Origin of the sequence: Paraburkholderia sp. JHI869, from assembly GCF_038900775.1 — a bacterium.
Classification (GTDB): Bacteria; Pseudomonadota; Gammaproteobacteria; order Burkholderiales; family Burkholderiaceae; genus Paraburkholderia.
In genome coordinates this window covers 114,096-171,105 of the sequence record NZ_JAYMSC010000009.1, presented here as the reverse complement: position 1 = coordinate 171,105, position 57,010 = coordinate 114,096, and the positions used below count along the sequence as shown (strand labels likewise).

Annotated in this window: 52 protein-coding genes and 1 pseudogene (2 of these 53 only partly in view); 13 read left to right on the top strand and 40 right to left on the bottom strand. The window is 64.4% G+C overall.

Features of this window, described 5'->3' with window-relative positions:
- Nucleotides 1–605, bottom strand: the 5' portion of a protein-coding gene (locus VSR72_RS17685; protein WP_342953637.1) for a hypothetical protein. Its footprint begins 184 nt before the window's first position; 605 of the gene's 789 nt are visible here — the first part of the coding sequence; its start codon is at nt 603–605; the stop codon falls past the left edge of the window.
- 274 nt (nt 606–879) lie between these two features.
- Between VSR72_RS17685 and VSR72_RS17680 the strand changes: the two genes are divergently transcribed.
- On the top strand, nt 880–1,143 hold the full coding sequence (locus VSR72_RS17680; protein ID WP_342953636.1) for a hypothetical protein: 264 nt from the start codon (nt 880–882) through the stop codon (nt 1,141–1,143).
- 61 nt (nt 1,144–1,204) lie between these two features.
- Here VSR72_RS17680 and VSR72_RS17675 read toward each other — a convergent pair whose 3' ends face one another.
- The gene (locus tag VSR72_RS17675; RefSeq protein ID WP_342953729.1) at nt 1,205–1,465 is read right to left on the bottom strand and encodes a DUF2934 domain-containing protein; all 261 of its coding nucleotides are present in this window, start codon (nt 1,463–1,465) and stop codon (nt 1,205–1,207) included.
- 155 nt (nt 1,466–1,620) lie between these two features.
- Here VSR72_RS17675 and VSR72_RS17670 point away from each other — a divergent pair, with 155 nt between their 5' ends.
- Nucleotides 1,621–1,764, top strand: coding sequence for a hypothetical protein (locus tag VSR72_RS17670; protein ID WP_342953635.1), 144 nt, complete (start codon nt 1,621–1,623; stop codon nt 1,762–1,764).
- A 43-nt stretch (nt 1,765–1,807) separates the two neighbouring features.
- On the opposite strand, the gene VSR72_RS17665 is transcribed toward VSR72_RS17670, so the two are convergent.
- A complete protein-coding gene (locus VSR72_RS17665) occupies nt 1,808–3,184 on the bottom strand; it encodes a phospholipase A (protein ID WP_342953634.1) in 1,377 nt (458 codons plus the stop codon).
- A gap of 37 nt (nt 3,185–3,221) precedes the next feature.
- Between VSR72_RS17665 and VSR72_RS17660 the strand changes: the two genes are divergently transcribed.
- Entirely contained in the window at nt 3,222–3,818 is a 597-nt protein-coding gene (locus tag VSR72_RS17660; protein ID WP_342953633.1) for a Spy/CpxP family protein refolding chaperone, read from the top strand.
- A 46-nt stretch (nt 3,819–3,864) separates the two neighbouring features.
- Nucleotides 3,865–4,155 carry a hypothetical protein gene (locus VSR72_RS17655; RefSeq protein WP_342953632.1) on the top strand — a complete coding sequence of 97 codons (291 nt, stop codon included), beginning with the start codon at nt 3,865–3,867 and terminating at the stop codon, nt 4,153–4,155.
- Between the two features lie 82 nt (nt 4,156–4,237).
- On the opposite strand, the gene VSR72_RS17650 is transcribed toward VSR72_RS17655, so the two are convergent.
- From VSR72_RS17650 to VSR72_RS17625, 6 genes are all read right to left on the bottom strand, one after another.
- Nucleotides 4,238–6,352, bottom strand: a complete 2,115-nt coding sequence (locus tag VSR72_RS17650) for a phospholipase C, phosphocholine-specific (protein WP_342953631.1) — start codon at nt 6,350–6,352, stop codon at nt 4,238–4,240.
- 89 nt (nt 6,353–6,441) lie between these two features.
- Complete coding sequence (locus tag VSR72_RS17645; protein WP_342953630.1) at nt 6,442–6,885, bottom strand: hypothetical protein; 444 nt, start codon at nt 6,883–6,885, stop codon at nt 6,442–6,444.
- A 175-nt stretch (nt 6,886–7,060) separates the two neighbouring features.
- Nucleotides 7,061–7,462, bottom strand: a complete 402-nt coding sequence (locus VSR72_RS17640; protein ID WP_342953629.1) for a PPC domain-containing DNA-binding protein — start codon at nt 7,460–7,462, stop codon at nt 7,061–7,063.
- A gap of 132 nt (nt 7,463–7,594) precedes the next feature.
- Nucleotides 7,595–7,915, bottom strand: coding sequence for a DUF4148 domain-containing protein (locus VSR72_RS17635; RefSeq protein ID WP_342953628.1), 321 nt, complete (start codon nt 7,913–7,915; stop codon nt 7,595–7,597).
- 207 nt (nt 7,916–8,122) lie between these two features.
- A complete protein-coding gene (locus tag VSR72_RS17630; RefSeq protein ID WP_342953627.1) occupies nt 8,123–9,625 on the bottom strand; it encodes a M81 family metallopeptidase in 1,503 nt (500 codons plus the stop codon).
- A 51-nt stretch (nt 9,626–9,676) separates the two neighbouring features.
- Nucleotides 9,677–10,966, bottom strand: coding sequence for an MFS transporter (locus VSR72_RS17625; RefSeq protein WP_342953626.1), 1,290 nt, complete (start codon nt 10,964–10,966; stop codon nt 9,677–9,679).
- A gap of 131 nt (nt 10,967–11,097) precedes the next feature.
- Here VSR72_RS17625 and VSR72_RS17620 point away from each other — a divergent pair, with 131 nt between their 5' ends.
- The gene (locus VSR72_RS17620) at nt 11,098–12,015 is read left to right on the top strand and encodes a LysR family transcriptional regulator (protein ID WP_342953625.1); all 918 of its coding nucleotides are present in this window, start codon (nt 11,098–11,100) and stop codon (nt 12,013–12,015) included.
- 181 nt (nt 12,016–12,196) lie between these two features.
- Here the strand turns inward: VSR72_RS17620 and VSR72_RS17615 are convergent, their stop codons facing one another.
- From VSR72_RS17615 to VSR72_RS17605, 3 genes are all read right to left on the bottom strand, one after another.
- Nucleotides 12,197–13,315 (bottom strand): exo-alpha-sialidase, encoded by a 1,119-nt coding sequence (locus tag VSR72_RS17615; RefSeq protein ID WP_342953624.1) that lies wholly within the window; start codon nt 13,313–13,315, stop codon nt 12,197–12,199.
- 15 nt (nt 13,316–13,330) lie between these two features.
- Entirely contained in the window at nt 13,331–13,600 is a 270-nt protein-coding gene (locus VSR72_RS17610; protein WP_342953728.1) for a MoaD/ThiS family protein, read from the bottom strand.
- Nucleotides 13,601–13,730: 130 nt separating this feature from the next.
- Entirely contained in the window at nt 13,731–14,534 is an 804-nt protein-coding gene (locus VSR72_RS17605; RefSeq protein WP_342953623.1) for a hypothetical protein, read from the bottom strand.
- Between the two features lie 178 nt (nt 14,535–14,712).
- Between VSR72_RS17605 and gcvA the strand changes: the two genes are divergently transcribed.
- Nucleotides 14,713–15,621, top strand: coding sequence for a transcriptional regulator GcvA (gcvA, locus tag VSR72_RS17600; RefSeq protein ID WP_342953622.1), 909 nt, complete (start codon nt 14,713–14,715; stop codon nt 15,619–15,621).
- A 16-nt stretch (nt 15,622–15,637) separates the two neighbouring features.
- Here gcvA and VSR72_RS17595 read toward each other — a convergent pair whose 3' ends face one another.
- From VSR72_RS17595 to VSR72_RS17585, 3 genes and pseudogenes are all read right to left on the bottom strand, one after another.
- Nucleotides 15,638–16,444, bottom strand: a complete 807-nt coding sequence (locus VSR72_RS17595) for a sulfite exporter TauE/SafE family protein (protein WP_342953621.1) — start codon at nt 16,442–16,444, stop codon at nt 15,638–15,640.
- A 70-nt stretch (nt 16,445–16,514) separates the two neighbouring features.
- Nucleotides 16,515–17,648 (bottom strand): annotated as a pseudogene (locus VSR72_RS17590) (aminotransferase class V-fold PLP-dependent enzyme); the annotation flags it as partial.
- A gap of 221 nt (nt 17,649–17,869) precedes the next feature.
- Nucleotides 17,870–18,133: a DUF6723 family protein gene (locus VSR72_RS17585; RefSeq protein WP_342953620.1), complete on the bottom strand. Its 264-nt coding sequence runs from the start codon at nt 18,131–18,133 to the stop codon at nt 17,870–17,872.
- 189 nt (nt 18,134–18,322) lie between these two features.
- On the opposite strand from VSR72_RS17585, the gene VSR72_RS17580 reads away from it, so the two are divergent.
- Nucleotides 18,323–19,588 carry a multidrug effflux MFS transporter gene (locus VSR72_RS17580; RefSeq protein WP_342953619.1) on the top strand — a complete coding sequence of 422 codons (1,266 nt, stop codon included), beginning with the start codon at nt 18,323–18,325 and terminating at the stop codon, nt 19,586–19,588.
- Between the two features lie 15 nt (nt 19,589–19,603).
- On the opposite strand, the gene VSR72_RS17575 is transcribed toward VSR72_RS17580, so the two are convergent.
- The 6 genes from VSR72_RS17575 to VSR72_RS17550 all read right to left on the bottom strand — a co-directional run bounded on the left by VSR72_RS17575 (nt 19,604) and on the right by VSR72_RS17550 (nt 26,357).
- Nucleotides 19,604–21,232, bottom strand: a complete 1,629-nt coding sequence (locus tag VSR72_RS17575; RefSeq protein ID WP_342953618.1) for an FGGY-family carbohydrate kinase — start codon at nt 21,230–21,232, stop codon at nt 19,604–19,606.
- A gap of 18 nt (nt 21,233–21,250) precedes the next feature.
- Nucleotides 21,251–21,979, bottom strand: a complete 729-nt coding sequence (locus VSR72_RS17570; RefSeq protein ID WP_342953617.1) for an SDR family oxidoreductase — start codon at nt 21,977–21,979, stop codon at nt 21,251–21,253.
- A gap of 34 nt (nt 21,980–22,013) precedes the next feature.
- On the bottom strand, nt 22,014–23,309 hold the full coding sequence (locus tag VSR72_RS17565) for a sugar ABC transporter permease (RefSeq protein ID WP_342953616.1): 1,296 nt from the start codon (nt 23,307–23,309) through the stop codon (nt 22,014–22,016).
- A gap of 11 nt (nt 23,310–23,320) precedes the next feature.
- On the bottom strand, nt 23,321–24,151 hold the full coding sequence (locus VSR72_RS17560; RefSeq protein ID WP_342953615.1) for an ATP-binding cassette domain-containing protein: 831 nt from the start codon (nt 24,149–24,151) through the stop codon (nt 23,321–23,323).
- A 60-nt stretch (nt 24,152–24,211) separates the two neighbouring features.
- Entirely contained in the window at nt 24,212–25,270 is a 1,059-nt protein-coding gene (locus tag VSR72_RS17555) for a sugar ABC transporter substrate-binding protein (RefSeq protein WP_342953614.1), read from the bottom strand.
- Between the two features lie 118 nt (nt 25,271–25,388).
- Complete coding sequence (locus VSR72_RS17550) at nt 25,389–26,357, bottom strand: AraC family transcriptional regulator (protein ID WP_342953613.1); 969 nt, start codon at nt 26,355–26,357, stop codon at nt 25,389–25,391.
- Nucleotides 26,358–26,782: 425 nt separating this feature from the next.
- Between VSR72_RS17550 and VSR72_RS17545 the strand changes: the two genes are divergently transcribed.
- Nucleotides 26,783–28,192, top strand: a complete 1,410-nt coding sequence (locus VSR72_RS17545) for an MFS transporter (protein WP_342953612.1) — start codon at nt 26,783–26,785, stop codon at nt 28,190–28,192.
- A gap of 57 nt (nt 28,193–28,249) precedes the next feature.
- Here VSR72_RS17545 and VSR72_RS17540 read toward each other — a convergent pair whose 3' ends face one another.
- From VSR72_RS17540 to VSR72_RS17530, 3 genes are all read right to left on the bottom strand, one after another.
- On the bottom strand, nt 28,250–28,678 hold the full coding sequence (locus VSR72_RS17540) for a nuclear transport factor 2 family protein (RefSeq protein ID WP_342953611.1): 429 nt from the start codon (nt 28,676–28,678) through the stop codon (nt 28,250–28,252).
- Between the two features lie 76 nt (nt 28,679–28,754).
- A complete protein-coding gene (locus tag VSR72_RS17535) occupies nt 28,755–29,288 on the bottom strand; it encodes a hypothetical protein (protein WP_342953610.1) in 534 nt (177 codons plus the stop codon).
- A gap of 49 nt (nt 29,289–29,337) precedes the next feature.
- Entirely contained in the window at nt 29,338–30,174 is an 837-nt protein-coding gene (locus VSR72_RS17530; RefSeq protein WP_342953609.1) for an MFS transporter, read from the bottom strand.
- 139 nt (nt 30,175–30,313) lie between these two features.
- On the opposite strand from VSR72_RS17530, the gene VSR72_RS17525 reads away from it, so the two are divergent.
- Complete coding sequence (locus VSR72_RS17525; RefSeq protein WP_342953608.1) at nt 30,314–31,249, top strand: LysR family transcriptional regulator; 936 nt, start codon at nt 30,314–30,316, stop codon at nt 31,247–31,249.
- A gap of 22 nt (nt 31,250–31,271) precedes the next feature.
- Here VSR72_RS17525 and VSR72_RS17520 read toward each other — a convergent pair whose 3' ends face one another.
- Nucleotides 31,272–32,267, bottom strand: coding sequence for a Gfo/Idh/MocA family oxidoreductase (locus tag VSR72_RS17520; protein ID WP_342953607.1), 996 nt, complete (start codon nt 32,265–32,267; stop codon nt 31,272–31,274).
- 275 nt (nt 32,268–32,542) lie between these two features.
- Here VSR72_RS17520 and VSR72_RS17515 point away from each other — a divergent pair, with 275 nt between their 5' ends.
- Nucleotides 32,543–34,192 carry an alkaline phosphatase family protein gene (locus VSR72_RS17515; RefSeq protein ID WP_342953606.1) on the top strand — a complete coding sequence of 550 codons (1,650 nt, stop codon included), beginning with the start codon at nt 32,543–32,545 and terminating at the stop codon, nt 34,190–34,192.
- 71 nt (nt 34,193–34,263) lie between these two features.
- On the opposite strand, the gene VSR72_RS17510 is transcribed toward VSR72_RS17515, so the two are convergent.
- The 11 genes from VSR72_RS17510 to VSR72_RS17460 all read right to left on the bottom strand — a co-directional run bounded on the left by VSR72_RS17510 (nt 34,264) and on the right by VSR72_RS17460 (nt 47,379).
- Nucleotides 34,264–34,920, bottom strand: coding sequence for a helix-turn-helix domain-containing protein (locus tag VSR72_RS17510; RefSeq protein ID WP_342953727.1), 657 nt, complete (start codon nt 34,918–34,920; stop codon nt 34,264–34,266).
- Between the two features lie 337 nt (nt 34,921–35,257).
- On the bottom strand, nt 35,258–36,652 hold the full coding sequence (locus VSR72_RS17505) for an aspartate aminotransferase family protein (protein ID WP_342953605.1): 1,395 nt from the start codon (nt 36,650–36,652) through the stop codon (nt 35,258–35,260).
- Nucleotides 36,653–36,672: 20 nt separating this feature from the next.
- A complete protein-coding gene (locus VSR72_RS17500) occupies nt 36,673–38,151 on the bottom strand; it encodes an NAD-dependent succinate-semialdehyde dehydrogenase (protein ID WP_342953604.1) in 1,479 nt (492 codons plus the stop codon).
- A 129-nt stretch (nt 38,152–38,280) separates the two neighbouring features.
- The gene (locus VSR72_RS17495) at nt 38,281–38,763 is read right to left on the bottom strand and encodes an Lrp/AsnC family transcriptional regulator (RefSeq protein ID WP_342953603.1); all 483 of its coding nucleotides are present in this window, start codon (nt 38,761–38,763) and stop codon (nt 38,281–38,283) included.
- Between the two features lie 7 nt (nt 38,764–38,770).
- The gene (gene doeB / locus VSR72_RS17490; protein WP_342953602.1) at nt 38,771–39,799 is read right to left on the bottom strand and encodes a N(2)-acetyl-L-2,4-diaminobutanoate deacetylase DoeB; all 1,029 of its coding nucleotides are present in this window, start codon (nt 39,797–39,799) and stop codon (nt 38,771–38,773) included.
- A 5-nt stretch (nt 39,800–39,804) separates the two neighbouring features.
- A complete protein-coding gene (gene doeA, locus VSR72_RS17485) occupies nt 39,805–41,013 on the bottom strand; it encodes an ectoine hydrolase DoeA (protein ID WP_342953601.1) in 1,209 nt (402 codons plus the stop codon).
- 9 nt (nt 41,014–41,022) lie between these two features.
- A complete protein-coding gene (locus tag VSR72_RS17480; protein ID WP_342953600.1) occupies nt 41,023–42,036 on the bottom strand; it encodes a cyclodeaminase in 1,014 nt (337 codons plus the stop codon).
- Between the two features lies 1 nt (nt 42,037).
- A complete protein-coding gene (eutB, locus tag VSR72_RS17475; protein ID WP_342953599.1) occupies nt 42,038–43,015 on the bottom strand; it encodes a hydroxyectoine utilization dehydratase EutB in 978 nt (325 codons plus the stop codon).
- Between the two features lie 121 nt (nt 43,016–43,136).
- Nucleotides 43,137–44,549: a PLP-dependent aminotransferase family protein gene (locus tag VSR72_RS17470; protein WP_342953598.1), complete on the bottom strand. Its 1,413-nt coding sequence runs from the start codon at nt 44,547–44,549 to the stop codon at nt 43,137–43,139.
- Nucleotides 44,550–44,640: 91 nt separating this feature from the next.
- Nucleotides 44,641–46,170: a methyl-accepting chemotaxis protein gene (locus tag VSR72_RS17465; protein WP_342953597.1), complete on the bottom strand. Its 1,530-nt coding sequence runs from the start codon at nt 46,168–46,170 to the stop codon at nt 44,641–44,643.
- Nucleotides 46,171–46,467: 297 nt separating this feature from the next.
- Entirely contained in the window at nt 46,468–47,379 is a 912-nt protein-coding gene (locus VSR72_RS17460; RefSeq protein WP_342953596.1) for a LysR family transcriptional regulator, read from the bottom strand.
- 137 nt (nt 47,380–47,516) lie between these two features.
- Between VSR72_RS17460 and VSR72_RS17455 the strand changes: the two genes are divergently transcribed.
- A complete protein-coding gene (locus tag VSR72_RS17455; RefSeq protein WP_342953595.1) occupies nt 47,517–48,281 on the top strand; it encodes an SDR family oxidoreductase in 765 nt (254 codons plus the stop codon).
- A 70-nt stretch (nt 48,282–48,351) separates the two neighbouring features.
- Entirely contained in the window at nt 48,352–49,143 is a 792-nt protein-coding gene (locus VSR72_RS17450; RefSeq protein ID WP_342953594.1) for an SDR family oxidoreductase, read from the top strand.
- 82 nt (nt 49,144–49,225) lie between these two features.
- Here VSR72_RS17450 and VSR72_RS17445 read toward each other — a convergent pair whose 3' ends face one another.
- The 3 genes from VSR72_RS17445 to ligD form a co-directional block, all read right to left on the bottom strand.
- Entirely contained in the window at nt 49,226–50,032 is an 807-nt protein-coding gene (locus VSR72_RS17445; protein ID WP_342953593.1) for a tetratricopeptide repeat protein, read from the bottom strand.
- 29 nt (nt 50,033–50,061) lie between these two features.
- Nucleotides 50,062–50,988 (bottom strand): Ku protein, encoded by a 927-nt coding sequence (locus VSR72_RS17440; RefSeq protein ID WP_342953592.1) that lies wholly within the window; start codon nt 50,986–50,988, stop codon nt 50,062–50,064.
- Nucleotides 50,989–51,064: 76 nt separating this feature from the next.
- A complete protein-coding gene (gene ligD, locus VSR72_RS17435; RefSeq protein WP_342953591.1) occupies nt 51,065–53,572 on the bottom strand; it encodes a DNA ligase D in 2,508 nt (835 codons plus the stop codon).
- A 341-nt stretch (nt 53,573–53,913) separates the two neighbouring features.
- On the opposite strand from ligD, the gene VSR72_RS17430 reads away from it, so the two are divergent.
- Nucleotides 53,914–56,850: a PAS domain S-box protein gene (locus VSR72_RS17430; RefSeq protein WP_342953590.1), complete on the top strand. Its 2,937-nt coding sequence runs from the start codon at nt 53,914–53,916 to the stop codon at nt 56,848–56,850.
- An 18-nt stretch (nt 56,851–56,868) separates the two neighbouring features.
- Here VSR72_RS17430 and VSR72_RS17425 read toward each other — a convergent pair whose 3' ends face one another.
- A protein-coding gene (locus VSR72_RS17425; protein ID WP_342953589.1) for a branched-chain amino acid ABC transporter substrate-binding protein crosses the window boundary here: on the bottom strand, nt 56,869–57,010 show its final stretch. It continues 1,007 nt past the right edge of the window; the window shows 142 of its 1,149 coding nt (coding positions 1,008–1,149); its start codon lies beyond the right edge, outside the window; it ends in the stop codon at nt 56,869–56,871.

The following is a 57,010-nucleotide window of genomic DNA, read 5'->3' as shown; positions in this document are numbered from 1 at the left end:
AAGAGCGCCGTGCGCGACACGCGCGGCCACAACCACAGCAGCGCCACGGCGACGAGGGCAGCACCAAAGATCGCGGCGCCGTATTCGTAGCCCACGCCAAGGCCACCACGGTCTTCACCCGCCACCCAGTCGCCGAGCGCCGTGCCGAGCGTTTGCGAAAACAGGATCGTAATCCAGTAAAACCACTCGACGCGCGGCGTCGCGACGCTCTCGATCGAAACCGTGCCTTCCACGCGGTACCAGATCGCGAGACTGGCCGCCAGCAGCGCCAGAATGATCGACACGCCGCCGGGATAGCCCACGCCGAGCGAGCGGTCGCAGAAGTCGGCGAGCGTCGTGCCGAGCGTGGTCGTGGCGACGATGGTCGCCCAATACAGCCACGGGTAGAAGCGCTGCGCGCGGATCTGCGCCGAAACCAGCACGACGAAGCACGCGAGGAAAATAAGCGTGCCGACCAGGTAGCCCAGATTCAGTGACATCGTCACCCAGTCTCCGCCGGTTTCGCCGAGCGTGGTGCAAGCAACCTTGATGACCCAGAAGCCGAACGTCACGGCTGGGACCTTGCTGACCGCATCTTCGATGAGACTTCGCGTCGTGGTAGACATGAATACTCCTTGCGCCGCATGAGGGGCGGAACGAAACAGCCTTGCACTATATGCTGCCGTTGCTTAACTAAGCCTTAACCAGCAATGAATACGCGTTTCTCACACACCATGGCATGCGCATAAGCGACCTCTAAGGTTCGCTGCGTAGTCTGGGGACATGCGTCGCGATGATCGAACGGCGCAATGCTGAATGAGCGGTTCAGAATTACGGTTTGATAATCCGCACACAATCATTCAGTAATCCGAATCAATTTTCTTATAGGGAATCTACATCATGAAACTTCTGCTTGCTACCGCTATTGTGTCGCTCGGCGTTGCCTTGTCCCCCGCGGCCTTCGCACAAAATGCCGAACCTCCCGTACACGCAACGCAGGCGCAGCAACCGGCCAACCCGCAAAGCGCCAGCACACAACGTGCCGACGACTCCGGCTATGGCATGGAAAGCTCAGGCACCTCGAATGCCTCTGTTGCGCAAACGCCGCGCCACGGTGTATTCATGTCACAAGAGGGTCGCAACGATCTGTTCGCACATCATTGATGTGCGAACAGATCGAGCCGGCGGGGATGACTACCGCCTGCGACGCGGCGCGTTGGCGTTATCACGCGCCGCCGCGCCGCTTGTCGCGCGCCAGTTCATTGGGCGGCATGGCGCCGTTTTCCTGCAAGGGTTCACCGGCAATCCGGCGCTTGCCGGCCTGATCGCTGGCAATATTCGGCGTCTCACCTTCTGCATCGTATTCGGCGGCAATCTGTCTTTCGGCGCGACTCCAGTATTCGTCCGCCCGGCCTTGCGGCGCGCCGTCGTCTTCCCAGAGTTGATAAGCGCGTCGCCGCACGCGCTCTTCCCGTTGTTCATTCATGGTCATTCCTCCGATGGGCGCGCGTGAACGGCGTTGCAACCGACCAAACCCGTTTGCCGTTGGCGCACTGCTTGTGCTGCGAGCAAACACGGTGCCCGACGCCTGCGCCATACTCACACCATCATCAATCGAATCCCTGATGAGGAAGATCGCTCATGATGAACGCGCTGCACGATGAAATCGCGCAGAAAGGGGCCATCGTTCTTCAGCCTCCGGTCGATCGCCCGTACGGCATGCGCGAATGCACCGTGGCCACACCGGATGGACACCGGTTCGTAGTGGGTCAATCCATTGCTTGAGCGACGCGTGATCACGAGCGTTTCATAACATCCGCACCACGAATCAACGCGACAAGGCGAAACCAATACGCGCCGCCCAGCGGTGCTGGTTGTAATCGAGCAGATCCTCGCCGTAGCCGTTGAAATAGCCGATCCACAAGTACCCGCCCCAGGCATTGCCAAACAGCTTGGCAAGCGGGTATGTGAATTGCGCATCGACGCTGCCGTACCACGACTTCGTGCCCTTTCTCAGCGTGGTCGCGAGCTGCCAGCCGTCCGGGCTGCCGTACTTGATCAGCAGATCGACGTAGCCGCGATAGTCGGCAATATCCGAGTTCTCTCCCGCTATGTGCGTGTACCCGTAAATCTTCGGCGCAATGGTCAGGTGGTTCGCATTGAGGTCGCCGAAATCCCAAATCGGCTTCACGTAGAAGTAATCGAGGCCGCGCGATTCCGGTCCATCTTCCCCGTTCGAGTCATGCTCGTAGCCCGCCTCGATGCCCATGCGGGTGAACCATTTCGACCGCCAGCCCGTGTCCTCGAGGTAATAGAACATCGCCGGCATGTAACTCGTATCGCGGAACGGCGCGGAATATTCGTTGATGTCCCACAACGAGGTTTGCGTATAAGCGAAATAAAGGTTGTCGACGAAACCTCGCGAGCGCGGATCGTCCGGTAACACAAAGCGGAATTTAAAGCTGACCTGGAATTTCGCGAGATCGGAGTCGTTCGAGGCAAAACCGTCCGCAAAATAGTTCGGTTGGTAGAACGAGAAGCGGCCCGCGATGAAGGTGCCTAAATCCGGCACGAGCGAATTCGAAGGCTTCACGGTGGAAGGCGGCATTTGCGCGGCGAGCGACTCGTTGCCCGCCATCGGTCCGTCGGCCTGCCCAATGGCGAGCAAGGTGGATGCGGGCGCAACGGCCGCCGCAGGCGCACTCGCAGGTGCTGGCGTGGCCGCATTTGCCACGGCCTCGCGCGGCTTGCGTGTGAGCAGCACCACCGAAGGCGAAACGTCCACGCCGGGCACGTCCACTCTCACGGCGCCGCGCGCCCACTCGGGCCAAGGCGCGCTATAGCTCACCGCCTTCATGTCTCCTGCCGCGAGCCGCACGTGCTCGGGCGCGCCTGAATCACGCGTAAGCAGCACGGCCCTCGGCAACTGCTCGCCGTTGGTGAGCGTGATGCTCAAGGTGCGGGGCACGTCGACCGAGGTGCCGGAGGGCGCGTCGCCGGTATAGACGATCGTCACCACGAGCGGCTCGTCGGATCTCGCTTCGCGCGGCGGCCGCATAATGGACACGGCAGCGCGGCTCACCGGCGCGTAGCCCGCGAGCGTGGCCGCGGCCAGCGCCAGGCACGCCAGCCTTCCCCATGGCAACCGCACGCGCTGTTCGGAACGGAACGCGGATACCGCACAAGATGCAATTCGACTCGCCACGTTACCTCCTTGTATCGCCAGAATGATTCACCGCGCGGTGAATCCAGCCGATGCTTTTCTACGAGTGAAGCGTGGTGCTTTCGGGAATCGTGCCCTATTCCCTGTTATTCGCTGTTACATAGAGGATGCCAAAATTGGTTGCCGCCGCTGCTATGATCAAAATGTTTCATTCGGATTTGCCGGCAATCGCCAGCAGCCGCTTTTCGCGAGAACTGATATGAAACCTGTCCTGCTTGCACTCGCCCTGCTCGGCGCTTCTACGTGCTGGGCGCAGGCCAGCGCTCCGGCTGCGTCGTCGCATCAGCATCACGCTGAAACTGTCGACGACCGCGTGAAGGAATTGCATGCTGAACTGAAGATTACTCCCGCCGAAGAAGACAAGTGGGCGAAAGTGGCCGACGTCATGCGCAATAACGCCAAAACGGTGGATGATCTGATCCAGCAGCGGCACGATCACGCGCAGCAGCAAACCGCGGTGGAGAACCTTCAATCGTGGAATGAGATCGCTCAGGCGAATGCCGACGGCAGCAAGGCGATGCTCGATGCCTTCTCTGCGCTTTACGCAGACATGCCCGACGCGCAGAAGAAGCTTGCGGACACCGCTTTCCGGCCGACAGAAGCGCACACGAAATAACCAGCCGCGAGCGCCGGCAACACGCGCTCGCGACGGAGGATCGACGATGAAACTCCGTGTGTTGAAGTTTGCATTCCTTTGTATCGCGGCAACGCTGTGCGCGATGCAAACCGCACAGGCGCGCGTGAACGTCAATGTGGGCGTGGGCATCGGCATTCCGGGGGCGTTCTACGCGCCGCCGCCGCCCGTGCTCTTCATGCATCCCGCGCCGATGTGGCCGCCTCCCGTTGTGTATTCGCGCCACGGCTTTTCGCCGTGGCACCATCCCCCGCATTTCATGGGTCCGAGACACATGCGGCATCCCGGCTGGGGACCGCCGCCGCCGCGCTGGCGCTAAAGGCGCCGCCGCATGATTGCGCGGTGAACGAAAAAAGCCACGGCTCGCGAAAGCCGTGGCTCACCTCACTTCTCAAACTGCATCAGGCGCCGAGCGCGGGATCGCTATAGCTCGGGTGGCCCGTTTCGACGTGACCCGCAATGCGGCGCACGAAGGTCGAATCGCTATCGACCGTGATCGTCAGGTCGTACCAGCCGTGCGCGTTGCGCAGGTCGAGATAAAGCTGCTCGGTGTCGCCGCCGGGCACGGTGCGCTGGATCTTCGTGCCCGGGTCATACGCGTTGACGATCGTGAACTGGCAACGCGCGCTGCCCTTGTTCTCGAGGCGCAGTTGCAGGTTGCCGTTCGCCACGTCGTAGCCTTCGGCCACTTCGGGGCGCGCCGTTTCGTTGCCGCCGAACCAGCTCGATTTGACCTGCGTGCCCGCGAATCGGCGCAGGAAGCCATTCGGTCCGTGCACGCTGAAGTCGTATGCGCCGGTGGCGCCAAGCGTGAACTTGTCCTGCAGGTGCTTGCCGGCTTCGACCGTATAGGTGCGCGGCGCGTCGGTGCTGCCCGCCGTGTAGAGGAGGAACACGGCGCCGGCGCGGCCCGAATTGACGAAGCGCGCGGCCACGTCGCCCGAGCCCGCATTCGCTTCGAAGCGCACGAACAACTCGTACGGCAGCGCGCGAGCGTTGCGCACGCCCGCTTCCTGCTTCGGCACGCTGCCCACGACCGGCGGCACCGGCACGTAGTCGGGGTGACGCAGCTTGTCGGGCGGCGCATAGCCCGTCGTGGAAGGCAGCGCGGGAATGGCGGCGTTAGGCGTGGCGAAGTTGAATGCCGACGTGAGGTCGCCACACACGGCGCGGCGCCACGGCGTGATATTCGGCTCGCGCAAGTCGTGATGCAGACCGAAGCGCTTCTCGATGAAACGGATCACGGACGTATGGTCGAACGTCTCCGAGCACACCCAGCCGCCGCGCGACCACGGCGAGACCACGAGCATCGGCACGCGCGGCCCGAGGCCATACGGCCCCGCCGCGTACTTGCTGCTGCCGGGGAAAATCTCGTTGGTGATATCGACGGTCGAGAGGCCGTTTGCGCTCGAAGCCGGCGGGAACGGGGGCGCCAGGTGATCGAAGAAGCCGTCGTTCTCGTCGTAGTTCACGAGCAGCACGGTCTTGCTCCACAGATCCGGGTTCGACGTGAGGATCTGCAACACCTGGTCGACATACCATGCGCCATAGTTCGCGGGCCAGTTCGGATGCTCCGAGTACGCTTCGGGCGCGACGATCCACGAAACCTGCGGCAGCGCGTTGTTCGCCACGTCCTGCTTGAGCACATCGAAATAGCCGCCGCCAGCGAGCACGTTCGTGCCCGTGCGTGCTCGGTCATACAGCGGATTGCCCGGCTGCGCGTTCTGGTATTGATGGAAGTACAGGAGCGAGTTGTCGCCGTAGTTGCCGATATACGGATTGTCGCCCGTCCAGCCCCACGAGCCCTTGGCGTCGAGGCCTTCGCCCGCGTCCTGATAGATCTTCCACGTAATGCCCGCGTTTTGCAGGACTTCCGGATACGTGGACCAGCCATAGCCCGCTTCCGCGTTGTCGACCACCGGGCCGCCGCCGCTGCCGTCGTTGCCCACCCAGCCCGTCCACATATAGTAGCGGTTCGGGTCGGTCGCGGTCATCGTCGAGCAGTGGTACGCGTCGCAAATCGTGAACGCGTCGGCGAGTTGGTAGTGGAACGGAATGTCGTCGCGCGTGAGGTAGGCCATCGTGGTCGTGCCCTTGGCGGGCACCCACTGGTCGTAGCGGCCGCCGTTCCAGGCGGCGTGCGTCGTGGTCCAGTCGTGCGGCAGATCCTGGATGAACTGCAGGCCCAGGTTGGACGCCGTGGGATGGAACGGCAGCACTTCGCCCGCACCGGCCGCGAGCGGCTGGTTCCACACGGGCTTGCCGGTGGGCAGCGTGATCGTGCGCGTGTCGCCGAAGCCGCGCACGCCGCGCAGCGTACCGAAGTAATGGTCGAACGAGCGGTTCTCCTGCATGAGGATCACGATGTGCTCGACATCGCGAATGCTCCCCGTGCGATTGTTCGCGGGAATCGCGAGCGCATTACGGATGCCCTGCGGCAGCATTGTCAGGGCGGTGGCCGAACCGGCGCTCATCGCGGCGGTGCGGAGAAAGTCACGGCGGCTTCTCGATGTCATCTTGTGGTTTCCATCTTCAGGTTGAGAAAGGCACGCACGGCACGCCGCCTTGACGGGCGGCAGGCGGCAAGGCCGCGCGGCCGGGCACGTCAATCAGCGGTGTGGATGACGGGTGTGACAAGCGGTTCGATCTGCGCGGCTTGTGTGTCTTGCGCGCTCCCGCCGGCGGGTGGCTTTGCCGGCGAGCGTACGGCGTTCGCGGGCAATGCCGCGTCGCTGTTTGCACTGCGGTTTGCACTATCTGGGAAATTCGATGCGCCCGCATCCGATGCCAGCGTGAATGCGTTGGCGAGCGGCGGGCTCTGCGGATGGCTGCCCGGCTGCGCTTGCGCGAGTTCGCGTGCCGCGTTCGTGGTGAGCGCGGCGCGCGCGTCGCTATCGCGTGCGCTGCATGCACCAAGCGAACAAAGCGCGGCTGCACATGCAAGCAGCCTGGCGCTCGCACGCATCGTCGTGAATGCAGCGGGCAGGCTCAATCGTTTGCGTGACGCGTTCTGCAAAAGCAGACGCGCCGGCGCGAATTCGACCGTCATCGAAGTCTCCGTCCAGATAGAGGCACAACAACGGCTCGAGGAGCGGCCCGAGCAGGGGCCTCGCGCACGGCGCATGCAACAGGCATGCAGCGGCGAGGCAACGCCGAAGCATAGCGAAGCTGCTTTTAAATTTTGTGACGGTGCGTGGCGCCGCTCGAATGGCGGCGCAAGCGGATTAGCCGGGTGCGTTGCGGATTTGCAGTTCCGGGTATCCGGTTACCGGATCAAGTTCGCGAGCGAAACGATGGCCCGGCAGCAGTAACAGCAGCAGTTCCGCCGTGGTGCGGACCGTGCAGCCGCGCGTGACGTGGCCGCCGTACACCCGTCCTTGCGCGTCGGACACCGACATGTGCAGATGCGCACCATCGTGCGACACGGAGCCCGCGAGCGTGAGGATTTCGAGGTCGCCGCGCAATTCGGTCGGCGCTTCGGCACCCGCGAATCGCAACTGCGCGACGCTCAGGCTGCCAATGCCCTGAATGACGAACGCCGCATGCGAGGCCTGCTGGCTTAGCAAGCCTTCGACCGCGACGCGCAGATCGTCGCCAGGAGACAGGCGTACGGGATGGATTTGCATGCTGGGCTCGGGGTCGTCGTAGGGTGTCACGTTCGGCACAGGTTAGGCCGGGACGGGGAATGAGGCAAGTCGCACCATGTGCAACGGCCCGCTCGAAGCGGGCCGCCCTAACCTTGCGCCTTCAATCACCGATCACTGATGCGCGTAGATCGAACCAACTCCGGGGATGTCACGCGGAGCCGAAGCCGAACCCGAACCCGCTGCCGACGAGCCACTCACCACACCGCCGAACGCCGATGCCGCCGCGCCGTTCTGCGCACTCACCTTCGCTTCGGCAGCCTGGATGTCCTGCGGATAATTGTTGTCGTCGGCTGCCGGGTTATAGCCGGCCTTTTCGAGCTGCGCCAGTTCGGCGCGGACCTGAGCACGCGTGACCGGTTCGGCCGACTGCGCGAAGGAGACGACAGGAACAGCAACAACAGCGGCAACGATCAGCGACTTGATGAGTTTCATAGTAGCCACCTGTAAGCAATGAGTTGTGTCGGACCACGATTGCGTGGCTCGTGCGTCCAGTCTTTTCGATCTCGCTCTGCGACGTCGCTGACTGGCATGGGTGTATTTGAACGCCCGCACGTATCTCGCTTGTTTCCACGAACCCCTGCTTTTGCAAGCCTCCTTGTCCGTTGCCGCGGTGGATACACGACGATACAAAACCCCGCGCTACTCCCGCATCTCGCTCAGCGACACCCCGTTCGGGCGCAGGCGCAAGCGCGTATCGATACGCTGCCACGGCAAATCGGCAGGGTCGGCGGCCATGGGGCCGGGCGCCTTCGCCACGAGATGCGCGGACGCGATTGCGTCGAAATCGGCGCGATAGTGGACCGAACTCTTGTTGACGAGAATCTTCATGCGCTCCGGTTCGATACCCGCCGCGCGATACAGGTTGCGGTCGAAGATCTGCATCTTCACCGAGCTGACCGCGATCCTCACGCCGTCGATGCGCAGGCACGCCACCGGGCCGATATCGGTCCACATGCCGTTCATCATCGGGCCGTCGAAGCGCACGCGCCCATCGGCGAGATGCTCCACCACGAAGCGCGCGGCGAGCGGCGCGTCGCCGGGCACGCCCGAACCGCCCGCGAGCGCCAGCTCGATCGTCGCGCCCACGCCCGCTTCGTGCGCCTTCGCGGCCGCCTGCGGGTCCCAGATCAGGCCCACGGCCGCGTCTTGCGCGCCCTGGCGCAACAGCGCGCGCACGAGGCCCATGGTGTTCGAATCGCCGCCCACGCCCGGGTTGTCCTGCGTATCGGCGATGACCACCGGTTGCGTGGCGTGTTCGGCAAGACGCATGGCTTCGCGCACGGCGGCGTCGGGGTCGAGAAAGCGCACTTCCCAGTCGCGCTCCTGCTCGACGATGGCCGAGGCCAGTTCGTTCACTGCCGCCACGACGGCGGTTTCATCGAAGCCATAGCCCCACACGGCCGCGCCGCACTCTGGGAAATCGGAAGCCGGAAACCCTGGCGCGAACGAGAGCGAGACGAGCGAATCGCCCTCCAACTGTACGAGATGCGCGTACGTGCCGCGCGCCGGTTCCGCGAGCGTGCACATGCCATTCACGGGAATGAGGAACGGAATGCGGCGCACGTAGCGCTTGAGCCTGCGCCCGGGCTCCGCTACGAGGCGCGCGAGGATCTGCGCGGCGCGCGCGCCCGTTTCGGCCATATCGACGTGCGGATACGTGCGGTACGCGACCATGGCGTCAGCGTGCGTGAACATCTGTTCGGTCACGTTGGCGTGCAAATCGAGCGAGACCACCACGGGCATCTCGCGGCCTACGATGGCCCGCACGCGTGCGAGCAGCGCGCCTTCGCCGTCGTCCAGATGTTCGGTGACCATCGCGCCGTGCAGGTCGAGATAGATCGCATCGAAGCCGCCGCGCCGCACGGCATCGACGATTTCACCGGCAATGCGCTCGAAAGCGTCTTCGGTCACGTGCGCCGAAGCGCTCGCCCCCGCCCAGATCACCGGAACCAGCGTATGGCCCGACGCTTCCGATGCCTGGATGAATCCTCCCGCAGGCACGTTCACGTCGCGCAGCGTGAGCACGTCGGCGCCGCGCGTGAGCGGCGGGAAGCCCTCGCCCTGAACGAAGCTTTGGTAACTGGCTTTCGTCGGGGCAAACGTGTTGGTTTCGTGCTGGAAGCCCGCGATGAGAATCTTCATTTCTCTTTACCTCATTTGCATAGGATGACTTATCAAATAAACGACGTGCGTTCAGTGCTTCGCACTCGAGAGCCTGACCGTGAGAATCAGCAGCGCGCCGATGAGCGCCACGCCGCCCATTGCAAGCAACGCAGGTTGCAGGCTGCCCGTCGCCGTCTTGATCCAGCCGATAGCCGCAGGACCCCAGAAGCCGCCCGACAGCCCGATGGTGTTGATCAGCGCAATGCCGCCCGCCGCGGCCGGCCCTTTGATGTACTCGGGCGGAATCGCCCAGAAGACCGTGTAGGCCATCCACAGCGCCATCGTCACGAGCGTGAGCAGCGCGAGCGTGGGCGCCAGGTGATTGCCCGTAGCGGCGCACAGCGCGAAAAGCAGCGCGGCCGCGGCCGCCGGCACGGCGCAGTGAAAGCGCCGTTCGCCGAGCCGGTCGGAACGCCGGCCCATGTACAGCATGCCCACCGCCGCCGCGACATACGGAATCGACGTGTACCAGCCCAGCGTGATGAGATTGCTCACGCCTTGCGCCTTGAGGATGGCGGGCAACCAGAAACTGATGGCGTAAATCGACGCGATGATGCAGAAGTACGCGAACGCCAGCACATACACCTTGCGATCGCGCAGCACGCTGCCAAACGAGGTGGCGTGCGCCTCGGGCGCGCCGACTTCGGCTTCGATCTGGCGCTTTTCGTCGTCGCTCAGCCACGCGGCGTCGGCAGGACGGTCGGGCAGATAGAGGAACGTCGCGATGCCGAGCACGATGCACGGCAGGCCTTCCACGAGAAACATCCATTGCCAGCCTGCGAGTCCCGCCTTGCCCGCAAGCGTGCTCATGATCGCCGCCGAAACCGGTCCGCCGACAATGCCGCCAATCGGCCCGGCGAGGAACACCATCGCTATGGCGCGCGCCATGCGCGAGGGGCCGTACCAGCGCGAAAGATAGAAGATCATGCCCGGCGCAAAGCCGGCTTCGAACACGCCCAGCAGGAAGCGCATGGCGTAGAACGCGGACACGCTGCGCACGAACAACATGCACGCCGACGTGACGCCCCACAGCACGAGAATGCGCCCGAAGGTCTTGCGCGCCCCGATCTTCGGCAGCAGCAGATTGCTCGGCAATTCGAACAGCACATAGCCGATAAAGAAAATGCCTGCGCCCACGCCATAGGCGGCGTCGGAGAAGCCAAGGTCAGTCTGCATCTGCAGCTTTGCGAACCCGACGTTCACGCGGTCGAGGTAAGCAAACAAATAGCAGATCAGCAGAAACGGCAGCAATCGCGCGTTGATCCTGCTGTAGAGCGCGGAAGCGTCAAGGCTTCTCGTGCTGGGAAGAATGGCGGCCATGTCCTGTCTCCTGTTGGTGTGCGTCGTGCGCAATACCATCCTGGCCAGGGCATACTCCGCTAGCAAGAGCAACAAAGTTCACATATCGTTCTCTTTCGGGCAACACTCCACTTCAAGCGATCGAGGGCGCGATGCGCGAAATCAATCAGCAGCGGTTGCGTTACTTCCACGAAGTGCTCACGCACGGCACGATCCGCGGCGCCGCGGACAGCCTGAACACGTCGCCCTCGGTCATCACGCGGCAAATCAAGCTGCTGGAGGACGAACTGGGCGCGCAACTGTTCGAGCGCCAGGCGCGCGGCGTGAAGCCCACCGAGGCCGCGGCGCATCTGCTGGAGTTCTGGCGCGGCTACCGCGCGCAGCAGGAGAAGTTCGAGGACCAGTTGCACGCGTTGCACGGGCTTCAGCAAGGCCGCGTGGATCTGGTCGTGAGCGAAGGCTACGTGGACGCGCTCGTCGCCGAAGTCATCACGCCGTTCTGCGCGCAGTATCCGAAGCTCGACGTGAGCCTCACGATGCTGCCCGTCGACGATGTGCTGGGTGAGGTTGCCGAAAGCCGTGCGCATATCGGCCTTGCGTTCAATCCGCCGCCGCATGAGCGCATCGAATACCGCGCGAGTTCCGCGCAGCCCGTCGTGCTGCTGGTGCGCCGCGACCATCCGCTCGCGCTGCGGGGCACGCCCGTCACGATCACCGACCTCCTCGCGTGGCCACTGGCGTTGATGCCCAGCACGTTCGGCATCGGGCATCTTGCGAAGATGCTGGCGTTCGCGGAGAACGTCGAGATTCGCGCGACGCTCACCACCAATTCGCTTACCGCGCTCAAGCGTTTTGTCGCCGTGGAAAACTTCGCGACGCTGATCGGCGAGTTCGCCGCCTCGCGCGAGATCGAGGCCGGCGAACTCGTGACCGTGCCGATCGATCACGCGCTCTTTCAAGGCACGAAGGCGCGCGTGCTCGTGAAATCGGGGCGGCCGCTCGTCGCGGCCGCGCACGAGTTGCTCGACTGGATCCTGCAACGCATGACGATGTTTCAGGCCGCGCACTAAAAGCTGGCTAGAAAGTGTCCACGTCGACGACGGCTTGTGCGAAGGCCTGAGGCGCTTCCTGCGGCAGGTTGTGGCCGATGCCGCTGAAGGAGGTCCAGGAGGTGCTACGAGTGCAGCGATGTGCGTCTGGTTCGTTACTCGATTTACCTGGTTATCCTCTCTATTTTATCGACTGGCGCCGTCACCCGAACCGCACGCAATACACCGGCGGCAAGTGTGCCGAAACGAGTTGCCAGTTTTCGCCGCCATCGTCCGAGGTCCACAGCGCGCCCGTGGTCGATCCCATGGCGAGACGCGTGCCGGAGCCGTCGATGTCGAGTCCGTGCCGGTAGACGAGGTCGTAGGCCGGCGCGGCTGGCAAGCCGTTCGAGAAGCGCTCGAACGTGCGGCCGCCGTCGCGCGTGCGCGTGACGACAAATTCACCATTCACGGGTACGCGGTACTGGTCCTTTTGGGCCGGGACGAACCACGCAGTATCGGGCTCGCGCGGATGCACCACGACCGCGAAGCCGAAGCTGGACGGCTGCGCTTCGATGCGCCGCCAGTGGGCCGCGCCATCGGTCGAGCGGAAGATCGCGCAGTGATGCTGGGTCCACAGCACGTCCGGGTTCGCCGCGCATTGCACCACGCGGTGCGGGTCTTGCGCGTTCGGTTCGCCGCGCCGCTCGGGCGGCATGTAGTCGGCTTCCATCCCCTCGGCGGTGAGGCGCCAGGTCGCGCCGCCGTCGCCCGTTTGCCAGACGCCGCCGCACGACACCCCCACCGTGACGTGCTGGCTGTCGCGCGGGTCGACCATTACCGAATGGATGCCCGGCGCATCGTAGCCGCCGCCCGCCCATTCGCGCCGCTCAGGGCGGTCCCACAACGGACGGTTGAGTGCCCAGGTGTCGCCGCCGTCGGCGGAGCGGAACAGGCCGCCCGGTATCGTGCCCGCCCACAACACGCCAGGCTCGTCCGCGCCGCCGGGCTCGAGCGACCAGATCTGCTGGAGCGACCAGGGCGCGGGCAGGCGCCCCAATTCATCCGGTTGATTGGCCTGAATGTCCTCGGCTGGCTGCGGCGGATAGACGGGTACCGCGCACTCTTCCCAGTGGGCCATGCCCGCGCGCCGCCGATGCAGTTTCACGCCGAAGTGGCCGAGATTGAGCGCGGCGTAGAGCGAACCGTCGCGCGCATCGGGCATCACCATGCTCACCGGTTCGCCGACGAATTCAGGTTCACCGATGGTCCAGCCGCCTTCTCCATCGGCTTGCAGAACGAACAGCCCCTTGCGGGTTGCGACTAGCAGTCGATCGCTCATCTCGTGCCCTCGTGTTTATCCACCCGACAGCGCCTGCACGACATACACGCGGCTCTCGTCGCCGATCGCATCGCTCAGATGTTCCCTGTCGCGTAGCCGGACGCCGTCCACGAACACCGCCAGATGCTTACGCAATGCGCCCTGATCGTCGAGGATATAGCCGCGCAAACGAGGCTGCTCGGCAAACACGGCATCGAACGCTTCGCGCAGCGTGCGCGCGTCGATCTCGCGCTCGGGCGTCGCGACGTGCCGCTGAATCGAAGCTGCGAAGAAGATGTGCGCCATGGCAGGCCGGCGGCGCGGAAGTGGCCGCATCCGCTGGTTCTGTAGTTTAGGCCATCCGCCGTGGGCTTCGACGCATTGGCGCGCGCCGAAGCCCATGTCCTGCGATGCAGTGCAGCAAGCCAGCCAGCCGTTACGACGCGCTGCCTTCCGGCTTTGTCTTGCCGTGCAGACACGGCGTCGGCAGGCGCATGCGGTACAGGGAAATCGCCTGGATCGTGAGCACGCAGAGAATGGCTGCGCCGTAGGCGGTCGGCAGGTTCCAGCGCGTGAGCGTGAGGCTCAGCACGAAGAAGAACGAGGCGAAGCCCAGCAGTCCCGTAGTCATGCCGCGCATGAGTTGCTGCGCCGCCTCATGGCCGATCATGCGGTGCGCGAACACCGCAAGGATGATCGCCATGAACGGAAACGACGCGAGCACGCCGCTCGCCTCCGGTCCGACATAAGGCGCGATCAGCGTCACGCTCACCACGAGCCCGGCGATGAGCGCCATGCGCGAAGGCAAATCCCACCACGGCGGCGTGAGCCGCGCAGTTCTCGCTGGCTTGTTGGGAATGAGATTGAGCGCGAGGGCGATGGCCAGAATGGCGAAGAGATAAAGGCCATTGGCCGGCATCGCGCTCCATTGCAGCACGAAGGCCACGAGGGCGAACGTCGCGCCTGCGGCCGCAAGCGCCACCTTCCATCCGCGCGCAGCAAGCCTGCAATAGGCCACGCAGAACGCCGCTTGCGCAGCCGTCGCCACGAGCGAGCCCGCCGTGGCTTGCGCGGCGAACGCGGGCCCGTGCTCCAGCGCGAGAAAAACCGAGACGGGCCCCGAGGTAAGCGGCAGTCCCACGAGCAAGCCGCCCACCGCTTCGCCCCAGCGGCGAGCGGCAAGACTGGCGGCCAACAGCAACAAAGGCGTAACGACGAGCTTGAAAAGCAGAAGATCCATGATGAGCGACGCAATGCGGAGAATGCCAACTTTCAGGAATGCGCGGCGGGCGTAGCGCTGGTTACGTTACGTCCCGCAGCTTTATGGCCATCTTGAAGGGCGCCAATGTGGCTGACAAACCATTTGTCGTCATATAATGCGTGAGCGAAACTCACACGTCACGCACGCATCCTGCTCCATGTTCGACCGCCTTCCCCCGCTGCAAACCCTGCGCGCCTTCGAAGCCACCGGGCGGCTCCTCAGCATGACGCTGGCGGCGCAGGAACTGCACGTCACGCATGGCGCGGTGAGCCGGCACATCAAGACGCTCGAAAGTCATCTGGGCGTGGCGCTCTTTCAGCGCCTCACGCGGCGCATCGTCCTGACCGAGGCGGGCGCCGAGTTCCTGCTGGCCGTCAACCGCGCGCTCGCTGAATTGACCAAGGAGTCCGAGCGACTGCGCACGCACGACAGCGTCACGCGGCTGAAGATCAACGCCAGTGTGTCCTTTGCGAACCGCTGGCTCGCGCCGCGCCTCTATCGCCTCAAGGCCCGCCATCCGGAACTCGACGTCCATCTCGACGTAACCGACAAATACGTCGATCTCAACGACTCGGATGTCGATGTGGCGATTCGCTACGGCAGCGGCCGCTACCCGCGCGTGCTGGCCGAGCGCATTCTGGACGAAACCGTCACACCGGTTTGCAGTGCTGACTATCGGGCGAAGATGGGCGGCATGGCGACGGTCGAGAGCCTCGCGCGCTGCACCTTGCTGCACGAAGGCGGCATGCTCGCGAACTGGGAGCAATGGCTGGCGCTGGCGGGGTTGAGCGGCGTGCGCAGCGATCGCGGCACGGCCTACAGTCATGGAAGCCTCGCGATCGAGGCGGCGATACGCGGCGAAGGCGTGGCGCTGGGGCGCAGCGTGATCGTGGCGGACGACATCGCGGCCGGACGCCTGGTCGCGCCGTTCCCGCAGTTGCGCCTCGAGTCCGAGCGCGGCCATGACCTCGTGTTTCGCATTGGCAGCCGCGACGACCCCAAGGTGCGCGCCGTGCGCGACTGGCTCGCCGACGAAATCCAGCTCTTTCTCGCTCAGGCCGGTTGACGATCGACCGGCGCGGTCAGTAACCGAGCGCCACCTTGGCGAGCATGCCGCACGCCACGCACACCAGAATCGCGGCGAAGCCCATCTGCGTATGCCGCGCGGAAACGCGGTGCGAGACGTGACGGCCCAGCATCATGCCGACGACGGTCGCGACGCTGAACCACAGCGTGAGGTCGAGCCGCAGCGGCACGCCATGCAGCACCGTCGCCACCACGCCGCCGGAACCCACGAGCGCAATGACCATCAACGATGTCGCGACGACGCCGTGCATGGAAATGTTCGTGAGCTTGCGCAGCATGGGCACGATGATGAAGCCGCCGCCCACGCCGAGCAGACCCGTCATCAAGCCCGTCAACGCGCCGGTCGAAGCCAGCGCGAGCGCCGTGGTTTTGGACCATACAAGGCGCCCCGTGTCGGGATTGATGCGGCCCACGCAGAGCGGCGACGCTTCCTGAAGCGCCCGCTTTTTGCCGATGGTTTGACGCAGCAGACGCACCGCCACGAACAGCATCACGCCGGCAAAGAGCGCGAGCAGCAGGCGTTGCGGCATGGCTTGAGCGAGGCGCACGCCGAGCCACGTGGTCGGCACGCCCGCCAGCGCCATGCAGAATGCCGCGCGATAGCGCACGAGGCGCTTTCTGAAGGCTTCGAGCGCGCCGATCCCCGCGCTGCTCGCCACGGCGATCAACGCGACCGGCGTGGCCTGCTGCATCGGCCAGCCCATGCCCACCACGATGGCCGGCACGGCGAGAATGCCGCCGCCCGCGCCCGTGAGTCCGAGCAACGCGCCGATCATGGCGCCGAGAACGAGTGAAACGATCATCGAATGTCGATGGTCATCGTGACTGTGAACGCCAAAATCAAACCGCCGCTTCCGCCGGCAAGCACGGCGCCACGGCGCGACGAATGCAGTCCACCGCGAAATCGACGTCTTCCGTCTTCGTAAAGCGCCCGAGGCTCAGGCGCACCGTGCGGTTTGCCGCTTCCTCCCCAACCCCGATTGCGGTGAGCACGTGCGAAGGCGTGCCAGCCGCCGAATTGCAGGCCGAAGTCGAGGAAATCGCGAGGTCGCCGGTCAGCAGGAACGGGAAGAAGCCCGACAGATCGATCGTGAGGCTCAGCGTGTGCGGAATGCGCTTCGCGCGCGCCGCGTTGAGCGTGACGCCCGGCAACGCGAGCACCTCGGCCAGCAAGCGCTCGCCAAGCCGCGCAATGCGCTCGCTGTCCGCTTGCAGAGACTCGCGCGCTATCACGCAGGCCACACCCATGCCCACGATCTGGTGCGTAGCGAGCGTGCCCGAGCGCAGGCCGCGCTCGTGGCCGCCGCCGTGCATCTGCGGCGCGATGTGCTCGAACGCCTCGCGGCTCACATAGATCGCGCCAATGCCCTTCGGCCCATACACCTTGTGCGCCGACATCGAAAGGAGGTCGATGCCCATCGCTTTCACGTCGATGGGCGTCTTGCCGAGCGCCTGCGCCGCATCGACGTGCAGCAGTGCGCCAGCGGCATGCACCACGCGCGCAATTGCCGCGACGTCCGTGAGCGTACCCAGTTCGTTGTTCACCAGCATGAGCGAGACGAGCCCGGTCTCGGGCGTGAGCGCGGCGGCCACCGCCTCTGCCGTGATTTCGCCGTGCGCGTTCGGCGCGAGGCGCGTGACGGCCATGCCGCGCGCTTCGAGGCTCGTCATCGTATCGAGAATGGCCTTGTGCTCGAGCTGGCTCGTGATGAGATGGCGCTTTTGCGTCGCGCGGTCCGCATAGCCCTTGAGGGCGAGATTGTTCGACTCTGTTGCGCCGGAAGTCCAGACGATCTCCTCGGCATCGGCGCCGATGAGCGCCGCCACGTCCTTGCGCGCCACTTCGACGAGACGCCGCGCCCGCTGGCCCGCGCCATGCGAGCTGGAGGCCGGATTGCCGAAGTCGCCTTCCATGCCCAGACAGCCGAACATCGCCTCGATCACGCGCGGGTCCGCCGGCGTGGTCGCGGCATAGTCAAAGTAATGCAAATCGCCCTTCTCGCTCATCTTCGTTTCTCGCACAACGGAATTTCGAAAAATGCTACGCGTCGGGCGCTAAAAAATGGTTCCAAATTTAAGCGGATTCTCCAAAGAGCGGAGTATCCATTTCTACTCTACGGGCCTCTCGAGAAATGAAATTCTCAACGCGCTCGACCAGGCAGCGTGGTGGCGCGATTGACGGTATCGCGTACGAGGGCCCGCAAGGCGCGATCCGCGCTCGCGCCGACTCACCCTTCGGGTGTCGCGATGTCCGCGCGAATCAGTTCATCGGCGAGCGTGAGCGCCTGTTCTCGCGCCAGCGGCCCCGTTGCGCAAGGCCCCGGACGCGGGCAGCCGTCGAACGGATAAATGAGCCGCCCATCGGTCTTGCGGCGAATGCGCAGCAATCCGTAGTAGCGGCCCGCGCCGTCGATCTGCTCGCCGCAGAAGACGTCATAGTCTTCCGCGGTGGTCGGGCGGCGCATGGCCGGTTTCGGCCTTTTCTCTGGCATGTCGGCACTCCGCGTCTATCCAGGGCGAGATACGCGCATATCCAGCAAACGCCGCGCCTGGCATGCCACTGCCGCCAGCGCGAACCCCTGCCCGCGCGAGGGGCGCCGCACGGAAGTCAGCGATAACAGGCACAATACGCGCCTACGCCGCCGCGCCGCCGCACCGGAATCCGCCCTTTTCATGCTGTCATGACTCACGATCTGCCCGAACGTCCAGCCACCGCCGCACGCCCGGCGAACTCGCCGCGCTTCCTGCTGTTCCTGATCTGCCTGTTCGCCTCCGCCGGGCAACTCGCCATCGATATCTACGTGCCCGCGCTGCCGGCCATGGCGCGCTACTTCGCGACCTCGCCGCAGGCGATCCAGTCGAGCGTATCGGGGTATATGGCGGCTTACGCGCTCGGCCAGCTCATCTTCGGGCCGATTTCCGATGCGTTGGGACGCAAGCGCGTGCTGGCGTTCGGCCTCGTGGTCTACACGCTCGGCTGCCTGCTTTCGCTCGCCGCGCCGAATCTGGAAACGTTCGTGCTGGCGCGCTGCCTGCAAGGCTTCGGCATTGCCGCGACCAACCTGCTCGCGAAGGCCATCATCACCGACACGTTCGTGGGTACCGCGCTCATGCACGCCTACACCTACATGTCGATCACCTGGGGGCTCGCACCGATCATCGCGCCCGTGATTGGCGCGCATTTGCAGGAGTTGTTCGGCTGGAAGTCGTGCCTCGTGTTCCTGCTCGTCTATTCGCTGGTGATGTGGGTGCTGCTGTGGAAATTTCGCGAGACCTTGCGGCAACCCGTGCATCTGGAGCCGCGCACGCTCATCGCGAATGCGGGCAAGGTGCTTGCGAGCCCCGTGTTCCAGAGCTGCTTTCTCGCTCAGGGCCTGTGCTACAGCATCCTGCTGGTGTTCAACATCATCGGGCCGTTCATGGTGCAGAACACGCTGCACAAGCCGCCTACGTTCTTCGGCTATCTCGCGCTCGGCATTGGCTTGATGTATTTCCTGGGCGGCCTTTCGAACCGGCTGCACGGCCCGCGCCTGCCCACGCCGGAGCAGCGTCTGCGGGTAGGCTCGCGCGTGATGGCGGGCGCTGCGATCGCCATGCTCGTGCTCGCGCTCACGGTCGGCTTGCGCGTATGGACGCTCGCCATCCCGGTGCTGGTCATGGGTTTGTGCGCGGGCGCGATGTATCCCACGCTGATGGCGAAGGGCAACTCGCTGTTCCCGCATATCGCGGGCTTGACGAGCGCGATTCTCGGCTGCGCGCTGCTGCTCGTTTCCTCGGCGATGATGGGGCTCGCCGGCTTCGTCTCCGTGCACGTGCTCACGCCGCTTGCGGTGTTCTTCGTGGTGCTCGCGCTCACCGTTGTCGTGATGGTGACGAAGCTGCTGCGCCACCTCGCGCAGAGTCAGGCCGCCGCCGCGCTCGCGCAGCGCAGCGGCGAGGCGGCGTGAGTCCCTGCCGCCGCACTACCTGATCGCGCGCGCCACGTCCTGCAACCGCGTGAAGGCGCGGTAACGCGAGTCGTGCAGCGCCGCGATCTCGCCTGTGGCCGGTGCGTAGACCTTGCTGATCTGCGACATCGCAGCCATCGCCTCGCGCGCGTTTTCGTATAGCCCGCCCGCCACGGCGCCCAGCATGGCCGCGCCGAGCAGCACGGGCTCCTCGGCGTGGGTGGCCAGCACGGGCTTACCCGTTGCGTCCGCAAGCAGTTGCCGCACCAGGTCGAGCCGCCCGGCACCGCCGCTGATCACCACCTGCTCGATCGGCGCGCCCGCCTGGGCCTGCACCTCGATGATCTGCCGCAGCCCATAGCCGATGCTGCCAATGCCCGCGACATAGAGCGCGACCAGGCTCTCCATGTCCGTCTCCATGCCGAGTCCCGCAATGACCGCCCGCGCGTGCGGATCGGCAAACGGCGCACGGTTGCCGAGGAATTCCGGCACGACGTGCAAGCCCGCATCGTGCGCGAGGCGCACTGCCGCGGACAAACCCTCCGCGGCCTGCGCCGCAAGCCCGGCGAGCATCGTCGGCAGCGACTGGCCTTCGCTCGCCGCACGGCGCGCGGCTTCCGCGGCGAGCGGATGCATCGTGAGCAGCCGCTCGATCGCCGCGCCCGCCACCGACTGCCCGCCTTCGTTGAGCCACGCTTCGGGCACCATCGCCGAGTAGTACGGGCCCCACACGCCGGGCACGAACACGGGGTCGCGCGTCGTGGTCATCGTGCAGGACGAGGTGCCGAACACATACGCGAGGCACGCCTCGGGCTGCCCTTGCGCGCCCACCGTGCCGATGCCGCCCGCATGCGCATCGATCACGCCCGTCGCGACCGGTGTGCCTGCGCGCAGGCCGAGCTGCGCGGCAGCCTCTGGCGTGAGCCCGCTGCCGAGCGGCGTGCCCGGCTCGACGATCGTCTGGCCGATGCGCGCGAAACCTTCGTCCGCGAGCACGCCCAGGCCCACGGTGCGGAAGTAGCTCTCGTCCCAGCGCTTTTCGTGCGCGAGATAAGTCCACTTGCAGGTCACGGTGCAGGTGGAGCGCGAGAGATCGCCCGTGGCGCGCCACGTGAGGAAGTCCGTCAGGTCGAAGAACTGCCAGGCCGCGGCGAATACTTTGGGCCGGTTTTCCAGCAGCCACAGCAGCTTGGGCGTTTCCATCTCGGGAGAGATCTTGCCGCCCACGAAACGCAGCACATCGTGGCCCGTGGCGTTGATGCGCTCGGCCTGCTCCACGGCGCGATGGTCCATCCACACGATGATGTCGCGCTCCGCCACTTCAGAGGGACCAACGGGCAGCGGCTTGCCGCCTTCGCCCAGCACGACGAGCGAACAGGTGGCGTCGAAGCCGATGCCGGCAATGCTCTGCGGCGGGATCGCGGCCTGCGCCAGCGCTTCCTTAACGGCATGGCACACGGCGCTCCATATCTGCGTGCTCGATTGCTCGACAATTGCGCCGCTCTCATGAAACACGGTGATGTCGTGTTTCGCCGACGCCACCATGCGTCCGGCGGCATCGAAAATACCGGCGCGGGCGCTGCCCGTGCCCACGTCGACGCCGACGGTATGGCGTGCGCCGCCAGCCTGGTTAGTTGAGGTCATGGCTCGTTGATTGTGTGTTTACAGATCGACACTGTTCGGCAGGATCACGAGGTCGCGAATGGTCACGTTGCGCGGCCGCGTGAGCATGAATACCACGGAATCGGCCACTTCCTTCGGCTGCATGAGACTGCCCTGCGCCAGCGCTTCGTCCATCTTCGCCTTGGGCCAGTCGTCGAGCAACGCCGTGACCACCGGGCCCGGCAGCACCGCGCCCACGCGCACGCCGTGCTTCGCGACCTGGCGGCGCACGGTGTGCGCAAAGGCCTGCACCGCGAACTTCGAAGCCGTGTAAATGGGCTCCCAAACCACCGGCACGACGCCCGCCACCGAACTCGTGAAAATGATATCGCCCGCCTTCTGCGCGATCATGTGCGGCAGCACCGCATGCACGGAGCGAAACGCGGCGTTGATGTTCAGGTTGAGCATGCGGTCCCACTCGTCGGGATTGCCGCTCGCCACTTCGCCGCCGATATAGGCGCCCGCGTTGGCGTGAAAGATATCGAGCCCGCCCGCGAGATCCAGGATCTTCGGCACCATCGCCGCGTAATCCGAAGGGTTGAGCAGGTCCATGGCGAGCGGCAGCGCATTGGGCCCCAGCTCCGCGCAACATTTTGCGAGCCGGTCTTGCGCGCGGTCGATCAGCACGACTTTCGCGCCTTCGTCCACGAACGCGCGCGCGCACGCGAAGCCGATGCCGGACGCCGCGCCCGTAATGGCGGCGACCTTTCCCTTGATCGATTCAGACATGGGTGACTTTCTCCTTGAATCTGGTTCCAGCGCCTCAGGCGCGGCCATGCGAAACACGCGACTGGCGGGCAAGCGAATCGACGATCACCGCAATGGCCAGCACGGCGCCGGTAATCATGAAGCGCAGCGATGACGACAAATTCAGCAGCGTGAGACCGCTCGCAATCGACTGGATCACGATAATGCCAAGCACTGCCGACCATGCGCTGCCGCGCCCGCCGAACAGGCTCGTGCCGCCGATCACGGCCGCCGCAATGGCGTTGAGGTTCACGTCGCCGGTGCCGGCCTGCTGGCTTGCTGAAGCGAGGCGCGCTGCTGTGAGCACGCCGCCGATCGCGGCAAGGCTCGCGCACAGCACGAAAGCGCTTGTATAGATCGCGCCGACCTTGATACCCGCGCGCCGCGCGGCTTCATGGTTACCGCCCACGGCGTGCATCGAACGGCCCCAGCGTGTGCGCGTGAGCGCGTACTGCATGACGACGGCGAGGCCGAGAAAGAGGCCGAACATCAGCGGCACGCCACGTCCACGGTTGAGATAGGCCACGACGATTTCGAGGAACACAGTCAGCGCCGCCGCGCGCACGAGCAGGCCCGCGACCGAAGGCGCGGAGAGCCTCGCCGCATGGCGGCGCGAGCGCGTGCGCATACCGAGCAGCAGGAGCACGATACCGGGCAGCAGCGCAATCACATGCGAGACGATTGGCGGGATGACCATCAGTTGCCCGAAATTCACCATCGTCGAGCCGTAGGGCAAATTGATCGAGCCGGTCGAGCCGAGCACGTAGAGCTGCATGCCGAGAATGGCGAGCAGCCCCGCGAGCGTCGAGACGAAACTTGGCATGCCTATCCAGTTGAGCAGCAGCGCGTACAGCGCGCCGATCACCGCGCCCACCGCAATGGCGGCGACGATGGCGAGCAACACCGGCCAGCCGTCGTTGACCCACAGCGTGCCGACGAGCGCCGACGCAAAACCGCTCATCGAGCCCACCGAGAGATCGATTTGCCCAAGCAGCAGCACGCAGACAATGCCGAGCGAAATGACGCCGACCGTCGAACAGTCGAACAGCATGTTCACGAGGTTGTCGGCGGAGAGAAATACGGGGTTCAGGCTCGTGAACACCGTCCAGATGATGACGAGCCCGGCAATGACCGGGAGCGAACCCAGGTCGCCCGAACGCACGCGGTCGACGAATGCCGACACACTCTCGCCAATTCCGCTCGCGTGCTTCACGCGCACGTCGCTGCGGTCGAGCAGCGTGGAGGGCTGCGCTTGCGGCTTGGGGGCGTCCTGGCTTTCAGGCTGCGGAGCGCCATGGATAGTCTTGCTCATGATCGTTCCTTTCATTGCACGTCCTGTTGCGCCTGGCGGCGGCCGGCGCGGCGCGACACCGCGTTTTCCGTCGCCCCGGTGATCGCCGCCACGAGCTCGGCGTTCGACGAGTCGGGATAGAAAATCCCGTTGTTGCGGCCGAGGCGCAGCACGACGATGCGGTCGGCCACGGCGCGCACGTCTTCCATGTTGTGGCTGATCATGATGACGGCATGCCCGCGGTCGCGCACGCGCTCGATCAGGTTCAGCACTTCGGCGGTCTGCGCCACGCCGAGCGCGGCGGTCGGTTCGTCGAGCATGATGAGCTTCGGGTCGAGAAGCAGCGAGCGTGCGATCGCGACGGTCTGGCGCTGCCCGCCCGAGAGCGAGGCGACCACGTCGCGCACGCTGGGAATGCGCGCAGAAAGCTCGTTGAGCAGCGTCCAGGCCTTCACTTCCATCGTGACCTCGTCGAGCCGGTAAGGGCTCAACTCGCGGCCAAGGAAGATGTTCGCCACGACGTCCAGGTTCTCGCACAGCGCGAGGTCCTGGAACACTGTCGCGATGCCTAAGTCGAGCGCCGTGCCCGGATCGGACAGGTTCACCGGCTGGCCGCGGAACGTGATCGTCCCGGCGCTCGGCTGGTGCACGCCCGCCAGAATCTTCACGAGCGTCGATTTGCCCGCGCCGTTGTCGCCCACGAGCGCGACCACCTCGCCCGCATGCACGTCGAGTTCGATATCCGTGAGGGCGGAAACCGCGCCGAAGTGCTTCGAGACGCCGCGCAGGCTCAGCACCAGTTCGCCGGGCACGCCACTTGTTGTGGCGCGGTCCGTGGCGCGGTTCGTAGATTCGTCAGTCATGAAATGGGTACCTCTTCGATTCTTTCGAGGCCCGGCGCGCGCCGGGCCCAGCCATGCGTATCAGCCGCCAATGCCGAGCTTCTTGCAGCCATCGGCGTAGCGGCCCGTGCACAGGTCCTTCGCGTTCGCGAAGCCCTTGTCCACGACTTCGGCCTTGATGTTCTTCTGCGTGATGACGGCCGGCTTGAAGAGTTGCGAGGGCGTCTTGAAGAGCGTCGTCTCGCCCTTCACGGGCTGGCCGCTGAGGAAGCCCACGGCCACTTTGGCCGCCGCGCCCGCCACGATCTCGCTGGGCTTGAGGATCGTGTTGTACTGGTCGCCCGCGATGATGAGTTGCAGGCCCGCGGTGGTCGCATCGTTACCCGTAACCGGCGGAACCGGGTTCACGCCCGCTGCCTTGAAGGCCGCAATGGTGCCGCCTGCCGTACCGTCGTTCGCGGCCACGACGCCCACGATCTGCGGCCCGAAGCGCGTGATCTGCCCGCTCACCCACTGCTGCGCCTTGGGCGGCGCCCACTCGGGCGTGTCGTACTCGGAGAGCGTCTTGTAGCCGCTGCCCTGCAGCCCTTCGTGAATGCCCTTCTTGATGAGCCCCGCGGCGGCGTCGGTCGGCGAGCCGTTCACTTCGAGCACGCCGCCCTTGCTGCCGGCGACGCCCGCTTCCTTCAGGTGCTGCACGAGCGACTGCGCAATGGACTTGCCGATTTCCTCGTTGTCGAACGAGACGTAGTAATCGGCGGGCGTGGACGGCACGGGCCGGTCATACGCGATGACCTTGATGCCCTGGCTCTGCGCCATATGCACGAGCGAGGCCGCAGCCGTGGAGTCCACCGGATCGAGCACGATGACCTTCGCGCCTTGTGCGATCACCGAGTTGAACTGTTGCTGCTGCTGCGAGGCATCGGCATTGGCGTTCTGGTAGAGCACCTTGCAGTCGGGGCAGAGCTTGCCCATTTCGGCCTTGAAGCCGGGAAAGTCGTGCTGCTCGTAGCGCGTGGAGGCCTGGTCGGGCATCAGGAACGCGACCGTGCCGCTCGGCGCGGCATAAGCCGACGTGATGCCCGCAAGGGCGAGACTGAGTGCGGCGGCGCCGATCAGTTGGGTGTGAAGTCGGGTCATCGGGTGTCTCCGTTTTTTGGTGGAATGCCTGGCGGGCTGCCGGGTGAAAGTGTGAGTTCGTCCTCCGCAGTCCATGGTATGGGCACTGCGTTTGAATCTCCTTTTGCTGGGCGATCCGCTAGCCGATCGCTGGCGAGCCGTACACGGCTTCGCTCTTGCTAGCCGCGCTCGCGGCATTGAGCCGCTGATACGATCGCCAGCGCGACGGCGACATTTCCTTGAGCAGCAGGAACTGGCGGTTGAAGTTCGAGAGGTTGTTGAAGCCAACCTGATAACAGATGTCGGTGATATTCAGTTCACCTGACATCAGCAGCTGGCACGCCAGATTGATGCGAAGCTGGTTCACGTAGCGCACGAACGACACGCCCGTATGGCGGCGGAAGTAACGCGAAAACGCGCTCACGCTCTGCCCAGCCAGTTCCGCCAGCTCCGTTTCGCGCAACTCCTGCGAAAGGTTCTTGCCGATGAAAGCCAGCACGTGATTGATGCGCGTGCCTGCATAGCGCGCCGGATCGGCTCGATACGCCTCGCTCGCGAGCGCCGCGGGCTCCTCGCTTTGCACGAGCAGATCGAGCAGGTCGATGAAGAGCGTGACGCGCCGCATGCCTTGCGCGCCCAGCATCTCGCGCAGGATCGGCTCGGCGGACGCGCCCGTTTCCGGCGTGAACAAGAGGCCCCAGCGCGACGCGTCCAGCAACGCCTCCACGCGCCTGAATTCGGGAAACGCCGCGATCGCGCGTGCGATGAAATCGGCGTCGAACTGGAGGACGAGGCAACGTTCGTCCACGGGCTCGTCGTGCGGCACGCTGCTCACCCAGTTGTGCGGCAGGTTCGGGCCGATCATCACGAGATTGCCGGGCGCGAAGCTGCCGATGAAGTCGCCCACGAAATACTTGCCCGTGGTCGAGGTGATGAGGTGAATTTCGTACTCGGGGTGGAAGTGCCAGCGCACCGTCCGATAGGGGTAGCCGTGCGACCAGACCTTGAACGACTCGTCGCGCGGCACGGCGACCAGTTCGAGGTCAGGCTGGGAATGTGTGGCGCGGGGCGCGGTTGTGCGCGCCGTGGCTGCCCCAATGGTTTGCATCTCGACTCCTCCTGCACGGTTTTTTCTTGTTCTGCGACGGCTGCTCGCGCATACGCTGGACCTACCTTCGAATGACGCGCCGCCATGACTGAAAATTAACCGGCGCGTCACGTATCCACCACTGAAAATCAGACCGCAGACTGATACTTTCTTGCATTCGGGTTAGTCCTGGGCCCATTCCTGCGTGCAGGAAGTCAACTTTTGTGCATAGCAAAAACGGCAATTGTTGCCGTCGCCCGCCCGGCAGCGAATCCCAAAGAACGGTCAAATGTGGCCAGACCGGCCGCACGACGGGCACCCGCGATGCGCAGGCAGGGAAATTCCCGATGCGAAATCGTCCTATGACATCGGAAACGGAAATTGACGGGACTAACTTGATCTCCAGCGCGCCATTCGGGCCGCGGTTCCTGAAACGAGGACGTCTTATGCGATTCGCCGACACATGGCATTCCCCCACGCCGGGCCGGTCCCTATGGGACGACACACAATCTCCCGACCACGACCAGCACGCCGCCCCCACCGGAAGCGCGCATACGCTGCCACGCCGCGCCATTACCGCCGCGGCGCTCGGTAATGCGACCGAGTGGTTCGACTATGGCATTTACGCTTACGGGCTCGCCTATATCTCCGCCGCGCTGTTTCCGGGCAGCACGGCAAGCGCCACGCTGTTCGGGCTCGGCACCTTTGCCATTTCATTTTTGATTCGCCCGCTCGGCGGCCTGTTCTGGGGTCCGCTCGGTGACCGGTTCGGGCGCAAGAAAGTGCTCGCGCTGACCGTGCTGCTGATGTCCGGCGCCACGCTGCTCGTGGGCCTGCTGCCAACGTACGCGAAAGCCGGCTGGATCGCACCCGCGGCCCTCATCGCGTTGCGCATGATCCAGGGCTTCTCCACGGGCGGTGAATATGGCGGCGCGGCCACCTTCATGGCCGAATACGCGCCCGACGAACGGCGAGGCTTCTGCGGGAGCTTCCTTGAATTCGCCACGCTGGCCGGCTTTTCGCTGGGCGCGTTGCTCATGCTCGCGGCGTCGCTCACGCTCGGCAACGATGCGATGCATGCGTGGGGCTGGCGTCTGCCGTTCCTTGTCGCCGCGCCGCTGGGGCTGATCGGCTTCTATCTGCGTTCGCGCATCGAGGACACGCCGGTGTTCCGCGAGATGGAGGAGAAAATCGAGCAACAGGAGCGGGCGCGCCCGGCCATTTCGCTGCGTACGCTGCTGCGCGAACATCGCGTGCCGCTCGTGCTGCTCGGCGGCCTCGTGGTCGCGCTCAATGTGGTGAACTACGTGCTGCTCGCGTATATGCCCACGTACATGCACAAGGAACTCGGCGTGAGCGAAAACATGTCGCTGCTCATTCCGCTCATCGGCATGCTCACGATGATGGCCCTGCTGCCGTTCGCGGGTCGCCTCTCCGATCACGTAGGCCGCAAGACGCTCTGGTGGTTCTCGCTCGTCGGGCTGTTCGTCGCCGCCGTGCCGATGTTCATGCTGATGCGCCACGGCGTGGGCGGCGCGCTGATCGGCTTTGCCGTGCTCGGCCTGCTCTATGCGCCGCAGCTCGCGACCATCTCGGCGATGTTCCCCGCCATGTTCCCGACGCAAGTGCGTTATGCCGGGATGGCGATTGCGTACAACGTCTCGACCTCGCTGTTCGGCGGCACCGCGCCGATCGTGAGCGACTGGCTCGTCGACAAGACCGGCAGCCCGCTCGTTCCGGCGTACTACATGATGGCCGCATGCGCGGTGGGCGCCATTGCCCTCTTCTTCGTGATCGAAACGAAGGGATGCTCGTTGCGCGGACAACAGGTTCCTGGGAAGGCGCAGCAGCAGTGACCGTCATGCTCCAGTTGAAATGCCCGACCGTGTGTCGGGCATTTTTCTTTGCAGCGACTAACGTTTGAAAATGACCTTCGTCGTAGCGGGGTCGATCGGCGCGGACGAATGCTGGTGGAAGATTTTCCAGCCCTCAGCCGTTTGCCGCAGCGTCGCGGTAATGCGGTTGTCCATCGAGCGCAATTCCTCGCCGTCCACAGTGACCGCTTTGTACGCCACGAAGGCGTGCACCGCCGCGAGTTCCCCGGAAATGGCTGTCTGCGCCTTGCTGAAATCCACCACCACGCTCTCGGCCCCCAGCGAGCCGAACCAGCCCTCCACCATGGAGCGCCACGACGCGATGCCCTCGTATGTCCATGCGCCCCACATGTCGAAGGCCAAAATGTCCGGGGCGTATAGCGCGACGAACGCGTCTACGTCTTTGGCGAATACGGCGGCTTTATAGTCTTGCAGGACCTGCAGGATCGGATCGGCGGCTTTGTCCACTGTGTTGTCTCCTGAGCCAGGTTGCGTTGGCGAATGAACGGCCGCTTATTAAAGCACTTTTCAGGTGAACAAAGATTTAGCGGGCGCTCCTTTGAACCAATCCATGACTCGCAGACCGATCGAGCTTGCTCTGCGGCCGCAGCAGCAGATAAAAAGCGGCGCCATGCGTAATCGCCAGCAGCGGAACGAAGATCACGGGAATTGCGTACGTCACGCCCAGTTCTCCCGCGTGCACAGGAACGCCGGCCTGGATCGCGTGGTAGTACGCAAAAGCCAGATCCACCGCTCCCACAAGATTGAACGCCACGACGAAGAACCAGAACATGGGCCGCCTTCTTGCTGCGAGTAGCGCCAGCATGGCCAGCACGCCCGTTGCGAGGTCGCCATAGGCCGTAGGCACCGCGAAACTCGCCGGCAAATCGGGACTCACGACGCCCGGCAGCATGAAGACCAGCCCGAAGAATCGGAAGCTGTGCAGCGTGGCGATCGCGCGCTGCGCGTCGAAGAGGTCCATCGACCTGAGCCTGGGCCAGATGTACACGGTAAAACAAAGAAGCCACGCGACATACCCTAGAACGAGGTGCAAGCGGAAGATCGATTCCGGTGACATATTGCCTCCTGCAAGGTGTTTTCCGATGTGTGGATGAAATGAAGAGCGATCATGCAGCGCGACGCCGGAACAATTGGCGCAGCGAAAGCGCGTGCAACAGGATCGAACTGGGCACGACGAACGCGGGCGTCAGTACGTATGGGTAAGTGCCCGCGTTGAGGCTCGGCATATCTGGAGCGATCAACTGGAAGCGGCCGGGCGCCGTGATCATCCCCAAGGTCACGGCGACGGCGAAATCGGCGAGACCGAAAACATTCCACGCGATCGCGGCCCGGCGCCCCTGCGCTGTCCCGCTCGCCACGGCGATGGCTGCCGGTACGGCGAACAGGCCGGTCAGCAGGTCGCCGGTTCCCGCCGGCAACGCGTCCACACCGGCCATCGAGCCATGCAGCCACGCAGCGATCGCCCAGCTGCCGAACACGCGGTAAAACTGCAGCGCGATGAGCCAGGCCGCCGGCATCGCGTCGAGCACTTGTCCAACCCGCTTCGACAGCAGCAATAGCGGCGTGCCGATGATCACCGGAAGGAAAATCGCCAACGGCAACATTGGCAGCGGCGGCGGTAAGGCGCTCAGTCGAAAGACGCCGTGGATCGCCGCGCTCCAGATGACTGCAAACCACAGCGCATGCGGGATGAGAATCGCAAGCCAGGTCGCGCGGCGCTGGCCCAGCGTCAGTTCCGTGCGTTCGAGGCCGAGCCACAAGCCGACCGCCATGAACAACTGCGCGACGAGCTGGTGCGCCGTGGTTTGAAAGCCGCTACCCGGAATCGCCGGCAGCCAGTACATCACCGCAATCCACAGGACGCTAAGCGGCACAATCCAGCGCAGGCTGCGCCAGGCCGGGCGCGGCGGGATGATGCCTACGGAAACGGCGGGCGTGCTCATCAGCGGTTCTCCAGATGAATGCCGAACTTCGCGGTGGGTGCCGTCGGTCGCGCGGCGCTGTTTGCGCGCGCCATCGGCTGGCACGTTAGGTGTACCATCGTTTCCCGCGAGCGACTATTCATCACAATGTTGATGCGCTATGAAGCAGAACTTCACAGTCAGGCAAGGCGCGCTCGATGGTGTAGAGGCGTTTCTGAGCGTTGCCAGACACCGCAGTTTTCGCAAGGCGGCAGCGGATCTCGGGGTGACGCCTTCGGCCATCAGCCAGGCAGTGCGTGTGCTCGAAGAGCGCATTGGCGCGGCGCTCTTCGTGCGCACCACGCGCAGCGTCGGTCTGACCGAAGCCGGCGAACGGTTTCTTTCGCGTGCCAAACCGGCCTTCGAAGAACTCGTTGCCGCGAGCGAAGTGGCGCGCGAACTCGGCCAGCGCCCCACGGGTCTGTTGCGGCTCTCGGTGCCGCGCGCGGTTGTCCCGCTGCTGCTGGAACCGTTGCTCGCTTCGTTCTGCCAGGCTTATCCCGAAGTCGAAGTGGAGATCGCGGTCAGCAAGGAAGTGGTCGATCTCGCGGCAGAAGGGTTCGATGCCGGCATCCGGCTAGGCCAGCTCGTTGCCGCCGACATGGTGGCAGTGCCGTTGACACCGCCGTTTCGCCTTGTCGTCGTCGGTAGTCCTGCCTATTTTTCCGCGAACAAACGGCCCCGTCACACGGACGATCTGCGCCAGCATGCCTGTTTGCGCTGGCGGCGATCCACCGGCGCCCTTGCATCGTGGTCATTCGACGACAATGGGCACGCCGTGGAGATCGCCGTATCGGGACCGCTGATCGCCAGCGATTTCCCGACCATGATGGGCGCGGCGCTGGAAGGCATCGGCCTCGCCCAGCTACCCGAGCCGATGGTTTCCGACGCGGTAAAGGCGGGAAAGCTCGTGCGAGTGCTCGACGCCTACGCGCCGATGCTGCCCGGCGTGTTTCTCTGCTATCCGAGCCGCCGGCAGATCATGCCCAAGCTGCGCGCGTTCATCGACCACGTGAAGAGCCGCAAGCCGGGCGCGGGGCAGACCAGGGGCCGTTGACCGCGCCCACGGCGCCTGAACGTCACGCAATGCTCTCCCAGGCACCCGATCGGGCCGAGCGGAACACGGCGTCGATCACCCGCATGTTCGCGCTGGCGTCTTCCAGAGGAATCGCCTGCGGCGTTCCGTTCAATATCGCCTCGGCGAGCACCGCCGCTGCCACGCCGTATTGATCGCACACAGGAAACTCCAGCCAGCGATCCGCTTCTCCTTGCTTGCTCAGCAGGAGTCGCGTTGGCCGGTCATTCGGTGCGTTGAACGGAATCTCGACTTCTACCCGCCCGGTGGTGCCGTGAAACTGCATGCGCTGGTAAGGATGAATCTGGGTCGAGTAGAAGAAACTCGCTTGCACGCCGTCGAAATCCATCAGCACGGAGCCAAGACGATCCACTTCGAACGACGGATCGCGCTCCATCAGCGCGACCACGCGTTTCGGCTCACGGCCGAGTACGAAGCGCGAAGTCGTGATGGGATAACAGCCGATATCGAGCAGACCGCCGCCGCCCAGTTCGTTCTGGTTGCGAATGTTGTGCGCATCCGTGTTGTAGTACGTAAAGCCGCCGGTCACCGCGCGCAGCTCGCCTATTGCGCCCTCTTCGATCAGCGCACGGACCTTGAGCCACTGTGGATGCGTGCGAACCATGAACGCTTCCTGGATATACCGCCCGCTCTTGTCGCGCGCGGCGATCAATCGTTCCGCTTGCTGCGCATCGAGTCCGATGGGCTTTTCGCATAGCACATGCTTGCCCGCCTCGACGGCCTTGATCGTCCACTCAACGTGAAGGTGATTGGGCAGCGGGATATACACCGCATCGATTTCCGGGTCTGCCAGCAGCGCCTCGTAGCTGTCGTACGCGTGCGCGAGACCATACTTTGCCGCGGCGGCCTTTGCCTTCTCTGCTGAACGCGAAGCAATCGCTTTTACGCGGCACTTCGGCGCGTGGTGCATGGGCACGACGACTTTGTCGTTGATCTTCGACGTACCCAGGATGCCCCAGACGATTTCATCCTTTGCCATGACGTTCCCTTTGGATTCGATTGTGTGATGCGTGAATGGACTGAATGGAACTCACTATTAACGAGAACTGCAAGCACTCGAATTGCAGGAGTTTACACCCGCGAAAACCCTCACCACGTCCACTCACGAACGGCCAATGCAACAACTGATAACAACTGACGGCAAGTTGAAAGCGCAACGTCACGAGAGATTCGCCTTCCACCTCCACATTGCTCGGGCTGTGCGCAGGTCCCTCGCAGTTCCCCACAATGCAATACAAAAAAACGAGGTGAAAGATGGAGAATACGACCCGGTGGTCGCGGTTAGGCGCAGTCGTCGGAGCGAGCGCGATGGCACTCGCAGGTGTGCAGTCGACGGCTTACGCAGGCGACATGAAAGACGTGAAGCACGTCCTGCTCATCAGTTTCGACGGCCTGCACGAACAGGATGTGGCCCGTTGCATCGGCAGCAATGCCTGCCCCAACCTCGCGCTGCTCGCGAAGTCGGGCGTGACCTACACGAACGCACACACGCCGCATCTGTCCGACTCGTTCCCGGGCCTCACGGCGCTGGTGACGGGCGGCTCGCCGAAGAGCGCTGGCCTCTTCTATGACGTGTCATATGACCGTACGCTCTACGCCCCGCTCGATTCGCACTGCAAGGGCCCGCAAGGCTGGAATGTCGTGTTCGACGAAACGACCGGCATCGACGGCGAGAACGGCGGCGCGCTGATCCACCTCGACGGCGGCGGCGCGTTCAATCCGCAAGCCATTCCTTACGCCAAGGTCAACGGCGTGTGCACGCCCGTGTACCCGCACAACTACATCAAGACGAACACCGTCTTCGAAGTGATCAAGCAGAACATCCACGGCTCGCGCACCGCGTGGGCGGACAAGCATGCGTGGGGGTATGACTGGGTCAACGGACCTTCGGGCAAGGGCGTGGACGATCTGGCGCGCACCGAGATCAATTCGATCGACCCGACGACGAACACGAATTATCTGGACACCTACACGCATACCGAAGTCTTCGACAACATCCACGTGCAGGCGCTGATCAACGAGATCGACGGGCTCGACTCGACGGGCAAGACGAGCGCGCCGGTGCCCACGATGTTCGGCACGAACTTCCAGACGCTCAGCGTTGCGCAGAAGTCGCCCGTCGCGAACAAGGGCGGGTATCTCGACGCCGACTTCACGCCGGGCCCGCAGGTCGCCGCCGCGATCACGTATCTGGACAACTCGCTGGGCCGCGTGGTGCAGGAACTCCAGCAGCGCAACCTGTATTCGTCGACGCTCATTATCGTGACGGCCAAGCACGGCCAGTCGCCGACCGATCACTCGAAGCTGGTGAAGAACGGCGACACGCTCACGAAGCTGCTCGAGGCCAACAACTATCTGGACTCGAACGGCAACTTCGGCCAGAACAACACGAAGTCGGGCAACCTGAACGACGGCACGGGCCTTCCGGGCACCGGCATGGTGCAGACCGACGACGTTGGCCTGATCTGGCTGCGTGACCAGAGCCAGAAGGACGCCGTGGTGAAGAAGCTGCAGGCGAACCTGAGCTGTAATGCGCCGGGCATTTGCGCGGACGGCCCGCAGGCGTACATCCTCACGGGCGACCGCCTCGCCGACTGGTTCGGCAATCCGTCGAACGGCCGCACGCCGGACATCATCGTGCAGCCGAACCCGGGCGTGATCTACACGTCGAGCACGGCCAAGGATGAAGAGCACGGCGGCAACGCGCCCGACGACAGCCATCTGGGCCTCGTCGTGTCGTTCCCCGGCCTTCACCACGCCGGGCGCACGGACGACCACTACGTGTACACGACCCAGGTCGCGCCGACGATCCTGAGCGCGCTCGACGTCGATCCGCATCTACTGCATGCGGTTCAGCTCGAAGGCACGCGCCGCCTGCCGGGGCTGGGGCTTGACGAGAAGTAAAAGGAAGTAGCGAAGAGCGGCTGGCTGCGGCAGTCATCGGAGGGTCGATGGCTGCCGCGTCAGCGGCCCGCTCAAACCGTTTGCAGCCCTTCGATATCGCAGATGCGAATCAGCTTGCCCTGCGCGTCGATGAGACCACGCTTCTGAAAGCGCGACAGAATCCGGCTCACGGTTTCGAGCGTGATGCCGAGATAGCTGCCCATATCCTCGCGCGACATGCGCAACCGGAACTCCGCCTGCGAATAACCGCGCTGCCAGTTGCGCGAAGACACGTCCAGCAGGAAGGCGGCCACGCGTTCTTCAGCGGTGAGCGAGCCCAGCACCATCATCTGCGAGGCTTCCTGGTTGAACTGGTCGCCCATGAGCCGGTGCAGCCGGTCCTGCATCGTGCCGCTCTCGCGACACAAGGTCTTGAGCGCGGCGTAGGGAAGCGTGCAAATCGAACTGTCTTCGAGCGCGACCGCGCTGAACGCATGCACGTCGGTGGCGATGCCGTCGAGACCGAGCGCGTCCCCCGCGAGACGCAGCCCCGTGATCTGCTCGCGGCCGTCGCGGTTGACGATCAGCGTCTTGAGCGAGCCGGAGCGCACGGCGTACAGGCTGTCGAAGCGGTCGCCCGAGCGATAGAGCGCCTCGCCGCGGCGCACCTTGCGCGCCCCGCAGATCAGGGCCTCGAGCCTCGGCAGGTCTTCGGGCGGCAGGCCTTGCGGCATGCAAAGATGGCGCATGGCGCAGCCCGAGCAGCGTGCGCTGGGCGGCGTTCCGGTGAGAGGAGCACGACTGCTTTGGCGCACGACGATAGCGGATCCTGCGACGGGTGACAGCATCGAACGACTCCTTCTTTAACATTTTTTAAGATTTCGACGCATTGTCACACCATGCGCGTGCGTCAATGTGGTGGCAAAATGCCGCGCACCAGAACCGCGCGCGTTTGAGCCTTGTCAGGCAACGGTTTCGCGGGCTTTTGAGCAAGCTCAAGCGACTGAAAAGCGACACCTGCAAGAACCCAAAAAGCCGCCGTACTTGCGTACGGCGGCTCGCGGCCTGCACACCGGATTATTCCGTTCACCCCGCGGCAACAAGACTGCGCTCGGCCACCTCGTCCACGGCCTGCTTGACGATCCCGACGATTTCATCCGCCTCGGCGCGCGTCATGACGAGCGGCGGTGCGAAACCCAGAATGTCGCCATGCGGCATGGCGCGCGCGATCACGCCGCGCTGCAGCGCCGCCGCCGAAACCTTCGGCCCGATCTTCAGCGCCGGGTCGAACGGCTTGCGCGCTTCCTTGTCGGCCATGAACTCCAGCGCCGCCAGCATGCCCACGCTGCGCACCTCGCCCACCAGCGGATGCGCACCGAACGCCGCGCGCAGCTTAGCGCCGAAGTACGCGCCAACCTGCCCGGCATTCTCGACGAGCTTTTCACGCTCGATGATCGCCAGATTCGCGAGCGCCGCGGCCGCACACACGGGGTGCCCCGAATACGTCCAGCCATGGCCCATGGGCCCGTGCTCCTGCGAGCCGCGCGCGATCACGTCCCAGACCTTCTCGCCCACGATCACGCCGGAAAGCGGCGCATACGCGCTCGTGAGCCCCTTCGCGACCGTGATCAGATCCGGCTCGATGCCGAAGTGCTGCGCGCCCATTTTCGAGCCCAGACGCCCGAAGCCGCACACCACCTCGTCGGAGATCAGCAGGATGTCGTGCTTGCGCAGCACCGCCTGGATGGCCGGCCAGTAGCCCTTGGGCGGCTCGATGATGCCGCCCGTGCCCATCACCGGCTCGGCGATGAACGCGGCGACCGTGTCCGCGCCTTCGCGCGCGATCAGTTTTTCGAGTTCCTCCACGCAGTACGCGACGAACTGCGCCTCGTTCATGCCCGCGGGCGCCTTGCGATACCAGTGAGGGCAGACCGTATGCTTCACGCGGTCGATCGGCAGGTCGAAATGCTGATGGAAGCTCGGCAGGCCGGTGAGGCTGCCCGTCACGATGCCCGAGCCGTGATAGCCGCGCTCGCGCGAGATGATTTTCTTCTTGTTCGGGCGGCCCAGCACGTTGTTGTAGTACCAGACGATCTTGACCTGCGTTTCGTTCGCATCCGAACCGGACATGCCGTAGTACACCTTCTTCATGCCGGCAGGCGCCCAGTCGATGATGCGCGACGAGAGTTCGATGATCGCGTCCGACGAGTGGCCCACATAGGTGTGGTAGTACGCGAGCTGCTTCGCCTGCTCGTACATGGCGTCCGCGACTTCGGTGCGGCCATAGCCGATGTTCACGCAGTAGAGGCCAGCGAAGGCGTCGATATACTGCTTGCCCTCGTGGTCCTCGATGCGGATACCCTTGCCGCCGCGCACGATCTTGCCCGGCAGCGCGCCGCTCTCGTGGTCGTAGGCGTGCGTGGACGGGTGCATGAAGTGCGCGCGGTCCTGCTCGAAGAGTGCGTCGATACGTTGAGTCATGTTGTCCTCCTGATTCCGGTTCAGGCCATGGCCGCGAGCGGCAGGCCGAGATTGCCAAGACAAAAATATTTGGTTTCCACGAAGGGCTCGAACCCCTCCACCCCGCCTTCGCGGCCCAGGCCCGAGGCCTTCATGCCACCGAATGGAATGGGCGCGCCCGTGAACTTCACGCCGTTCACCGAGACCATCGCGAAGTCGAGCCTGCGCACGAGCTGGAAAATCGTGTCCATGCGCGTGGCGCACACATAGGCCGCGAGGCCGTATTCGGTGTCGTTCGCCTTGGCGACCGCTTCGTCGAGCGTATCGAACGCGCAAACCGCCGAAATGGGCGCAAAGTTTTCCTCGTCGTACACGCGCATGCCGGGCGCGGCATCCGCAATGACCGTGGGCTCGTAGAACCAGCCGCCCAGCGCGTGCGGCTGGCCGCCCGCCGCGATGCGCGCGCCCTTCTCGCGTGCATCGGCCACGCGCGCTACCGTGCTGTCGAACGCCGCCTGATGCATCAGCGGGCCTACGTCCACGTCTTTTTCAAACGCCGGGCCGGTATTGAGCGCGCGCACCGCTGCCGCATAGCGCTCGACAAATGCTTCGTAAAGCGGACGCGCCACGAAAATGCGGTTCGCCGCGCAGCAGTCCTGACCCGAGGTCTGGAACTTCGCGCCCACGGCGATCCTTACGGACTGCTCGAGATCGGCGTCTTCCGTGACGATGAACGGTGCATTGCCGCCCAGTTCCAGCGCGACCTTCTTGATGCCTGCACGTGCTGCCGCCTGCGTGACGAGGCCACCCACCCGCGTCGATCCCGTGAAGCTCACGGCACGCACGCGCGTGTCGCTCACGAGCGTTTCCATCGCCATTTGCGGCTCGCCGAGCACCACGTTGTAGACGCCATGCGGAAATCCCGCCTCTTCCGCGAGTTGTGCCAAAGCGAGCGCCGAATAAGGCGTTTCGTGCGCGGGTTTCACGATGACGGTGCAGCCCGCAGCGAGCGCAGCGGCGGCCTTACGCGTGATCATCGCCACCGGGAAATTCCAGGGCGTGATGAGCGCCGCCACACCCACCGGCTCCATGACCGTGCCGAGATGCGCGCCGTCGATATGCGTGGGAATCGTACGTCCTGCCAGGCGTTTCGCCTCGTGCGCGTACCATTCGACAAAGCTCGCCGCATAGCGGATTTCGCCGCGCGATTCGGCGAGCGGCTTACCCTGCTCCAGCGAGAGCAGAGCCGCAAGATCCTCCTGGTGCCGCACGATGCGCTCGTGCCAGCGCATGAGCGCCGCGCTGCGCTGCGTCTGCGAGACCCAGCGCCACGATTCGAAGGCACGCTGCGCGGCATCGACCGCACCGGTGATCTGCGCACGTTCGAGCATGGGCACGTGGCCGATCACCGACTGGTCCGCGGGGTTCTGCACGGCCACGGTGGCCGCGCTGTCGCTATGCACCCAGCGGCCGTCCACGTAGCACAGCGATTTGAACAGAATGGGGTGTCCTGGCAGCATCTCGTCTACTCCTTGTCAGGTCTGTCGATATGCAATCCATTCTGGGCCCGGCAGCGTCGCGAATTTTTCGGTTTTCGGCCCTGCGCGCTTGCGTTTTTTTCGGAACCGCCGCACGCGGGCGCGAAATATTCACGCGCTCTCTACGGTCCACGTAGGCGCGTGATCGGGCGCGCACTTCACCACCTTTGTCACGATGTAGGTGAAGTAGCGCTCGATGCCGAGATCTTCCATCAGCAGCGCGTCGATAAAGCGCTGATAGTGGTCGATGTCGCGCGCCATCACGTGCAGCACGTAGTCCACGCCGCCGCCCGTGGCATAGCACTGCATGACTTCCTCGGCAGCGCTCACGCGCTCTTCGAAGCGCCGCATGTCGGGTGCCGTATGGCGCGAGAGCGTGACTTCCACGACGATGCGGCTGCCGCGCATGGCGCCCACCCAGTCCACTTCGGCGTGATAGCCGCGTATCACACCGCTTTCTTCAAGCTTGCGCACGCGCTCCCACGCCGGCGAGATCGAAAGATTGACCTCTTCGGCGAGCTTCGATTTCGTGATGCGGCCGTCGCGCTCCAGAATGCGCAGAATGGCCAGGTCGTAGCGATCGAGCTTGATCACGGCGCGCTCATGCCGCCACGGGCAGGTTGCGTTCGACTACGTCGGCAACCACGGCCACGGTGTCGCCCGCCTGCACGAGCCCAGGGAAATGGCGCGCCGCGAGCAGACCGCCGCGTTGCGCGCGATATTCCACGGCACGCGCTCCGGTGCGGTCGATGTCGTGCACGCGCGCGAGCAATTCGCCCGCTTCGACGGTATCGCCGAGATCGCGGCACATTTCCAGCATGCCGCGGTGCTCGCTTGTCGTGTAGCAAGTGCCGTCGGGCATGTCGAGCAGGGTCGTCGTGCGTGCCACTGCGCTGCGCTCGCCCGCCTTTCGCTCGGTCACGCCTGCATGCGCGAGAAAACCGCGCACGCCGCGATCGGCAATCGCCACGCTCGCTGCTGTGGAAGTGCCGCCACCGCCCAGTTCCGTCGAGACGAAGACCTTGCCCGCTTCCTCCACGGCGCTGTCGAACAGGCCCACGCTATCGAGCTCCAGCATGCGCATGGAGTACGGTGCGCCGAACGCACGCATGGCCCGCTCGCAACGCGTTTGCTGATCGCCGTCTGGCAGCACATGAATCGCGGCGAATGGCACGAAGTCGAGCGTGCGCCCGCCCGCGTGAATATCGAGCACGTAATCGGCGCGCGCCAGCAACTCGCGCTGAAAGTAATCGGCGATCTTTTCGGTCACGCTGCCATCGGGGCGCCCCGGAAAGCTGCGATTCAGATTGCCCGCGTCGATGGGCGAGGTGCGCGTGCCCGCGCGAAACGCAGGGTAGTTCATGTACGGCACGATGATCACGCGGCCGTTCACGTCGGCGGCCTGCAGCGAACCCGCGAGTTTGGCGAGCGCAATCGGCCCTTCGTATTCGTCGCCGTGATTGCCGCCCGTGAGCAGCACGGTCGGCCCTTCGCCGTGCTTCACGACGGTGAGCGGAATCGTGATCGCGCCCCACGCAGAATCGTCGCGCGAATAAGGCAGCCTCAAAAAGCCGTGTTGCACACCATTGGCGTCGTAATCGACGGTCGGCGTAATCGGTGACGCACGCATCGCCCCTACTCCTTCACGAACAGTTTGCGCGGCGTGCGGCAGAACGTTTCGACGCCGGTTTCGGTGATCAGAATGCTTTCGGTGATTTCGAGGCCCCAGTCGTCGAGCCACAGGCCCGGCATGAAGTGAAACGTCATGCCGGGTTCGAGGACCGTGCGGTCCCCCGGGCGCAGGCTCATGGTGCGCTCGCCCCAGTCGGGCGGAAAGCTCGCGCCGATGGGATAGCCGCAGCGGCTGTTCTTCTCGATGCCCGATTTGCGCAGCACCGCGAAGAACGCATTGGCGATGTCCTCGCACACGTTGCCCGGCTTCGCGGCGGCAAGACCCGCCTCGATGCCTTCCACGACGGCCTTTTCCCCATCGAGAAAGTGTTTTGGCGGCTTGCCGAGATAGACCGTGCGCGACTGCGGGCAGTGGTAGCGATGGTAGCAACCTGCAATTTCGAAGAACGTACCCGCGTTCGGCGTGAATACCGAGTCGTCCCACGTGAGGTGCGGAGCGGCGGCGTCGGCGCCGGTGGGCAAGAGCGGCACGATGGCGGGATAGTCGCCGCCGTGGCCCTCCACGCCGGTAATGCCCGCTTCGTAGATCTGCGCGACCAGGTCGCTCTTCTTCATACCCGGTTCGACCACGTCGAGAATGCGTGCATGCATCTTCTCGACAATGCGCGCCGCTACGCGCATGTACTCGATCTCGCGTGGCGACTTCACCGCGCGCTGCCAGTTCACGAGCGCGGTGGCGTCCACCCAGCGCACCTTGGGCAAACGACGCTGAAGCGACGCGTAGGCCGCCGCGCTGAAGTAGTAGTTATCCATTTCCACGCCTATGCGCAGCGTGTCCCAGCCGCGTGCGGCGATGACTTCCTCGCTCAGATAGTCCATTGGATGGCGCACTGGTGACTGCACGTAATGATCAGGATAACCAATGATATTGCCATGCGACATGAACGCCGTTCGCTTCGCGCCGTTCGCATCCTGACCGCGTCCGTACCAGACGGGTTCGCCGTCCATGGTCAGCAGCACGCATTGATGAACATAGAACGACCAGCCGTCGTAGCCGGTCAGCCAGTTCATGTTGGTCGGGTCCGTGACGATCAGCAGATCGATGCCTTCGTCCTGCATCGCCCGGCGGGTCTTTGCAATGCGCGCGTCGTATTCGCTGCGTGCGAAAACGAGGCGCGGCGCCACCTCGGTTTTTTCAGTTACTGCGGACATCTTTCCCTCTCAAGGCGTGACTGCGTTGTGAAACACCGTGCCCGCACCGGCCGCGCGAGCGCGCTGCAAAGCGAGAACGGCGATGGCGGTGTCCTGCGCCCCGGTGCCCGTGAGATCGCAGATCGTGATGTCGGATGCGTGTGCGCGGCCCTCGCGGCGGCCCGCGATCACCTCGCCCAACTCGGCGAAGCCGGCGTCGGGCGCGACCTGGCGTGCTTCGATCGCGTGCCGGAGTTCGCCCAACACACGCGTTTGCTGCAAGCGGTCGCAGAAATAGCGCGCCGATTCGAACACCGACGGCGCGAGTTCGTTCTTGTACTCCGCGTCGGAGCCCATGGCCGTGAGGTGCAGGCCCGCATGCAGATCCGCAGCGTGAACGAGCGGTGCGCGGCTCGGCGTGGTCGTCACGGCTAAGTCGGCCTGGGCGAGCGCCTCGTGCACCGAAGCCGCGACGCGTGCGCGCACGCCATGGCGGCGTTCCGCATCGGCGGCCAGGGCCGAAGCGCGCGCCGTGTCGCGCGCCCAAACGCTCACGCTCTCGATCTTGCGCACCAGCATGAGCGCATCGAGTTGCAAGCGCGCCTGCTCGCCCGCGCCGATAATCGCCGCATGGCGCGCGTCAGGACGCGCAAGCCAGCGCGCGGCAACCGCACCCGCGGCGGCGGTGCGTACGGCAGTCAGATAGCCGTTGTCGAGCAGCACGGCTTGCGTCAGTCCCGTGCGTGCGGATAGCACGAGCATCAGCCCGTTCAGGCTCGGCAAGCCAAGCGAGGGATTGTCGAAAAAACCCGGACTGATCTTGATGGCGAACTGCTCGAAGCGCGGCAGATACGCCGTTTTCACGTCTACCTCGCCATGCCGCTCGGGCAGTGCAAGGTTGAGGATCGGCGGCATGGCGACGGCTTCGGTTGCGAGCGCAACGAAAGCGGATTCGACCTGATCGACGGCCGCAAGATCGAGCGGCACGAGTTCGCGCAGTTGTGCCTCGCCCAGCAACGTAACAGGTGGCAACTCAGGATGCATCTCAAACCTCCGTCACGAGACGGCGGTGCACCGTCATGTCGATATTCGCGCCGCTCACGACGAGCACGATCGGGCCTTTGCTTCGCTCGATGTGCCCGTCGAGCAGCGCCGCCATCCCTACCGCGCCGGCCCCTTCCACCACAAGACGCTCTTCGCGGTATGCATGTGCCACACCGCGCGCAATCGAGTGCTCGTCGAGCAGGATGACTTCGTCGGCGAGCGAGCGCGTGAGCGCGAAGGTGTGGCGATTGTCGAGACCAATACCGCCGCCCAGCGAATCGGCCAATGTTTCGCTTTCCTCAACGTCAACCGGATGGCCCGCCGCGAGGCTCGCATGCATGGCCGCGCCGCGCGCCATCGAAACGCCGATGGTGCGCACGTCCGGACGGATCTGCTTCGCCGCGAACGCCACGCCGCTGAAAAGTCCGCCCCCTGAAAGCGGCACCACGAGGATCGCGGTGTCGGGCAGCGCTTCGAGAATTTCGAGGCCGATGGTGGCCTGCCCGGCAATCACGCGCAGGTCGTCGAAAGGCGGCACGAACGCATAGCCTTCTTCGCGCATGAGACGCTGCGCTTCGATCTGCGCCTCGTCCTGGCTCTTGCCGGCAATCACGACGCGCGCGCCCAGCGCGGCCACGGCATCGACCTTGTTGGACGGCACGAGCGAAGACATGCACACGGCCGCCTGCATGCCGAGCGCGCGGGCTGCATATGCGAGCGCACGGCCATGATTGCCGGTGGACGCGGTGACCACGCGCGTCACGCCCGATTCCGCGAGATGCGCCAGCGCGTTGGTCGCGCCGCGCAACTTGAAGCTGCCCGTGGGCTGCACGGTTTCGAGCTTGAAGTAGACCGGTGCGCCCACGCGCGCGGTCAACATGGGCGACGCCACGAGCGGGGTGTGCGCTACGCGGCCCGCGAGACGCTGGCGCGCGCGGTAGACATCGGCAAGCGCGAGTGACGAAAGCGGCGACGACATGAAATGCACGTTCCTTTCGGTGAATCTGTGCAATCCAGTCTAATGAGCCAAAACGCGCTTTCTAATGTCCTGGTACAATCCGCGCGCCTTGCGTTATGTGAAGGCGGTACGCGAAAAACGCCTAATTGAAATCGTGCACGTGCGGATACTGTTCGAACACGCCAGCCATTGTCTGGAGCGCGTTGCGGCACGCGGTGTCCGAGGCTTCCGCGCCAAGGCAGATGCGCACCGCATTGGGCCGCTGCGTGCCGCCCACGAGAAATGGGTCCGGCGAAGTCACGGCGATCTGCCGATTGCGCAATTCGCGCACAAGGCGGTCGGCCTGCCAGTAGTCGGGCACGCGCAGCCAGGCAGAAAGCGCGTTGGGATGCGCGCCGAGCACATGCTCGCCCAGCGACTCGCGCACCATCGCCTGGCGCGCCGCGAGCCGCTCGCGCTGCAGTTCCACGAGGCGGCGCGCAGTGCCGTCCATGATCCAGCGCGTGGCGATTTCCGCAATCGGCGAAGTCGCCATCCAGCTGCTCACGCGCAGCACGCTTTCCACGCGTAGCGCAAGACGGCGCGGCATCGCGAGATAGCCGGTGCGCAGGCCCGTGAGCACGGATTTCGTCATGCTCGTGCAATAGAACGCCAGCTCGGGAATCAAGCTCGCGATGGGCGTGTTGGCTTTCGCGGGCAGCGCGCCATACACGTCGTCCTCGATCACATACACGCCGTAACGCTCCGCAATGCGTGCAATCGCGCGGCGCCGCGAATCGGGCAGCACGGACATCGTGGGATTGTTGAAGGTGGGCGTGCACACAAGGGCGCTCACGCGCTCGCTGTCGCACATCTCCTCGAAATGCTCGGGACGGAGGCCGTATTCGTCGATCTCGAGCCCCTTGAGCGTGAAGCCCAGCACATTGGCCGAGCCGATCACGCCGTGGTCGGTGAGGCTTTCGCAGAGCACGGTGTCGCCTGGGCCGACCGTGGAGGCGAGCGCGAGGAAAATGGCGTGCGCCGCGCCATTGGTGATGAGGAGCGACTCAGGTTTCGCAGGCATGTTGAGCGACGCAAGCCACGCCGCGCCCGCCTGGCGATGATGTTCGAAGCCCGCGATGGGCCGGAAGGAGCGAATCCACGGTTGATCGTCGAGCGTGGCGAGCGTCGCGCACACTTCGCGCCACGCGGCGTCGTGCTGCGGCGTGTGGACGATGCGCGCAATGGAAAAGTCGACGATCTCGCGCTCGGCCGTGTCGAGAATATAGTTCGACATCGACTCGGTCACGCGCGCGGCGACGAAGCTGCCGCGCCCCACCTCGCAGCGGATCAGGCCCTGTCTTTCGAGCTCCTTGTAGGCATTGGTGACCGTCTGCACGCTCACACCCAGTTCCGCCGCCACCTCGCGCTGCGGCGCGAGGCGCACGCCGGACACGAGCGCGCCGCGCTCGATGTCCTGTGCAATCGCCTTGACCAGCCGTTTGTATTTGGACTCCGCGCCGTGCGCGGCCCCGACCGCGTCACGCCACTCGCCCGAAATCGTCGCCCACGCCATCTCGATCCGCTCCTCGGTAAGCGTTCATGGTCGCTCAGAAACGGGGCGGAAAATAATTGTGTCAGGACAATTGCGGGTAAAAAAAGGACAATTACGTGCGGAAAATCGACACCGCCTGCGAAAGCCGGTGCGCCTGCCCCGAAAGCGAATCGGCGGCGGCAGCGGCCTCTTCCACGAGCGCCGCATTCTGCTGCGTCACCTCATCCATCTGCGTGACAGCGCGGCTGATCTGCTCGATGCCAAGGCGCTGCTCGGACGAGGCTTCGGAGATGCCCGTAATGATGTCAGTGACGTTCTCCACCGAGCGCACGATGCTCTCCATCGTCGCGCCCGCGGCGCGCACGCGCTCCGAACCCTCACGCACCTGCCCAACCGATGCGTCGATCAGCACCTTGATTTCGCGCGCCGCACTCGCGCTGCGCTGCGCAAGCGATCGCACTTCGGAGGCGACCACCGCGAACCCGCGCCCTTCCTCGCCGGCGCGCGCGGCCTCCACGGCGGCGTTGAGCGCGAGAATGTTCGTCTGAAATGCAATGCCCTCGATCACGCCCGTGATCTCGACCATCTTTTCCGATGAGGAATGAATGGCCGACATCGTGTCCACCACCGCCGCCACCGCCGCGCCGCCATCGGCTGCCGCCGTGCTGGCTGTGGAAACGAGCTGGCGCGCCTGGTTCGCGTTGACCTCGTTGTTCTGCACGGTCGACGTGAGCTGCTCCATGCTGGCCGCGGTTTGTTGCAGCGAGGCGGCCTGCTCTTCGGTGCGCGACGAGAGGTCCGTATTGCCCGCGGCGATCTCGCCTGCGCCCGTGGTCACGGATTCCGCGCCCGCACGGATCTCGCTGATCATGGTGACGAGGCTCGTTTGCATGCGTGCGATCGACGCCAGCAGGCTGCGCTCGTCGCCGGGCCGCAACTCGACGCGGCCAGTCAGGTCGCCCGTGGCGATACGGTGCGTGACCGCCACCGCGTAGTGCGGCTCGCCCCCGAGCGTGCCCACGAGATTGCGGATGATCTGCCACGACAGCACGCCAATGCCCGCTACCGCCGCGACGATCAGCGCAAGCAGCACGCGCCCGGTGCGCCAGAACGTGGCGTCGATGTCGTCGAGAAAGAAGCCCGTGCCGATCCACCAGCCCCACGGCGCGAACTCCACGATGCCGTTCATCTTGGCCGTGAGCTGGCCCGTGGTGGGGTGTTTGGCCATCGTCATCATGACGGGAATGTGCTCGCGCGCGAGCATTTCGCGGTAGAGATCGGTGTCGGGCCGCCCATCCGGCGCCTTCCCCACGTTGACCTTGCCAATCGACGCCAGATTGCGGTGAACCAGCGTGGTGCCGTCGGGCAGGCGCGCCCAGAAGTAGCTTCGATCGGAATAGTTGAGCTGGTTGAGCGCCTGCTGCGTGGCCGCCTGCGCCTGCTCGCGGGTCATTTTTCCGGCGACTTCCTGGTCGTGATAGAAGGTCGCGAGATGCTCCGCCATTTGCAGCAGATTCGTGATCTTGCCGCGCGTTTCGTCGAGCATTTCCCGCTTGAGGCTGACGAGCCCGTAGCCGCCAATGGCGATCAACCCGATCAGCGCCGTGATGACCAGAAGAAGGAGTCGTGTGGAAATTCGCATGAAACGTTCGTACGCCTTATCAGTTTTATGTTCGGCGCGCGTCGTCTCTCACGGCAAGCCCTGTCCCCGGGGCTAACCGAACGTGCCTTGACGCGCTGCCGACCTTGCTTGCCGGCGCGATGCGAGCGCCAGCCTGTCTCTCCTTCCCGATAACGGCGCATTGCGCGCCGTCTTGAGGGGCGGAAAGCCATTTTTGTGTGACAAGCCGGTACTGTCAAGGCATGTTGCCTGACAAATTTCACCAATCTGACGATACGCTTTCATTTCACGTCAAGCTGTTGCGATACATGCACAAGTTCAGCCTGCCCGATCCCATGGAGGCACCCCGCTGAACGCATCGACCAAAAAATCGATCATGACGCGAACTCTGGCGCTCAGATGTCGACGACTCGGGTACATGGCGAGTATGTCGATTTCAGGCAGGCGATATTCCGGCAACACGTGAACAAGTTTGCCGGCACGTAGTTCGTTGCCGATCAGGAACGTCGGCTGCCAGATCACGCCCTGTCCAGCGAGCGCTGCTGCGCGCGCCGTATCGCCGTTATTGGTATGCATGTGGCAGTCGACCCGCACAGCGTGGGTCTTGCCGCCACTGTCGATCAGTTGCCACTCGTCGCCGGTGGCCGCATAGGTGTAACCGACGCAGCGATGCTGAATCAGGTCCGTTGGCACGCCCGGATGTCCGAACGAGGCCAGATAGGCCGGCGACGCGCACAGGATGTTTTGCGAGGTCGCCAGCTTGCGGGCTGCGTGACTGGTGGAACCGGCGCGTGAGATGCGAATGGCGAGATCATAGCCTTCATCGACGATATCGACGACGCGGTCAATCAGCGCGACGTCGAGTTCGATGCCAGGATATTTGCGCATGAACTCAGGCCACAACGGCGCCAGATACAGAATCCCAAAGCTCACGGGCGCATTGATGCGCAGTCGCCCACGCGGCTCGACCGACCCGGATGAAACCAGCCCTTCCGTCTCCGCGACATCGTCGAGAATGGATTTGCAGCGGGCGTAAAGCGTCTCGCCGCCCTCGGTCAGGGATAGCGTACGTGACGTGCGATTGAGCAGGCGCGTGCCCAGATGCGCTTCCAGTTCATTCACATAGCGGGTGACGTTGGCGGGTGACGTGTCGAGCGCATCTGCTGCGCGCGCGAAGCCACCGCGGCTCACCACCGTCACGAAAACCTCAAAGGCACGCAGGCGGTCCATCGCCGTCTCCATCATTCATAAAAACTGAATGATATGACCATGTTTTATGCCTTTCCGCAAGAAGAACTGAATCCTATATTGCTCACACCGGTCGGGGCATAGGGCACTGGCCGACGCAGGATTTCAGGAGATTGAAAATGCAACGTTTGACAGGAAAAGTCGCCATCGTGACCGGCGCCAGCGCAGGGATTGGCCGTGCTACTGCAAAGCTGTTCGCGAAGGAAGGCGCCAAGGTCGTGCTTGCTGCGCGGCGCGCGGGGGAACTTGAAACGCTCGCCGCGGAGATCGTCAGCGAAGGCGGGGAAGCCGTGTATCTGGCCGGTGATGTTCAGTCGGAGGACTTCGCGAAGGCGCTCGTGGCGCTCGCGGTGAGCCGCTTCGGCCGGCTCGATATTGCCTACAACAACGCCGGCACGCTGGGCGAAATGGGCCCGAGCACCGGCATTTCGGAAGCTGGCTGGAACGCCGCGCTGGCGACCAATCTAACTAGCGCCTTCCTCGGTGCGAAGCACCAGATTCCCGAGATGCTCAAGCACGGCGGCGGATCGATCATCTTCACGTCGACGTTCGTCGGGTACTCGTTCGCGTTTCCCGGCACCGCGGCCTACGCGGCGAGCAAGGCCGGGCTGATCGGCTTGACCCAGGCCCTTGCGGCGGAGTACGGCGCACAGGGCGTGCGCGTCAACGCAGTGTTGCCGGGCGCCGTGGATACGGACATGTATCGCGGCATGAACGACACCGACGAGTCGCAGGCGTTCGTGACCGGACTGCATGCGCTCAAGCGCGTTGCGAAGCCGGAAGAGCTTGCACGTTCGGTCCTCTACCTCGCGTCGGACGATTCGTCCTTTGTGACCGGCACCGCATCTCTGGTCGATGGCGGCGCATCGATTACACGTACCTGAACCTCGAGGCGGCATCCGGCGGTCAAGACCCGATGTCGCCTTCCCCTCATCCTTTGGAAGGAAGTCAGTCATGGATCTCAAACTGAAAGGCAAACTCGCACTCGTGAGCGGCAGCACAGCCGGCATCGGCCTCGCTATCGCCAGCACCCTGGCACAGGAGGGCGCTCGTGTAATCGTGAACGGTCGCTCCCAGTCATCTGTCGACGACGTGGTCGCGCAGTTGAAAGCGAGCACAGGCAGCGAGGTTTATGGATATGCGGGCGATCTGAGCACGGCCGCCTCTGCCGACGAACTCGCGCAACGCTATCCGGATGTGGAAATTCTGGTCAATAACCTGGGCATCTTCGAGCCCAAGCCATTTGAAGAGATCCCCGACGCGGACTGGCAACGCTTCTTCGACGTCAATGTACTGAGCGGCGTGCGCCTTGCGCGCCTGTTTCTGCCCGCGATGAGGCGGGCCGATTGGGGACGTATTATTTTCATTTCGAGCGAAAGCGGCGTGCAGATCCCCACTGAGATGATCCACTACGGGGTGACGAAGACCGCGCAGCTTGCGGTGTCGCGCGGACTCGCCGAAGCCGTTGCCGGCACGGGCATTACCGTCAATAGCGTCCTGCCGGGGCCGACGAAATCGCGCGGCGTGGGCGAATTTGTGGAGCGCCTCGCAAAGGCCGACGGCATTTCGTCCGAAGCGTTCGAAAAGGAATTCTTCGAGAAGGTTCGTCCCACGTCGCTCATCAAGCGATTTGGTTCGCCGCAGGAAATTGCGTCGCTCGTGGCCTATATCGCCAGTCCGCTTTCGTCGGCCACGACGGGCGCTGCGCTGCGGGCCGATGGCGGTGTCATCAGGAGTGCCTTCTAGGCATATGTCAAAACCGTTGAAGACCTGCTTCCCACCTCGGGAAGCGGGTTTTTAATTGAATGGCATCAAACGCGCGCGTGGCTCAGGTAGTCAACCGTCGATACGCACTCAAATGGCGCACCAGGCCTTGGGCGTCGCCACGCCTTTCAAGCAGCATCGCCAGATTGTGGTGGGCATCCGCGTACGACGGGTCGAGCGCGAGGCAATGTTCGTAGCTTTGCTCGGCGTCTTCCAGTCGGCCTAGCTCTTCGTAGGCAATCGCGCGGTTAAAGTGCAACACGGCATCGTCGGGAAAGTGAGCTAGCGCCTCATTGAACACGTTGAGGGCATCCTCGCCACGCGCTTCGAGTTCGCACAGGAGTGCACCGAGGTCGACGTAGGCTGCATAAAAAGGCGTTGGCGATAGCGCTATGGCCTTCGTGTAGGCCCGCTCCGCGCCGTTCACATCGGATGCTCTCAACTGCTCGCCGAGGTCGTACCACTCCTGCGCCTGATGCGCGAGATTCTTCTGCGCAGGAGCCGCGTCGAGAAACACGACATCGCCCTTGATTTGCGCGACTTCGAAATCCAGCAGGAACTGACCGGTGACGGCATCCCATTGAGACGGACCGGTTCGCACAGCCACATCACTTCCGACCGCGGACACGCGAATACCCGTCAGCGGCAACGCCTCGGGCAACGCGTCTCTCAGCCTCGAAAGCGCCATGATGATTTTGCGCGGCGGTATGCGCGCATCGCGCAACTGCAACGCCGTACGCAGCAGCACGACGTCCTGAAAGGTGAAGCGGTATGCGTTGCCCCGTCCCCGCGATGGATTCACGAATCCCGCCGCGATGAGGCCGGATACCACGCTACGTGAGACACCCAGCATGGCCTGCAACTCACGCATCGAAATGTCGCGCGCGGCAGCTTGGGGTGTCACTTGCGTGCCCGGACCTTTGCAGGCGCTTCAACCGGGGCTTTGGCTGCTCGCGCCGGTGGCTTGCGCGTTTTGGGCGCGACAGGAAGCTCGGCAACGGGCTCCGCGCTCTTGCTGCGCCTGGGGGCCGGCGCTGTTTTTGCTTTCGCGCCGCCCTTGAGACTGGCTCGCAAGGCATCCATCAGATCGATGACCTGCCCGCCGCCGGCCCGCTCCTCATCAGCCTCGTGAACGACGACATGCTTGCCTTCAATCTTCTCGTCGATAGCCGCGAGGATGCGCTTCTTTTCTTCGTCTTCGTACGCGGCGGGGTCGTAGTTATCCTCAGCGCCCTGCTCGATAATCTGCAGCGCGAGTTTCATCTCGGTATCGGATACCTCGACACGTTCCACATGCAGGTCAGCCAGCGAGCGAACCTCGTCGGCGTAAAGCAGTTGCTGGAAAACGAGCCCGTCTTCTTCGGGCCGCACCTGCACAATCCGCGTCCGCCCTTTCGATGCCCATTTCGCCAACGCGCAGCGCCCGCTCTGCGCGAGCGCCTGCTGCAACAGGCTGTACGGCTTGCCACCCCGCTTGTCGGGCGCGATGTAGTAGGCCTTGTCGTAGAAGACCGGATTGACCGCCTCTTGCGGAATGAAGGCCATGATCTCGACGACATGACTGGCGGCGTCTTCAAGCGCCTTGAGTTCCTCGCTCGTGAAGACCACGAAGCGGTCCTTTTCGAACTCGTAGCCCTTGTTCATGCTCGAGCGCTCGACGACGTCGCCCGTCTTCTCGGATATGTATTGTTGCTTCACGCGCGAGCCGTCGGGCGCAAGCATGTGGAACCGGACGTCGGACGAACTCTCGGTTGCGGTGTAAAGCTTCACCGGTATCGAAACAAGCCCGAAAGACAGCGACAGGGAGGCAATTGAGCGGGCGGGCATGGACTTCTCCTCGCGGATTTGCACGTTCGGCACGTCGTCAACGCAAGGCCCGTGCCGCCGCCGACCAGCGGTCGTTTCATTTTAGGAGCTTTATCGCCGATGCCAACGACTGCGCCGCCGAGCCGTAATCGGCCCACGGGTCCTGCTGCTGGAAGCTGAGATACTCGCGGGCCGTCTGTACGGTCCACTGCGCGGCACTCTTGAGCTCGGACAGTTGCTCCCAGGAAAGCGGCATCGAGACGCCCATCCCGGCTCGCGCCCGCGCGGAAAACGCTGTCGCAGTCGTCTGCCCCATGCCGTTTCGCAAGTAATCGACGTAGATCTTGCCGACGCGGTTCGAAGCCCCGGAAGTCGCCGAAAAGCGCTCCGGAATGGTCTTCGCCAGGTGCCGGACAAAGGCCTGTGAGAATGCCTTGACGGGCTCGTAACCCAACCGGGGGGCAAGCGGCACGACCACATGCAAGCCCTTGCCGCCGCTCGTCTTCAGCCAGGCTTCGAGACCCAGCTCCGACAACAAGGTTCTGACAAGCAGCGCCGCCTCCTGCACGCGCCCCCATTTCACGCCCTCACCTGGGTCCAGGTCGAAGATGACTCTGTCGGGCTTGTCGAGCCGGCGAACCGTCGAATTCCATGTGTGAAACTCGACGACATTCATTTGTGCTGCCGAGAGCAGCGCGTCGAAGGTGTCGACGCTCAGCAGCGGCGGATGATTGGGCCATAGCGCGCGGTCATGCGCCGTCAGGCCCGGCATGCCCGTTCTCTCGGCGTGCTTCTGAAAGAACAGCTCCCCGTCGATCCCGGCAGGCGCGCGGACCATCGCGACCGGCCGGCCCAGCAGATGGGGCAGCATGCGCTCCGCGATACTCGCGTAGTAGCGCACCAGGTCCGCCTTCGTGATGCCAGTCGACGGATCGACGACGCGCTCCGGATGGGTGATTTTCAGCTTGGGCTGCGGGTCGGGCGCCTGCGTTTTCCCGCCCTCGCGGACAACACCGGTTGGCGGCTTGTCGATTCGCAGCCCTCTGAACGAAGCGTGGCGGATGACGCCATCGGTAGTCCAATCCGCGAATTCGACCTCGGCGACGAGTTCAGGGCGAACCCACCGTTCGCTGCCCGCCGAGCGCCGGGCCCAGCGGCGCGGCCGCGCGACGTCGACATCCAACGGCGCCGCATCCACTTCGAGGGGCGTCAACCGCACCCACAAGTCCCGAGCGGTCCTCGCGTCCCAGCCGGTGCCGACGCTTCCGGCGTCTCGAAGCTGGCCATCGACGTAGTAGCCAAGCAGCAGGCTGCCGATTTCCCCGTCTTTGCCACCACGGCCCGTGAACCCGCAGATGACGAATTCCTGCCGCAGGCGAGACTTCGCCTTGAGCCATGTCTGCGTGCGCCCCGATTCATAGGGCGCGTCGCGGCGCTTGAGCATGAGGCCTTCAAGGCCCAGGCCCGAAGCCGCCTCGAACAACTGGGCAAGCGGCGCCTCGAAGTCCTGGCTGAACCGGATGTGCTCGCCGGCATTTTCAAGCAGCGTCGCGAGAAGCGCGCGTCGCGCCCAAAGCGGCACCCTCCTGAGGTCTTTCCCGTTGAGATACACCAGATCGAACACGAAGTAGGCGATGTCCTGATTCGCCTTGCCGTCTATCGCATCTTGCAGCGCAGCGAAATTCGGAATACCCGCTTTGAGGACGGTGATTTCACCATCCAGCCACGCGCTGTTGAGCCGAAGTTTCCTGACCTCGGCTGCAAGCGCCGGAAACTTCGCTGTCCAGTCCTGGCCGCCCCGCGTGATGAGGCGTACTTGTCCTTTGGCCACACGGGACAGCATGCGGTAGCCGTCGAGCTTCGCTTCAGTGACCCAATCACCGCTCGTGGGGAGTCTTGCCGCCAGGGTCGCGAGTTGGGGGCCGAGTTTGACAGGCAGCGCCGCGCTCACCGCCGCAGAAAGATCTGGCTCAGGCGCCGCACCACGTGCGGGCCTCGACACCCTCGGCTCGCGCTCTTCGATGGGCCCGAGCGGCTTCGCCGTGACACTGTCGGGGAGCGCCTTGATGACATCGTATTGCGCAAGCGGTTGCGCCCACGCATCGCGCTTCTTGAACAGCATCCACGGATCTTGCTTGTCGCCGGGCTTCGCAATGCGCACGAGTTCCCAAAGGCCAGCAAGTTTTTCACCGTGGAGCCGGAAGACCAGCTTGCCGGCCTTCATCCCTTCCTGGGGGTTGCCGACAGGCTCCCATGTTCCGCGGTCCCAGACAATCACGTCACCCGCGCCGTAATGCTTCGCTGGAATCGTCCCTTCGAAGGCGGCATAGTCGACGGGATGGTCTTCCACATGGATGGCCATCCTCTTTTCCTTCGGGTCGTAACACGGGCCCTTAGGGACGGCCCACGACAGCAATACCCCGTCGAGTTCGAGCCGAAAATCGTAGTGCAGACGGCTCGCCCAGTGCTTTTGCACAACGAAGCTTCGTTGCCCATGATCAGCGCGCTCGCCGGCAGCCGAAGGTGCGGGCTCGGGCGTGACCAGAAAGTCGCGCTTCTTCCGATATCGGGCGAGTGGTGTTGTCGAGTCGCGGGCCGATGGCATGACGATAGTCCGCGGACCCTCTCATCGTTGGACGACGAGTCTGGCACCAGCACACGTTAATGGTGCACGACTCATCACGTTAAGAATGTGGGGTTCGTTGCTCATCCCCGTTCTGATGGTACAGACATGTTCAGTCGAACCAATGTTCCCGCTCCACTTCCCGGGCTCGCGCATTGGCAGGTCCGCCGCGCTTTGCGGCCCAGGCTCTGCGTGCCCGGCGCTCAAAGGGACGCAACAAAACGCCCATACATCTGGCGAATTTCGTCTACGGGAATACGCGATGCTCCCTCATCAACACAATGGGCTCCGCCGGCGGGGCGGGCGACTAAAGCGGAGGCAGCATGCAAGACAACAGCGCACCTGCGCTCAAGGTCGAGGAAACGCTGATCACCGAGGCTCTGGTGAACCGCCCGAACCGACTGCCCGACTATCAGGGCGAGAGCCGTGCGCTTGCAGCACTCACGCAGGAAATGGTGAGCAATCCTTCAGGTGTCCTGCAAATGCTCGCTCAGCTCGCCCTCGGGCTGTGCCGCGCCGAATCGGCTGGCGTGAGCGTGCCCGAACGCGACGGCGCCACGGCCCGGTTCCGCTGGCGCGCGGTGGCTGGCGAACTGGCCGGCCACCTGGACCGGACGCTGCCCGGCAACGACTGCCCGAGCGGCGTGACCGAGGGGCGCAACACCATGCTCCTGTTCGACCGCCCTGCACGCTGCTTCGCCTCGTACGGCGATATCGATCCGCCCGTACGTGAAGCGCTACACGTGCCCTGGTGCGTCAACGGCACGGTAGTCGGCACGGTCTGGGCCGCGACGCACGGCGAGCAACGACATTTCGACGCCGAGGACGCGCGCCTGCTGCAAAGCCTCGCCTTCTGCGCGGGCGCCGCACATCAGTTGACCTGCGCGCTGAGCGACGCGCAGGACGCTGGCCGCAATCTCGCGCAGCAGGTCGCCGAACGCACGCGCACGCTGCAGAACATCAACACGAAGCTCCACGACGAAGCGTTGCAGCGCAAGCACGTCGAAGACGCGCTGCGCGAGAGCGAAACGCGCCTGCAGGCCGCCATTTCCATCGAAACCGTGGGGGTGCTGTTCTTCGACCTCGACGGCACGATGGCCGACGCCAACGGCGCATTCGAGCAGATGAGCGGCTATAGCCGCGAGGATCTGCGCGCCGCGACGCACTGGGACCGGCTCGTGCCGCTCGAATTTTTAGGCGTCACGACGCGGGCGGTCAGCGATCTCGCCACCACCGGACGCACGCAGCCCTACGAGCGGCAGTTGATCCGCAAGGACGGCACGCGCTGGTGGGGTCTTTTCGCGCCCACGCGCCTTTCGGGCACGGGCATGTCCTCGAAGTGCGCCGAATTCGCGCTGGACATTACGGAACGCAAGCGCGTGGAAACCGAATGCGTGGACAGCGAGGAGCGCTTTCGCGCACTGGTGGAAGGATTTGCGCAGGCCGTGTGGGAAGCCGATGCCCAGGGCCAGGCCGAATCGGTCTCGCCGGGCTGGTCGGAATATACCGGCCAGCCCGGCGCAGAATGGCTCGGCGAAGGCTGGGCCAACGCCGTTCATCCCGATGACCGCGCCAATGCGCTTAGCCAATGGAAGGACGCGATTGCGGCGCAGCGTGTGGTCAACGCGGAATACCGGCTGCATATGGCCACGGGTGGCTGGCGCTGGACCAACGTGCGCGCCGCGCCGATCTGGAATCCGGACGGCACGGTGCGCAAATGGGTGGGCATGAACATCGACGTGGACGATCGGCGCGCCGCCCAGGAAGCGCTGCGCGAGAGCGAGGCGCGCTTTCGCGCGCTAGCCGACGCGTCGCCCGCGCTGATCTGGCAAATCGACACGCAAGGCAACACGGTCTATTTGAACCAGCGCTATCTCGCAGCGATCGGCCTCGCGCCCGGACAATTGCTGGAAACGGGCTGGCACACCATCGTGCATCCGCGCGATCTGCCTGGCTTCCTTTCGCGCCTGCAGGCTGCGCAACAGGACCATTGCGCGTTCCAGAGCCGGCTGCGCGTGAAGGTGAAGGACGCAAGCTGGCACTGGTTCGAAACCTGCTGTGCGCCGTGGTTTTCCGCGAGCGGCGAGTTTCGCGGCCACGTATGCGTCTCCATCGACGTGACCGAGGCCGTGAACGCCGAAGACGCGCTCAAGGAAGCCGACCGCCGCAAGGACGAATTCCTCGCGACGCTCGCGCACGAACTGCGCAATCCGCTCGCGCCCATTGCCAACGCGCTGCACCTCATCCGGCGCAGCGCGTTTCCCGCGGAATCGGCGCCGATTCTCGACATGCTCGATCGCCAGGTGCATCACATGGTGCGGCTGATCGACGATCTGATGGAAGTGTCGCGCATCACGCGCGGCAAGATCGGCCTCGTGAAAGCGCCGGTGGCGCTCGCGGAAATCATCGAGAATGCCATTGAAACCAGCCGCCCCGCCGTCGATCAGGCGCACCATGAGCTGAGCATCACGCTGCCCGACACACCGCTCGTTCTCGACGCCGACCGCGTGCGCCTCACACAGGTCTTCGCGAACATGCTCAACAACGCGGCGCGCTACACCGATACGGGCGGCCAGATCCATCTCGAGGCGAGGCGCGAAGGCGAATGGGTCGTGGTCACGCTGAGCGATACGGGCATCGGCATGTCGCCCGAACAGATCGATCAGGTGTTCGAAATGTTTACGCAGGTAGGCCGACCTGCCGACCGCAATCAGGGCGGGCTTGGCATTGGCCTCACCATGGTGCGCCATCTCGTGCGCATGCACGGCGGCACGGTCGATGCGGCGAGCGCGGGCCCCGGCAAAGGCAGCACCTTCACGGTGCGCCTGCCGCTCTCGCAACAGGCGAGCGCCGAGGCGCGCGAGACCCCGGCGGCCGAGGCGCGCGCCGCGAAGCCGCTCGCGGGCAAGCGCATTCTCGTGGTCGACGACAACCGCGACGCCGCCGATTCGCTCGCCATGGTGCTCTCGGGCGAAGGCGCGCAAGTGCGCGTGGTGTACGACGGCGCCGCCGCCCTCGGCGCGCTCGAGCAGTCGGTGCCGCATGCGCTCGTGCTCGACATCGGCATGCCGGGCATGGACGGCTATGAAATCGCGCGGCAGATCCGTCAAAACCCGCGCTTCGTCGGCCTGCGGATCATTGCGCTAACCGGTTGGGGCCAGCACGCCGACCGGCTGCGCTCGCGTATGAGCGGCATCGATTCACATCTTACGAAGCCGGTGGATTTTCATACGCTGATCGAATTGCTGGTGGCGCGCTGAACGGTCCCAAAACACAGGTCACACGCCATTGCCCCCGAGCGTCTTGAGGCTCTTCCACTGCCCCTGCTGCACCTCGAAGAGCGTATAAGGCGGCTTGATGAGGTCGCCGTGCGGATCGAACGCGATGTTGCCCGTCACGCCCACCACCGTCACCTTCGGG

Coding starts and splice junctions, on each gene's coding strand:
- VSR72_RS17680 (WP_342953636.1), top strand. CDS start 880: ATGAAACTTCTGCTTGCTACCGCTATTGTGTCGCTCGGCGTTGCCTTG.
- VSR72_RS17675 (WP_342953729.1), bottom strand. CDS start 1,465: ATGAATGAACAACGGGAAGAGCGCGTGCGGCGACGCGCTTATCAACTC.
- VSR72_RS17670 (WP_342953635.1), top strand. CDS start 1,621: ATGATGAACGCGCTGCACGATGAAATCGCGCAGAAAGGGGCCATCGTT.
- VSR72_RS17655 (WP_342953632.1), top strand. CDS start 3,865: ATGAAACTCCGTGTGTTGAAGTTTGCATTCCTTTGTATCGCGGCAACG.
- VSR72_RS17650 (WP_342953631.1), bottom strand. CDS start 6,352: ATGACATCGAGAAGCCGCCGTGACTTTCTCCGCACCGCCGCGATGAGC.
- VSR72_RS17645 (WP_342953630.1), bottom strand. CDS start 6,885: ATGACGGTCGAATTCGCGCCGGCGCGTCTGCTTTTGCAGAACGCGTCA.
- VSR72_RS17640 (WP_342953629.1), bottom strand. CDS start 7,462: ATGCAAATCCATCCCGTACGCCTGTCTCCTGGCGACGATCTGCGCGTC.
- VSR72_RS17635 (WP_342953628.1), bottom strand. CDS start 7,915: ATGAAACTCATCAAGTCGCTGATCGTTGCCGCTGTTGTTGCTGTTCCT.
- VSR72_RS17630 (WP_342953627.1), bottom strand. CDS start 9,625: ATGAAGATTCTCATCGCGGGCTTCCAGCACGAAACCAACACGTTTGCC.
- VSR72_RS17625 (WP_342953626.1), bottom strand. CDS start 10,966: ATGGCCGCCATTCTTCCCAGCACGAGAAGCCTTGACGCTTCCGCGCTC.
- VSR72_RS17620 (WP_342953625.1), top strand. CDS start 11,098: ATGCGCGAAATCAATCAGCAGCGGTTGCGTTACTTCCACGAAGTGCTC.
- VSR72_RS17615 (WP_342953624.1), bottom strand. CDS start 13,315: ATGAGCGATCGACTGCTAGTCGCAACCCGCAAGGGGCTGTTCGTTCTG.
- VSR72_RS17610 (WP_342953728.1), bottom strand. CDS start 13,600: ATGGCGCACATCTTCTTCGCAGCTTCGATTCAGCGGCACGTCGCGACG.
- VSR72_RS17605 (WP_342953623.1), bottom strand. CDS start 14,534: ATGGATCTTCTGCTTTTCAAGCTCGTCGTTACGCCTTTGTTGCTGTTG.
- gcvA (WP_342953622.1), top strand. CDS start 14,713: ATGTTCGACCGCCTTCCCCCGCTGCAAACCCTGCGCGCCTTCGAAGCC.
- VSR72_RS17595 (WP_342953621.1), bottom strand. CDS start 16,444: ATGATCGTTTCACTCGTTCTCGGCGCCATGATCGGCGCGTTGCTCGGA.
- VSR72_RS17585 (WP_342953620.1), bottom strand. CDS start 18,133: ATGCCAGAGAAAAGGCCGAAACCGGCCATGCGCCGCCCGACCACCGCG.
- VSR72_RS17580 (WP_342953619.1), top strand. CDS start 18,323: ATGACTCACGATCTGCCCGAACGTCCAGCCACCGCCGCACGCCCGGCG.
- VSR72_RS17575 (WP_342953618.1), bottom strand. CDS start 21,232: ATGACCTCAACTAACCAGGCTGGCGGCGCACGCCATACCGTCGGCGTC.
- VSR72_RS17570 (WP_342953617.1), bottom strand. CDS start 21,979: ATGTCTGAATCGATCAAGGGAAAGGTCGCCGCCATTACGGGCGCGGCG.
- VSR72_RS17565 (WP_342953616.1), bottom strand. CDS start 23,309: ATGAGCAAGACTATCCATGGCGCTCCGCAGCCTGAAAGCCAGGACGCC.
- VSR72_RS17560 (WP_342953615.1), bottom strand. CDS start 24,151: ATGACTGACGAATCTACGAACCGCGCCACGGACCGCGCCACAACAAGT.
- VSR72_RS17555 (WP_342953614.1), bottom strand. CDS start 25,270: ATGACCCGACTTCACACCCAACTGATCGGCGCCGCCGCACTCAGTCTC.
- VSR72_RS17550 (WP_342953613.1), bottom strand. CDS start 26,357: ATGCAAACCATTGGGGCAGCCACGGCGCGCACAACCGCGCCCCGCGCC.
- VSR72_RS17545 (WP_342953612.1), top strand. CDS start 26,783: ATGCGATTCGCCGACACATGGCATTCCCCCACGCCGGGCCGGTCCCTA.
- VSR72_RS17535 (WP_342953610.1), bottom strand. CDS start 29,288: ATGTCACCGGAATCGATCTTCCGCTTGCACCTCGTTCTAGGGTATGTC.
- VSR72_RS17530 (WP_342953609.1), bottom strand. CDS start 30,174: ATGAGCACGCCCGCCGTTTCCGTAGGCATCATCCCGCCGCGCCCGGCC.
- VSR72_RS17525 (WP_342953608.1), top strand. CDS start 30,314: ATGAAGCAGAACTTCACAGTCAGGCAAGGCGCGCTCGATGGTGTAGAG.
- VSR72_RS17520 (WP_342953607.1), bottom strand. CDS start 32,267: ATGGCAAAGGATGAAATCGTCTGGGGCATCCTGGGTACGTCGAAGATC.
- VSR72_RS17515 (WP_342953606.1), top strand. CDS start 32,543: ATGGAGAATACGACCCGGTGGTCGCGGTTAGGCGCAGTCGTCGGAGCG.
- VSR72_RS17510 (WP_342953727.1), bottom strand. CDS start 34,920: ATGCGCCATCTTTGCATGCCGCAAGGCCTGCCGCCCGAAGACCTGCCG.
- VSR72_RS17505 (WP_342953605.1), bottom strand. CDS start 36,652: ATGACTCAACGTATCGACGCACTCTTCGAGCAGGACCGCGCGCACTTC.
- VSR72_RS17500 (WP_342953604.1), bottom strand. CDS start 38,151: ATGCTGCCAGGACACCCCATTCTGTTCAAATCGCTGTGCTACGTGGAC.
- doeB (WP_342953602.1), bottom strand. CDS start 39,799: ATGCGTGCGTCACCGATTACGCCGACCGTCGATTACGACGCCAATGGT.
- doeA (WP_342953601.1), bottom strand. CDS start 41,013: ATGTCCGCAGTAACTGAAAAAACCGAGGTGGCGCCGCGCCTCGTTTTC.
- VSR72_RS17480 (WP_342953600.1), bottom strand. CDS start 42,036: ATGCATCCTGAGTTGCCACCTGTTACGTTGCTGGGCGAGGCACAACTG.
- eutB (WP_342953599.1), bottom strand. CDS start 43,015: ATGTCGTCGCCGCTTTCGTCACTCGCGCTTGCCGATGTCTACCGCGCG.
- VSR72_RS17470 (WP_342953598.1), bottom strand. CDS start 44,549: ATGGCGTGGGCGACGATTTCGGGCGAGTGGCGTGACGCGGTCGGGGCC.
- VSR72_RS17465 (WP_342953597.1), bottom strand. CDS start 46,170: ATGCGAATTTCCACACGACTCCTTCTTCTGGTCATCACGGCGCTGATC.
- VSR72_RS17460 (WP_342953596.1), bottom strand. CDS start 47,379: ATGGACCGCCTGCGTGCCTTTGAGGTTTTCGTGACGGTGGTGAGCCGC.
- VSR72_RS17455 (WP_342953595.1), top strand. CDS start 47,517: ATGCAACGTTTGACAGGAAAAGTCGCCATCGTGACCGGCGCCAGCGCA.
- VSR72_RS17450 (WP_342953594.1), top strand. CDS start 48,352: ATGGATCTCAAACTGAAAGGCAAACTCGCACTCGTGAGCGGCAGCACA.
- VSR72_RS17445 (WP_342953593.1), bottom strand. CDS start 50,032: ATGCGTGAGTTGCAGGCCATGCTGGGTGTCTCACGTAGCGTGGTATCC.
- VSR72_RS17440 (WP_342953592.1), bottom strand. CDS start 50,988: ATGCCCGCCCGCTCAATTGCCTCCCTGTCGCTGTCTTTCGGGCTTGTT.
- ligD (WP_342953591.1), bottom strand. CDS start 53,572: ATGCCATCGGCCCGCGACTCGACAACACCACTCGCCCGATATCGGAAG.
- VSR72_RS17430 (WP_342953590.1), top strand. CDS start 53,914: ATGCAAGACAACAGCGCACCTGCGCTCAAGGTCGAGGAAACGCTGATC.